The organism is Duodenibacillus massiliensis, from assembly GCF_928721995.1.
Taxonomy (GTDB): Bacteria; Pseudomonadota; Gammaproteobacteria; order Burkholderiales; family Burkholderiaceae_F; genus Duodenibacillus; species Duodenibacillus massiliensis.
Genome location: NZ_OV788642.1, coordinates 1,201,414 through 1,258,687, shown reverse-complemented (window position 1 = coordinate 1,258,687; position 57,274 = coordinate 1,201,414). Strand labels below are relative to the sequence as shown.

Here is a 57,274-nt window from a genome sequence, read left to right as displayed (position 1 = left end):
AGGGATTGCGTCCGTGCCGGAACTTTTTTCCGGTACGGCACTGGTGCGCGCCTCCGGGGTGGATGAACAGCTTTTCCCGAAAGCAGCGCTTTACATTGTAGGGCTTCCGATCGGTAATGCCGCAGATATTACCGTACGCGCCTTATGGATTCTTAGCGTCGCGGACGCCGTTGCCTGCGAGGACACCCGGGAAACACGTAAGCTTCTGGAGCGCTACGGGATCCGCGCACGAACAATCAGCGTGCACGAGCACAATGAAGCGAAGGCGAGCGAAACCCTTATCCGGGAGTTGGAGAAGGGCGCCCGGATTGCCCTGGTGACGGATGCCGGCACCCCGGCGGTGAGTGACCCCGGCGCCAAGGCCGTGGCGGCTGTGCGGGAAGCGGGTTTCCGCGTCATTCCGGTGCCGGGGTGCTCGGCCGTCATTACCGCACTGAGTGCGGCGGGGCTTAACGCTTACCGATTTACCTTTGCCGGCTTTGTGGCGCCGCAGGCCAAACAGCGCCATGCAGACCTTGCGGTGCTGTGCGGCCGGGGTGAAGCGTTTGTCCTTTACGAGGCGCCGCACCGGGTGAAGGAGTTGCTCACTGACCTCGCCACTCTTTTAGAGCCTGAGCGCACCGTTGTGGTGGGGCGTGAGGTTACCAAGCGCTTTGAAACGTTTGAGCGGGTGAAGGCTTCGGAGATCCCCGCGTGGCTTACGACGCACGAAGCGCGCGGCGAATACGTGATCTGCGTGGATGAGGCGGAAAGGCGTGATGCGGTCCTCACGGATGATGTGATGAAGTGGGTGAGAGCGGCGGCCGCAGAACTGCCTTTGAGCCGCGCTGCAGCGCTTGCGGCCAAGGTTTCGGGGGTGAAGCGCGATCTCATCTATAAGGCGCTTTTGGCGGAGAGCGGGAAGGCGGAGAAGTGAAGGACAGCCAGCGCAAACTCATTCTGACGCTTGACAACAATCCGGCGGCGGACTGTGACGGCATTGTCTGCCTGAATGCGCTTGACTGGCTTATGGGCCGGTAACGTCCGGGCAGATTGGCCTTGGTGCGGCCTCAGTGGTGGTGTCCGCAGGCACACTGCCCGGTGCTGTGCGCGGGTTTCTGCGTTTTTGTGAGACAGTCACTGCAAAGGCCCTGAATCACCGTGTCCTGCAGGTCAAGCGCCACACCGTGCTCGCCGGACAAATGCGCGGAAAGCGCCTCAGCCATCCGGGCAATTTCGCTGCAGTGCAGGTGAAAAAGTTTCCCGCAGCCCTTGCAGCGCACGTGAAATTCTGCCTGCGCCGGGTTTTCCAGATACTCAAAGACAGCGGGCGACGTTCTGTCCGGAACAAAGCGGCGCACGGTGCCTTCGGAAGCGAGTTTTTCGAGCGCCCGGTAGATCGTGGTAACCCCGACGGGGCTTCCCTTTTTCGTGAGATCCGCCGCGATGTCAGCCACCGACAGATACTGTCCGGCATGCGCTTTGAGACATTCAAGCACCAGCGAGCGCTGGCGCGTGGCATAACCCGGCGTGCGCGGCATAAAGCCCCCTTCAATTGAAACTGAAAATGATTGTAAGTCATCGTGCAGGCGCCGGAAAACGGTCTATGATTTCAGAAATTGAAAATCATTTTCGTATTTAGGGAGGTACGAAACAATGCAGCGTCGTGTTTTGGCGGCATCAATTGCGGCCGTGGCGGTGGCGCCCGGCGTTTTTGCGGCACCGGCTGCCGGCGGAAAGTTGCGCGTGGCGGTTTCTTTTAATGCGCTCAAGGAGTTTGTTGAAGCTGTGGGCGGTGACAAAGTCTCGGTCTCGGGGCTCATTCCGGCCGACACCGAGCCGCACGGCTTTACGCCCACGATTGCCACGATGGGGCGGCTTAAGGCAAGCGACCTTTTTGTCGTAAACGGCCTCGGGATGGAACCGTGGGCTGAGAAAACGGCCTCGGCTGCGGCACCGGGCCTGAAGGTTGTGACCGCAAGCCGTGGTTTTACGCCGATTAAGCTCACCGATCCCGGCGAAATCCGCGAGCACGGGGATACGGATCCCCATGTGTGGTTAAGTCTATCGGGCGCCGTTTACGAGGCGGATGCGATCCGTAAGGCGCTTTCAGCGCTGCGGCCCGCGGACGCTCCTTACTTTAATGCGCGGTTTGCCGCCTTTAAAAAGCCTCTTGAGGCCCTTGCCGCGACTTACGCCGCGCGCTTTAAGAGCGCAAAGCGCCGGGTGTTTGTGACAAGCCATGCGGCCTTTGCCTATCTGTGCCGGGATTTCGGGCTTACGCAGTTAAGTGTTGAAGACACTTTTGCCGAGGGCGAACCCACGATCCGGAAACTTGCGGACCTTGCCAAACTCTGCCGCCGGGAAGGTGTGAAGACGATCTTTACCGAGGAAATGGTGAGTCCCGCCGTGGCGCGGACTTTGGCCAAGGAAGCCGGCGCCAAAGTGAAGGTGATCTACACGATGGAGACGGCTGAAGGCGGCAAAACCTATGCTGAGCGCATGAAGGCCAATCTTGAGGCAATTGCGCTGGCGTTAAACGAATAGGGCCGCACTTTTTAAAGCTGATGCCGGTCGTTGCGGGGCTTTTGACGAGACCTATAGAAGAAAAGCGGGTTTTAATAGAAATCGAACTTGTTGCAAAATGGAACAAGTTCGATCCGGGCCTGAATGAGTCAGGTCTGAGACGGCCGTAAGCCGCTTTTACCGCGGGCGTACCCGCAAAAAAGCCGCAGCCTTTTTTTTGGACAGCGGCTTACTTTTAAGTGCCTTTAAAGCTAGGTTGGCGACGGCCGCAAAGGCGCTATGACATCAAATGGTTGTTCCCAGGTACCGGTCTAAGACACTCACAGGAGTAGCCACTCTATATGGGCTCTGTAAATGCGTAACAGAATTGCGGTACCGTTACGAAAAATCCTCGCTGTACCGAGGTTTTTTACTCGAAAATTCTTCGTTACACTGAGGAATTTTATACAGTGGCTAATAGATCAGACGACTTTTTTTATTGGTACCGGGCTCTTGGTCCATTGAAATAAGGACAGAAAAAAGGCACATCCGGAGACGTGCCTTTCACCGCGTTTTTTCCGGGGCTCTTCTCAGAGGTCCTTGGCGCGCGGCTTTTCCCCGCGCCCGGCGACCGCCTTATCAAAGACGGCATTGGGAAGCAAACGCAGGATTTTGCTCAGCACCCCCATCTGCCACGGAATCGTGCGGTAGGAGACGTGCGCGTCAATGGCTTTGACGGCACGGCGCGCAAACTCATCGGCTTCGAGTAAAAACGGCATCTTGTACGGGTTTTTGGCCGTAAGAGGGGTCTTTACAAACCCCGGAGAGATCGTTGTCACATCAATCCCGTAGGGGCGCACGTCGTTACGCAGGCTCTCAAGGTAGCTGATGACGGCGGCTTTGCTTGAGCAATAGGCTTCGCTTCCGGGAAGCCCCCGGATACCGGCTACCGACCCCGTTCCCACAAAGTGCCCGCGGCCTCTGCGGCGCATGGGATCAATAAAGGCGTGGAAGGTACAGGCCATCGCAAAGACGTTGGTGCGGTAGATTCTCTCGAGCACGTCGAGATCTTCGTAGTACTCGGTTTTAACGCCGATCGAAATCCCGGCGTTCGCAATCACCGTGTCCGTGGGGCCGTGGGCTTCAAAGTCCGCGGCCGCGTCAATCAATGCCTTGCGGTCGGTGACGTCAAGCGCGTAGAGGCGGTGCTCTCCCGCGGGCAGGGCGGCGAGAACACTCTCGAGCTTCTCTTCACTTCGGCCCACCAGGCCCACGGTGTCGCCTCTGGCGGCAAAGATCTTGGCCATTTCCGCGCCGATGCCGCTTGAGGCCCCTGTGATAAAGATTCGCATGACGTCACACTGTCCGGTGAGAATTAAGCCTTTTTCGCGAGATCCACGAGGAACTTGATCGTTTCAATCGTGGCGCGGCGCGTGCCGGTGAGGTGAGGCGCCGTGAGCCAGCGGCCCGCCACACCCACGCTCGGGGTGGAATCCACGCCGTAACTCTGCCAGGTCGAAAAGGCCGTACGGGACTTGGCAACCACGGAGAAGGACTTCACGGCACCGGTGAAGTCGCTCTCAGAAATACCGTTCTTGGTAAACCACTTCGTGACGTCGGCGTTCATGCCTTCGACGTCCTTCCAGTCGTGCTCTTCCTTGATGACCCATTCCCAAAACGGCATATGAAGCGCGTCAAACTTACCTAAAGCTTCGAGAGCAAAGTACGTGCGCGGAAAGATCTCGTACTGCGCGTTCCAGGCAACGGGCACAGGAATCACCTTAACCGACCCATCCTTGGGAAGGCTCTTGATGTACTCATCCATCATGGGCGCAAACGCGAGGCAGTGCGGGCACGTGTAGGCAAAGAAGTCATGAATGATGACGGGCTTGGCGGCAACGGGCACCGCGGGGCGCACGACAAGGTAGTCTTTGCCCGCTACGGGCGCGGCATTCGCGGTCAACGATACGGGAAGGCTGAGAGCGCCAGCGGCCCCCAAAAGCACTCTGCGTGAAATCATGTTGGTTTCGTCCCTGTAAAAGTTGTTTTTTAATCCTGAAGTTTGATGAGGTTACCCTGAATGGCGTTGTCGGCGAGGCTCTGGCGGATTTCCTCGGCCTGCGCTTCGGTGTCAAAAGGCCCCACGCGCACGCGGTAGAGCCTCTGTCCGCCTTCGTTACGGTAGCTGATCTGGGCGTCAAGCCCGATAAAAGCGATGCGGGCGCGCATGCTCTCGGCGTCCGCACTCTGACTAAAGGCCCCGGCCTGCACCCAGTAGCGGTGGGTGTCAAGCGTTTCGCCCTCACTTGTCCCCTGAGCTGCGGCGGAGCCGGGCAGAGCCGTTGCAGACTTGCCGTCGGCTGTGACCGCAGCCACAGCCCCCGGTTGCGCGGCCTGCTGCACCTCACCCTGACCTTCGGCGTAAAGCTTCTTGTTGGGGTCAAGGCGGCCGTCCAAAAGCTCTTCGTTTACGGCCACCGCGCTTTGGTCGACTTTATTCACAAAGGGCACGGGCGCGTTGTTGATAAACATAAAAACGGCCGCCGCCACCGCCAGTGCCGCGGTGACGCCCAGGGCAAAGGACCAGAAAAGCGCGGTCCAGCCGAAACCTGATTTTGTTCTTGCGGGCATCGTGTGTCGTTCCGTTTACATGTGTTCGGGCGCGGAAATCCCGAGCACGTTAAGACCGTTACGCAAAACCTGACGTGCGGCCAAAAGAAGTGCCAGCCGCGCCGTACGCACCGCGGCATCGTCCACGAGAATCCGGTCGGCGTTGTAGTAGGCGTGAAAGTCCGCGGCAAGTTCTTTGAGGTACACGCAGATTAAGTGCGGTGCGAGATCGCGCGCTGCTACGGCCAGGGTGTTGCCGTAATCAGCCATCTTGGCAACAAGGGCCTTGGCCTGCGGGGAGTCAAGAAGCGTCAGATCGCACGCGGCGGCTTCTTGAGCGGTGGGCACCTTAAAGCCCTTTTCCTCGGCCTGCGTTAGCACCGAGCAGATGCGCGCGTGCGCGTACTGCAGGTAGTAAACCGGGTTTTCGTCGCTCTTTTTAACGGCAAGGTCAATGTCAAAGACAAACTCGGCATCGCTCTTACGTGACACAAGGAAGTAGCGGGCCGCGTCGCGCCCGACCCAGTCAACGAGGTCTCTGAGCGTCACATAGGTGCCGGCGCGCTTACTCATCTTCACTTCTTCGCCCCCCTTCATCACCAGAAGCATCTTGTGCAGGAGATACTCGGGGAAGGTGTCCGGAATCGTGATGCCGAGGGTTTTGCTTGCGGCCTGAAGGCCGATACGCACGCGGGCCGTGGTGCCGTGATGGTCTGATCCCTGGATGTTGATTGCGCGCGTAAAGCCCCTTTCAAACTTCGCAAGGTGGTAGGCAACGTCGGGCACAAAGTACGTGAAGTGCCCGTCCTTTTTGCGCATCACGCGGTCTTTGTCGTCCTTAAAGCGCGCAAAGTCAGGGTCGGTGGTTCTGAGCCACAGCGCCCCCTCGGCTTCATACGTATAGCCCGCCTTTTCAATGGCTTCAACGGCTTTTTGAACGCGCCCGGAGGTGTAAAGCGAACTTTCAAGGTAGAAGTTGTCAAAGGCAACGCCCAAGGCCTTAAGGTCGCTGTCTTGTTCGTTACGAAGGTACGCCACTGCATAGCGGCGGATGTTTTCCTTGTTGTCCGGGCACCCGCAGGCTTCAACCGTTTCACCGGCGGTCGTCACCACCGGTTTTTTCGCAAGGTAATCCCGGGCGATATCCATGATGTAGTCGCCGTGGTAACCGTTTTCGGGGAAGTCCTCGGGTTTGGCTTCGCCCTTAATTTCCTTGGCGCGCGCGGCAACGGAAAGCGTGAGGTTATCAATCTGCACGCCCGCGTCGTTGTAGTAGAACTCGCGCATCACCTTGTAGCCCTGGGTGGCCATCACACGCGAAAGAACGTCACCCAAAGCTCCCTGACGGGCGTGCCCCAGATGCAGGGGCCCTGTGGGATTGGCCGACACATATTCGAGCAAAACGCTTTGGCCCGCAAAGGCGGTGCTTTTACCGAAGTCTTCGCCCTTGGTGAGAACGTCCTTGACGGCGGAAAGCGCCGCTTCTTTATTGAGCGTCAGATTGATGAACCCGGGCCCCGCGATTTCAACGGCCGCCAAAAGCGCCTTACCGCGGGGATCGTTGTTAAGGGACGCCACGAGGAGTTGCGCCACTTCGCGGGGGTTTTTCTTCAGAATCTTGGCGCACTGCAGCGCCGTGGTGCACGCAAAGTCGCCGTGGGCGGCGTCCTTGGGGCGCTCCAGGCGCGCGGTGACGCCCTCGATACCGTTGGCTTTGAGGGCATCGTTTAAAAGCGCCGTAAGCGCGAGTTTCTGTTCTTCAATCATGACGGAAATCCGGATAGGGGCCGAGCTTCAGGCCCGCGCAGAGTGCCTTTTTTGGCCTTCTGCAGCGTGAGTTTCGAAACAATATCAGGCAATCGCAAAGGAGAACGTAAAGTCGCCCGCGCGATCGGTAAACAAACTTAACAGGAAAAGAAAAAGCCGCCTTCCGTCGGGGAAGACCCGAAACGGATAAGCGGCTTCGTTTTTCCGCTGCGCCCGTTATTTTAAAAGAAGCGGGCGGGCCGTGAGCAAAAGCCTCAGACGCGGCGTTTGTCGCGGCTGATTTCGGCGTAGGCCGAGTGATTGTGAATCGACTCGAAGTTTTCGGCGGTGACGTGGTAGCTCACCACGCGGCTGTCGGCGTTTAACTGACCGGCCATGTCGCGCACGATGTCTTCCACAAACTTCGGATGGTCGTAGGCAAATTCCGTGACGTACTTTTCGTCGCTGCGCTTTAAGCGGCTCCAGAGTTCGCAGGAGGCGGACGTTTCCGCAATGCGGATCTGGTCTTCAAGCGACATGTCGGAAGCCAGTTCCAGCGACACCGTCAGGATCGAGCGCTGATTGTGCGCTCCGTAGTCGCTGATTTCGCGGCTACAGGGGCAAAGGCTCGTTACGGGGGCCTTAATTTCCTGCAGAACCTTCGTCACACCGTCCTTTTTCTCGGCGATGTAGCGGATTTCGTAGTTCATGAGGCTCTTAAGACCGGAAACCGGGCTTGCCTTCATCACAAAGAACGGCGCACTGATTTCGATGTAGCCGTTTTCGGCTTCCAGAAGTTCGAGCATGCGCGCAAGAAGGTTGCGCATCATGGGCTCGGACAAGGGTTCCTTGTTTTCGTAGATGAGCGCCACAAAGCGGGACATGTGCGTGCCCTTGTGCTCGGCCGGAAGGCTCACGTACATACTGGCCTTGGCAACCGTAGGCTGCGCGCCGTCAACGCTTTGGACGGTCATCGGAACCGTAAGCCCCCTCACGCCCACGCGGTCAATGGCGATGCGGCGTGTGTCAATCGAGCTCTGCACATCGGGCAGAGGCTGTTTGCAAGTCGTTGTAGTCATATGCTTAGTCGATAAGTAGCTGCCTTATGGGCAGGGCGGCAGGCGACGGGCGCGGCCGCTGAACGGATGGCGATAATTTTCGCCCATCGTTCGACAAAAGTCGATAGTTTTCGTTGATGATACTCGGAAACGGGTGCGCGAATGATAAAGGATTTCATTCACGCGCACGCCGTCCGGGGCGCCGCGTGCGGGTATTTCTTGAGGAGAAGGACCTCAAAACAGAGGAAAATGCGTACAAACGGATGCGTTTGTTTACATTTGCAGGGGCCCGCCCTGCTGCAAAATACCGGTTACGTAATTCTTCTTACAAAGGTTTGTACACACCGCCATGGCGCTTTACATCAACGGCCGTCCCGTCAATCCCATTGTTCAGTTTCTTGTCTCCGCCGTGGTGCTTGCGGCGGTGGTGGGGATCGGCATATTGCTTCTGCCCGTGATCGGCGGCATTTTGCTTTTTGTGCTGATCTGCGTGGCGGCGCTTGCGCTTTACGGTGTCTACTGGCGCTGGCGGCACGGCGATCCGCTGGAAAACTTACGTAAGCGCATGCAGGAAGAGATGCGCGCTCAGGAAGACGCTGAAGACCGCGTGGCTGAAGCCCGTGCCCCTGAAGAGGGGCTCAAGCCCGGCGACAAGGCCCAGGCCGGCGTCAAACGCACCACGGTGGTGGAAGACGCGGTGGTTGTGGAAGAGATTAAGCGGATTCCGCGGGACACGCAGCAGTAAACGGTCTGAACGCAGAAAGTCCGCCCTTCGGGCTTTGCTAGTCGAGAAAAATTCTCCCAAATCTACCATCATGCTGCTGTAAGGTTAAACGGCGTTTTTTGAACCGCAGGAAAGGAGGCTCACAGAATTTCCCGCATTCCTCCCGGGGCTTGAGCCCCGGGAGGAATGCGGGCTTTCGAAATTTTTTTAATCTTGGCCCAAACGCAGCCAAACCATGCACATAGTTTTCGCTTAAGGTATATTCAGCCGCTATGAAATCGCGCACACCGTCCCTTGTCATCGAGCTGGGCCTGAAAATCGGAGAGGATCAGGAAAGTGCACTGGAGACCTACTTCTCCGATGCACGCCAGCTCTTCAATGCTGTTCTCGGAACGGCAAAGAAACGCGTGCGCGCCATGAAAAGCACTGAAGCATGGAAGCTGACGGCCGCGATGCCCAAGGGCAAAGACCGCAACAAGCGGTTTAAGGAAATTCAGAAGTCCGCCCACCTTTCCGAGTATGCCCTGCATGATGTCGTGAAAGAGCACCGTGCCAAGGGCGGCTTTACAAAGCGCATCGGCATCAACGAAGCGCAGAAAATTGCCACACGTGTCTGGCAGGGCATTGAGCGCTGGCTGCTTCATCAGGGAGGTCAGCCGCGGTTTAAGAGTGCTAAACGGGGCTTGCACAGCGTTGAGGGAAAATCAAACAAAACAGGGTTGCGTTGGAAGGCCAAGACGTGGACGCTCGAGGTTCTGGATCTGGTGATAAAGGCTGAAGCGCCGGATGCCTGGCAGAAAGAAGCTCTTCTTTCAGCAACAGATCCGTCCGGCTTTAAGCGTGTCAAATACTGCCGTCTTGTCCGGCGGATGATCCGCGGCCGTATGCGCTACTTTGTTCAGCTCATTGTCGAAGGCGTACCGCCCGTCAAGCACGTTTATGCTCCCAAGGATCTCAAGGTGGCTGTTGACCCGGGCCCGAGGACCATGACTTTTTACAGCCCCGAGTGGCAGCAAAAGATTTTGGTGAGCGCGGGCACTGTCTCTCAGGAAAAGGAGATTGCGCGTCTTTTACGTGCCATGGACCGCTCCCGCAGAGACACGAATCGGGAGTGCTACAACGCGGACGGCACCGTTAAAGCCGCCGGAAAAAAGATTGTCTGGAAGGAATCCAAGACCTATAAGGCAACAAAGGCAAAACTTGCGGATCTGTACCGCCGCCAGGCGCAAACCCGCCGTTGCCTGCACGGCGAAGTGATTAACCAGGTGTTCGGCCGGGCCGGCACCGTCATTGTGGAGAAGAACTCATACAAAGCATTTCAGAGAGCTGGATACGGCAAGAGTTTGGGCAAAAGCGGTATTGCAGGATTGATAACCCGGATGACAAGTAAGGCTGAAAGCGCCGGCTGTTGTGTGGTGGAAGTCAGTCCCCGCAAAACTGCGCCCGAGTCAGCACGATCCCGAAACGGGAACGTACCGTAAGAAGGCTCTTTGGGAGAGAAGTCATCAGTTGGGAGACACGGACTGGTACATGGACCGCGACCTTGCGGCTGCCATGAACCTGTATTTTGCGGATCCCGCCACTGACAGCTACGATCTGAAGGCTGAGCAATCAGCGCTTGCGAGGCTCAAACAAGTCTCAGGGAACGCCGGATCAGTAGTGCAGTACAAACCAGCGAATCGGCAAGACGAAGCAGTCCTTCGCCGGAACCGACGGATCGAGCTGATGAAGCCCGTACCCGTAGAGCGGTTGCGTTTTAAATGTTCCTGTGGTGCAGGGGACGCCCGGGCAGACAAGGCCTCAAAAACCTTGCCTGTTGCGGGAAAGCCTGCACTGTGTCAGGAAACCCTGCGCTTTCAAGCGCGGGTTGTTTAGATGACATTGGTCTCCATAGGCCTCGTTGCCAAACAGTACGACGTCTCTGTAAGCACCATCCGTCGCAGGGTTGCGAAGGGCCTGCTCAGTTGCTCCCGTACTTTCGGCGGGCACCGCCGGTTTGTCCAAAATGATGATTCGCCTGAAGAACAGAATGACCGCCGTGATGTCGGTTACGCCAGGGTGTCGTCTCATGATCAGAAAGAAGACCTTGGGCGGTAGATTGAGGCTCTCAACCGTGGCGTTCGGAAGGTAATCAAAACTCGAACCATGTTTGCGCATGAAGAATCCGCCAAGAAGCTGATTTACTTGGCACTTCAGCGCATTATGGAAATCCAGCAGCCGTACCAGTCGTGGTTTCCGGGCACAAAAATCGTTTCTTTGAAGTGTTCCGAGCACCAGTCCCAAAACGCGTCGTAGCGCTCGAGGTGTTGGATTTCGGCAATGTCACCCGCAAGCACAAAGACGTCACCCTCGGGCTTGATGCCCCCCTGAAAGGACATATTGGAAATTGCGGCCGAAAGTGAGGTGCAGGTCAGAAGCGTACTGGATGCGCATGGCGGTGTCGAAGAAAAACAACAGGCGTTGCTCAGAGTATTGCGCAAAAGTCAATGAGCGGCATGCTTTTTGAAAGATTGCAGAAAATGCCGTCCGCATCCCTACAATAGGTCGGAAGGAAACAGCTTACGGGGCCAGACATGGCAAAGATAATCCTTGCTGCCGCAGCGGTGGTTGTGTGTCTCGCGGCGGCAGCCGTTGCGGTGTACACCGGTGTTTTTAAGACCGAAGAAGGTGCGCTCAAAATTTACGGGAGCGTCGATATGAGGACCGTCAGCCCCGCCTTTGAAGAGGGTGGCAGGCTTGCCTCCGTTGCGCTCGAAGAAGGCGACACGGTGAAAAAGGGTGAGGTGATCGCGCAGCTTGACGACACCCGTTACCGCATTGCCCTGGACGCGGCCCGCGCAGCGCAAACCGTTGCGCAGAAAAACCTTGATTTGCTTTTGGCCGGCAGCCGCACCGAACAGATTGACGCCGCACGCGCCCGTGTGGCGGCGTCAGAGGCCGCCCTGCAGCTTTCCCGCCGCACCTGTGAGCGTGAGAAAAAACTCGGCACGGCCACAAGCCCCTTAAGGATTGATCAGGTCTGCTCGCAGCAGAAAGTGGACCTGGCGCAGCGCAATGCAGCACAAAAAGAACTCGATCTGCTTTTAGCCGGCACCCGCGCTGAAGAACTCGAGGTCGCAAGAGCTCGGCTCGCATCAGCGCGCGTGCAGACGGCTGACGCCGAACGGATGCTTAAAAACTGCACCCTCACGGCTCCGGCGGACGCCGTCGTGCGCGAGCGTTTTTTAGAAGCCGGGAGCATGGTTTCAGCGGCAACGCCCGTCTTTGAACTCGCGCTCACCGACCCCCTGTGGGTGAGGGCCTACATCAATGAAGTGAACCTCGGGCGTATCCGTACCGGGCAAAAGGTTGCGGTTTTTACCGACAGCGCGCCGGGTAAGGCCTTTGAAGGCACCGTGGGCTTTATTTCCACGGTCGCGGAATTTACGCCCAAAACCGTGCAGACCGAAGAGCTGAGAACCAGCCTTGTGTACGAGGTGCGCATCACGGTGGCTGATCCCGACGGTGCGCTGCGGCTCGGGATGCCCGTGACGGTTTCGCTGGGGAAATAGTTATGGCCGAGGCCCTCACAGTCACCCGTGTGAGCCGCTTTGAAAAAGGTGCGGTTAAGCCCCTGATTGACGATATCACGCTCACAATCAAAGCGGGGTCGCTCACGGCGCTAGCGGGCGCTGACGGCGCAGGCAAAACCACGCTCATGCGCGTGATGGCGGGCGTGCTGCGGCCGCAAAAAGGCTCGGTGACGGTCTTGGGGGAAGCGCTTTACCCGGAAAACGCGGGCGTTAAAACGCGGATCGGCTACATGCCGCAGAAGTTCGGGCTCTATGAAGATCTTTCCGTCATGGAAAATTTCCTTCTCTACGCCGACCTTTTCGGTATTGACGGTAAAGAGAGGGAGGAGAGAATCGCAAGGCTTCTTGCGATGACGCAGCTCACCGCTTTTACCGCGCGCCCCGCGGGGAAACTTTCGGGCGGCATGAAGCAAAAGCTGGGTTTGGCCTGTGCGCTTTTAAACCGCCCGGACGTGTTGCTTCTGGATGAACCCACGGTGGGGGTGGACCCCTTATCCAAAAAGGAACTTTTTGAGATTCTCAAAGCCGAAAGCGGCGCCGGGAAGATGACGGTCGTCATTGCGACGACCTACATGGACGAGGCCGCGCAGTGTGATCAGGTGGCGCTTCTTGAAGGGGGCCGCCTGCAGCTTACCGGCACTCCCGCTGAAGTCACCGCGCATGCCGCAGGCCGCACGGCGCAGGTCGCGGGCTACACCGGGCGCGTACGGGACGTGCAGGCTGAGCTTTCTGACTCTCCTTTAGTGCTTGACGCCCTGCCGCTTGCCGGAGGCGTGCATGTGCTTTTAAGGGACGGCGTCACGGCGGCAGAGCTTACCGCGGCTTTTCCGGCGCTCACCGTCACGGAGGCCCCCGCGCGCCTGGAAGACGGGTATCTTGCGTGGCGGGAAAAGGTCCTGGGCCTTACGCAGACCGGCAATGCACTTACCGTTAAAGGGCGGGCCGCGGTCTCTGACCCCGTTATCCGCGCGCAGGACATTGTGCGGCGGTTCGGGGCTTTTACGGCGGTGGATAAAACGTCGTTCGTGGTGCACCCCGGGGAAATCTTCGGGCTTTTGGGGCCCAACGGCGCGGGGAAAACCACGACCTTCCGGATGATTTGCGGCCTGCTGGAGGTAAGCGGCGGCGACCTCGAAGTCGCGGGCGTCAACGTCCGCGCCTCAAGAAACCTCGCGCGCTCACGCTTAGGCTACATGTCGCAGAAATTTTCGCTTTACGGCAACCTCACGGTGCGGGAAAACCTGCGGTTTTTTGCAGGGGCCTATGGGCTGACGAAAAAAGCGGCGGACGCGCGCATTGTGGAGCTCACGGCGTCGCTGGCGTTAACCGACGTCTTGGATAAAACCGCGGGGGAGTTGCCGGGCGGCATGAAGCAGCGCCTGGCGATGGCGGCGGCTTTGATTCACGAACCCTCGGTTCTCTTTCTTGATGAACCCACAAGCGGCGCAGACGTCATGGCGCGGCGCCGTTTCTGGCGGTGGATGACGGAACTTTCGGCCGCAGGCGTCACGATTATCGTCACCACGCACTTCATGGAAGAGGCGCAGTATTGCGACCGGCTTCTCATTCAGGATGCGGGCCGCACGATTGCGGCCGGTACCCCTGAAGCAATCCGCGGCGACGCCCCTACGATGGAAGCGGCCTTTATCCGGGTGGTACAGGCGGGGCGAGGAGAGGCGTCATGAGCTTTGCGGACTTTTGGCGCCACACGGCGGCGCTCACCTTGAAGGAAACCCGGCAGATCGTGCGGGATAAGAGCGCCTTTTTGCTCGGGATCGTGATGCCTGTGGTGCTCATTATTTTGTTTGGTTACGGGTTAAGTTTTGACATCCGCGACGTGCGCCTCGGGATTGCGCAGGAAGCCAAAACCGGGGAAGCGCAGGCGCTCACAACCGCTTTTACCCATAACTCCGTCTTTAAAACCACGGTTTTCACCTCGCGCGCCGAAGGGGAAAAGGCTTTGAAAGCCTTTGACGTTGAGGCGCTGCTGGTGCTTGAAACCCGGCGGGGTGCGACCGCAGCGCAGCTTTTGATTGACGGCATTGATGCGCCGAGGGCGGTGATGATCGGTAACGCCGTGACGGCTGCGGCGATGATTGCGCGCGTGAAAAACTCACAGGCAGCGGGCGCCGCGACGGTGCCCCGCATCTGGTTTAACGAGAGCGCGGAGAGCCGCAGGTATCTCGTGCCGGGACTGATGGTCATTGTGCTCACGATGACCGGGATGATGCTAACGGGCCTTGTGCTTGCGCGTGAATGGGAGAGGGGCACGATGGAAGCCTTGATTGCAACGCCGGCCTCACCCCTGGCAATTCTCATATCCAAGGTGCTTCCGTACTTTGTGCTGGGGCTCGTCGGCTGGGGGCTCTGTCTTTTTGCCGCGCTTTTTCTCTACGACGTGCCGGTGCGGGGGAGTCTTACGGTGATTACGGTCTCATCCGCCCTCTACCTTTTGATTGGGCTCGGGCTCGGACTCTTTGTTTCGGGCGTGACGCGCTCACAGTTTCTTGCAAGCCAAATCACGATCCTCTCGGGCTTTTTGCCGGCCGTGATTCTTTCGGGCTTTATCTTTGACTTGCGAAGCGCCCCGGTCTGGGCCGACTGGCTTGCGCACGCCTTTCCGCCGGTCTACTACATGGAGCTGCTGCGGCTCGGCTTTTTAACGGGCGGGATGCCGGAACTCGCGATCCGGGACTTTGCCGTGCTCACGGCCTTTGCCGTATTGTTTCTTACGCTCGCGTACGGGCAGTGCGCCAAGAGGATCCGGAAATGAGCGCGTTTTTCTCTGTGGCGCTCACAGCGCTCGTTAAAAAAGAGTTTCTCTCGGTCTTAAAGGACCGCACAAGCCGCATGATTCTTGTGGCGCCCATCATTCTTTACATCATTCTCTTCGGGTATATCGCAAGTTTTAACCTTGAGCGCATCCCTTACGCGGTCTGTGATTTGGCGAAAACTGAGCTTTCCTCCGAGCTCATACGACGTATTGAAGCGGGCGGGATTTTTCAGCGGGTGGCAACGCTTACCAACACTGCGCAGGTAAGGCGCGCGGTTGATGAAACCGACGCGCTTGTGGTGGCGGTGATTGCGCCCGACTTTTCTTCGCGCTTTTATTCGGGCCGCACCGCGCCCGTGCAGGTCGTGGTGGACGGCCGCAACTCCACGACCGCGCAGTTGGCGGCAGGCTACCTGCAGACGATTGTGAGTGACTTTTCGGCCGAAAAAAGCGGCGTCACGGCGGGCGTGGCGATGCGCCTTTTTTATAACCCCAACAACATCACGCAGTGGTTCATCATGCCCGGGCTCATCGTCATGCTTTCGATGCTGCAGACCGTGGTGCTCGCGGCCCTGTCGGTGGCGCGTGAGCGGGAGCAGGGGACGTTTGAGCAACTCTCCGTCACGCCCGTCACAACCGGGCAGATTCTTTTTGCCAAGGCCTTTGTGCCGATGGTGGTGGGACTCATGCAGGCGTGCCTTATTCTCGCGGCGGACTTGTGGTGGTTCCGGATTCCGCTTGCGGGGAGTTTTGCTCAGATTCTTACGATTCTTCTCATTTTTATCGCGGCGGTCGTGGGGCTGGGGCTTGCGATTTCAGCCTACAGCAAGAACATGCAGCAGGCGCTTCTTCTGGTTGTCGTCAACCTCGTGCCGATGGTGCTACTTTCCGGGCTTTTTACGCCGGTCGCGAATATGGCGGAGTGGGTGCAGGCACTCACGTGGCTCGATCCCCTGCGCTTTGCACTCCTTGCAATGCGGCGCGTGTACCTTGCGGGCTGCACGTGGGGCGAGATGTTTGCTGTGCTCTGGCCTGCGGCAGTGGTGGCAGGGGCGTCACTGCCCCTGGCGTATGTGTTTTTCCGGCGCAAGGTGTGAGTGGCGGGCTGTGTCTCTTGGTTCTTTTAGTGCATGAGATTTGCGCAATTGTGGAAAATTACCAAATGATGGTTGTCGCAATTGTGGAAATATGATGAAAAAGATTTGGCGCAATTGTGAAAAATACTCATAAAATATCTGGCGCAATTGTGAAAATTCATCGGAAACCCCAATGTTTGAACGAAAAATTTACCAAGAGATGTTGCGCTGGAAGCATGACTACGCTCCGAAGTACGCCTTGTTTTTAAAAGGAGCACGTCGTGTGGGAAAAACCACGCTGGCTAAGAAGCTTGGCGAAGAGGCATATAAGTCACATATTCTAATCAGGTTTGATCAGGTAACAGATGATGTCCGCAATCTCTTCGTAAACGGGTTACTTGACCTTGATACCCTCTTTGAGACGCTGCAGCTGATTTACAAAACAAAACTCTTTCGGGGTGAATCGCTCATTATCCTGGATGAGGTTCAGCTCTTTCCTGCAGCCCGGCAGGCATTGAAGACTCTGCTGGAAGACGGTCGATATCACTACCTTGAAACGGGGTCTTTGGCAGGAATTACTAAAAAAAGCAAGGATATTCTGATTCCGTCGGAGGAGTACCCGCTCGATGTTCTGCCGATGGATTTTGAAGAATTCCTTTGGGCTCAGGATGATCATGTGACAATTCCGATGATCCGCAGTCGTGTCGAGGCGAGAAAGCCTTTCGGAGCCATGCATCAGAGCATCATGAACCGCTTCCGGGAGTACATGCTTGTGGGAGGAATGCCGCAGGTTGTTTCAGCATTTTTACCGGACAAAAATTTTGAGAAAGCTGACTTCGTCAAGCATGAAATTCTCAGGCTCTACAAGCAGGATATGCAGGAACAAAACGAAGAGAAATCCGAGTATGTCGGTAATTTCTTTGAGCAGATTCCGTCAGAACTGTCCAAGCACGACAAGCGGTTTGTGATCTCGCATATTGATCCGCAGGCCCGGTTGCGCGAATACCGTGGGCCGGTACGTTGGCTTGATGAAGCCATGGTTGTCAACCTTGCATTTAATGTGGAAGACCCGAGCGTTGCTTTTAATCTCGGCATCACGGACTCGTCTTTTAAGTGCTATCTGACGGATACGGGTTTGCTGGTGACTTTGGCCTTTTACGACGGGACATACATGGATAATGACCTCTACAAGGCCGTTCTTCTCGACCGTCTGCAGGTTAATGAAGGAATGCTCGTGGAAAATGTTGTGGCCCAGTGTCTGAGATCCGGCGGGCATAAGGCCTACTTCTACGCAAAACGCGATGCCAAAACGCGTAAAACTGTGATGGAAATTGACTTTCTGATGCGGAAGGGAAAAAAGGTTGTTCCTTTGGAAGTAAAGTCCGGTAAGTCATTGAGCATCAAGTCACTTGAACGTATTAAAGCCACTTACGGCAGCCGTATAGGAGACGGCATTGTTCTTCACCACGGTGAGGTGAAAGAGCAAGACGGCATTTTGTTCTTGCCGTACTACGCGGCTGCGGTTCTGTAGGTGCTGTCTTAATAAGCACTGTTTTTAGTGAGGCCGATGAGTTTGGCCGTCCAGTCCGCCAGCGGCAGCGGAATTGTCATCACGCCGTCAGTAAAACTCAGGTTGTCGTGTGAAAACCGTACGGCAAAGGGCATCTTCTGCCGCACGGCAAAGCGTTTGACGGTGCTCTTTCGGCGGCTGGGATTTAGAGCAAGTTCCGCCGGGATGAGGTCGGTGCCCGTCTGAATCAGAAAGTCCGCCGACATCCGGCCGTTTGTCTCGAAGTAGGCCGGTCTTGCCTTAAGACGTGGCTTGCAGCACTTGACGCGGCACTGGCAGCTTAAGGCTGGCTATAGCTCGGAATTATGACGGGCACGACCCTGTAATTTCTATAATTTAAGGGACGCATAAGCGGGGAAGATACTCCGCGTGCGCACACCAAAAAACTCAGCAACGGCCAATAAAAAACATGACCCCGGCCGCCGAGATGCTCGGACTGAGCAGGAGACCTTATGTCCAGACATTTGCCCCAAACGACCCGCGTTGCCGTCAATGCGGATAACCCTGCGCTCGCGCGCGATGAGAGCCTGTGCGTTAAATGCACGATGTGCGCTCAGATCTGCTCCGACTATATCGGAGTGAACAACAACTACAGCCTCGCGGCTACGGGCGACAGAGCCGTGTGCGTGCACTGCGGCCAGTGCATCAACGTCTGCCCGACGGGAAGCCTTTACAGTCCCACGGAATTTGAAGCCGTGCAAAAGGCAATCGACGACCCCGACACCATCGTGGTGATGAGTACCTCTCCCTCGGTGCGCGTGGGTATTGCCGAAGCCTTCGGCTATTCGGCAGGCTCCTTTGCGCAGGGGAAGATGATTGGGCTTTTGCGTGCCCTTGGTGCCGACTACGTGCTTGACACCAACTTCGGCGCCGACCTCACGATCGTTGAAGAAGCAAGCGAACTCATTGAACGTGTTGTCAACGGCGACAAGCCCCTGCCGCAGTTTACGAGCTGCTGCCCGGCCTGGGTGCAGTACTGCGAAACCTTCCACCCCGAAATTCTTGACCACATTTCAAGTGCGAAGAGCCCGATCGGCATGCAGGGTCCGACCGTGAAGACCTACTTTGCAAAGAAGATGGGGCTTGATCCCAAGAAAATCATGCACGTGGTGGTCACACCCTGCACGGCCAAAAAGTACGAAATCCGCCGTGAAGAGATGTGCGCTGCAGGGAAGTACCTCGGAATTGAGGGTATGCGCGACACCGATCACGTGGTGACGACGCACGAGCTGGCGCTTTGGGCCAAAGAGCGCGGCATCCGCTACGAGGACGTCAAGGAAGGCACCTACGATTCGCTCATGGGTGAGGCTTCCGGCGCGGGCGTCATCTTCGGCAACACCGGTGGCGTCATGGAAGCCGCGCTTCGCACGGCCTATGAATTCATCACGCATCAGAAGAGCCCGGACGTTCTTTTTGACCTGCAGCCTGTGCGCGGTCTCAAGGACGTGCGTGAAGCAAGCCTTGATGTGGGAGGCAAGACCGTTAACGTCGCCGTCGTTTACGGCACGGCCTCCGCGGGGCGCTTCATTGAGGAGATGAAAAAGCCCGGTGCCAAGCAGTATCACTTCGTGGAAGTGATGACCTGCCCGGGCGGCTGCATCAGCGGGGGCGGACAGCCCAAGCTTGAGCCGGGTAAGGAAAACGCCATCCGTCAGAAGCGTATTGATGCGCTTTATAAGCGCGACAGCTCCATGGACCGCGCGCACCGCACGAGCCACGATAACAGCGAGATCAAAGAGCTTTACAAGGACTTCTACGGCAAGCCCTTAAGCGACTTGGCTGAAAAGATGCTTCACACGTCCTACACGGACAGAGGCGCTGATTTGGGTGCGAAGAAAGCGGGCCCGGCGATTGCCGGTCTTGCGGGCACGAAGACCGAAAAGAACCTGCAGGCTGCATTTTCCGGTGAATCGCAGGCGAGAAACAAGTACACGTACTTTGCGGAGCGCGCCCGACAGGAAGGCTACGAGCAGCTCGCGGCGATTTTCCTCACCACCGCCCGCAACGAGCAGGAACACGCCAAACTTTGGTTTGAACTTTTGGGCGGCATCGGCAAGACCGACGCCAACCTCCTTGCCGCCGCCGAAGGCGAAAACTACGAGTGGACGGACATGTACGCGACCTTTGCGAAGGAAGCCGAAGAAGAAGGCTTTACCGAAATCGCCGCGAAGTTCCGTATGGTGGGTGCGATTGAAAAGACCCACGAAGAGCGCTACAGAAAGCTTCTCGGAAACGTCCAGATGAAGGAGGTCTTCGCAAAGATCGAAATGCAGATGTGGGAATGCCGCGTCTGCGGCCACATCGTGGTGGGCACGAAGGCTCCGGATGTCTGCCCGGTGTGCCACCATGCGAAGAGCTTCTTTGAAGTCCGCAAGCACAACTATTAACCGGCAGTGACGGTGCCTTGCGCCTGCGGGCGCAGGGAGCATCAGGCCCGCTTCGGTCTTTTTTGAAAGAGGACCGCGGCGGGCTTTTTTCTGCCTGCCGTTTTTGCCTGAAGCGAAGTCTGCGGGAAACGCGGGCAAACCGCACGGACAGCGCTTTTGTAGGCAGTAATGCTCATGAGCGCGGATGCATTTTGCGGGATAATCAGCGGATTATTCCGGCGTGCACCGTTTTGGTGCATGCCCTGTAAGACTAGCCTGAATTTTGTATGAGCGCTGAAAAAACAGCGCTCTTTTCATGGCTTAAATTATGATTTTAATAAAGAAAAAATGTCTTTTTGTTAATTAAAAGTTTCCCAACCTGTGGAACTATAGCCGCTTAGGCAGGCGTCGCAGCAGAGCTGGCGGCCGGTGTAACTTTACGGGGACGCCCGCGCGGGCGTTTCGGTCCCACAAACTCCAACTTCTGCTTTCTCGGCCTGCCGGGCTTCTTATGCTCAGGTTTATCGGGGGATTTAACCAAACCCAAAGCCGAAAGCATCTCCATCGTCCCGATCGTTGTATTTACCCACTTTCCGTCGGTGGAGTCAGGAATCGCGTTTATCTCCGCATCCTTCACAGGGCGCCAAGACTGCTCCAGGTCCTCGAGCATCTCGCCGAAAGTCATTTTGTCCAGAAGTTTTGCTTTCTCGGCCCGTCTCAGAATACGGCAGGTCAGCGTTGCGGCAATGAAATTGACGAACTCTTCACCCCACACGGAGAATGCATTCTGCACATGAGTGGTGCTCAGACCAAGGTCATTTTTATAGCGGTCAAAAACGAGCTCAAGCAACCAACGGTCATCGTAGCTGCGCCAGACAACTTCCGGCTTCATGTCTTGATCCGATTCAAACACGATCGTTCCGAAACCCGGCAGCTTCTTGTCGTATTCGTCCTTCTCGTACTTCGTTGTTCTGGCCTTGTCTATGAATGTATTTTCCTCGGCATATGTGCGGCTGAGATCCTTGAAGGAGTACAAAAAACGCCCGTTGGAGAGCTTCTTCTTTTTGCAGAGAACCCTCTTGTCGATACCGGTTACAACACCGTCAAAGTCCAGCATGCAGTTGTTCACAATGCGCTTGTCGTTGCGCTTCAGAGGCGAGAGAAAATGCAGCTCAGGATGCTTCTTCAGATCCTCTTCAATTTCCTTGACCGGAAAACCTTTATCGGCAATCAGCAGCCCTTTGTCAATCTTGTTGGTCTCAATGAATGAGCGATAAACCTTAGCATCAATGATGTTGCCGGCAAAGACTTCAGCGCACACAGGCTCCGTTGTCTCAAGGTTGTAGGCGTAGAGAATCGACAAATCACGGCAGCCTTTAACCCGGGCCTTGCGGGAATAGGCACTGAGATTATTGACTGTGCCGGTATCTTGCCGGAGCGTACCGTCAATGGCGATGTGATGCTCTGCACAGACCCGATCAATGCGGCGCTTGTAGAAGGATTGCCGCTTATCAAGGTCCTGTCCGAGAGCCTCAAAGAAATGACCGACAGTGTTGTGAGAGAGCGCAACGCCGGGGTAATAACGGCGGATAAATGTCCGGTCGTACTGCTGCCTGAGTCGGTTGTGGGGCACATTGGAATGCAGCACCTTAATCGAGGCAATCGCCATGATGCGGTAGGCATCTTCCGGGCGATAAATGCTGAGCAAGTCCTGCAGCAGATCCTCCGACTCGGAATGCACAAGGGCACTGGAGCCGTAAGACAGCAGTTGCGGCTCAGTTGAAAGGTGATTGCTTTGAGCCACCGGAACGAACTTCATGCTGATGATGTGTCCGACTGTTTTTCCATTGCGCGGCTGCGGGTTATGCCCCTTGATGTAGACGCTTTTTGCACGGGCTCGGACAGCATAGCGGGTCGGGCCTTTGGATCCGGTATCGAGCACCACGGTATTACGGGGGCGAGGCACCCTCCTGACTTCCTCTGGGACAGACATGGAAATTACCTCTTAAACATAGTTCTTGTTATACCATAAAAAGACTATAGAATAAAGTGATATTTCTTGAGAAATCTGTTTGTCCCAGGTACGAAAAAAGCCCTGAAAACAGCGTGTTGTCACGGGGCTGCAGGGCTGGCCTTGAGATGGTTTGTTAAAGAGCTATAGTGCGACGGCTTGGGAAATTTTTATTATTACCGCGGTAATCATTCGCTTGAGAGAATTTGAAGTTCATTGTTTTTGCACGGGTTTGATGCATATCAATGAGGCTTGAAGATTCCGGCTATGCGTGTCAACGCAAGAAACCGGTTTTTGACTTTCCCTCCGGTACGGTTCTCGCGTAATCTCGGTATCCGTACCGGCAAAAAAAGGAGTGATGGATGGTCGGACTTTGGTTAAGAGCGGGCCTTACTGCCGCGGTGATTTTGGCCGCGGGTGCCGCTGCGGCGCAGACACCCGTGATTCACACGGGCGAGCGCTGTGCTTCCTGCGGCATGGAAATCCTCCGCTATCCCGGTCCCAAGGGCGTAATCGTCATGCCTGACGGCACACAGAAGGCCTTTTGTTCGGCGAGAGCTTTGGCCTGTGAACTCACCAAAGCCGGTGACGTCAAAGGTGCCTACGTGCACGACGCCGGCAAAACCGGCTGGACGCATCCCGATGATGCCGCCATGATTGATGCCCGCAGTGCCTGGTACGTTTACGGCTCCGAAATGAAGGCCGTGATGGGCCCGAGCCTTGCGCCTTTTGCCGATAAGGCCGCCGCAGAAAAATTTCAGGCGGAAAAGGGCGGCAAACTCTTAAGCGCCGAAGAACTCACGGCTCAGGTTTTGGGCTGCCGCGCGCATAATTAAGAAATCCCCACGCCAAACCCAAGGAGAACGCCCGTGAATTCCACCGGACATTACCGCCGCATGCTCTGCGCCGCAGGCGCTGCGGGTCTGGTTTTAACGCTGACCGGTTGCTCGGAAAAAAGTGAGGTCCCGGTTAAACCTGTTGCGCTCGGAGCGCACGACCGGTGCGCGCTTTGCGGCATGGTGATCACAAACTACGAGGGCCCCAAGGCCGAGCTCTTTTTAAAGGGCGTGGCAGAGCCCGTGAAGTTTTGCTCCGGGCGTGATGCCTTTACCTTTGCCCTGCAGCCCGAGAACGCGCGGCGCCTGACAGGCTTTTTCGTGCAGAGCGCGGACACCGACCCCAAGGACCCTGTGACCGCGGAGAGTTTTCTTGATGCCCGCAAGGCTTTCTTTGTGGTGGGCGGGCGCTTTGAAGGCGTGATGGGGGCGGAGCCCGCCGCTTTTGCCGACAAAACGGCGGCGGAGAAATTCATCCAAGCCTGGGGCGGGCGCATCGTGCGCTTTGAAGAAGTGACGCTGGAGGCGCTCTGATGACGGCTTCAGGCACCGCAGAAGCCCGTGTTGCGGGCGATGCTCTTACGTTTGAGCGATCGGGGCGCCGCATTCTCACGGACATCACTTTCCGCGTGAAAGCCGGCTGCATCACCGGGCTTTTGGGTACAAACGGCGCGGGGAAATCCACGCTTATCAAGCTTATCCTCGGGCTCATAAAACCCACGGCAGGAACGCTCACGGTTTTAGGGGGAGCGCCGGGAGAGGCGCCGCTAAAAATCGGGTATTTGCCTGAAAACGTGAGTTTTTACGATCAGATGACGGTTGCCGAGCACCTGCGCTTTTTCGGGCGCCTGAAGCGCGTGGACGCAGCGCGTATTGCGGCGGTCGGAGAAAAACTGAGGCTCACGGAATTTGCCCGCAGAACGCCGAAGGAATGCTCCAAGGGGCAGAGACAGAGGCTGGGCCTGGCGCAGGCACTTCTCACCGAACCTGAGCTCCTGCTTTTAGACGAACCCACGACGGGACTTGATCCCCAGACCACCGAAGCGCTGTATGCGGAACTCGTGCAGATGAAGGAAAAGGGTTGCGCGGTTCTCATCTGCACGCATGAACTCGCGCTTGCGGAAATTTTTCTTGACTGCGTTCTCATGATTAAGGAAGGGCGGATTGCCGCGCAGGCCGAGACGCTTGACGCGCTGCGCGCGAAGGCAAACCTTCCGGTGCGCGTGACATTGACGCCTGCGACAGTGCAGAAAGCGCGCGCGGGACTGCCGGCCGGGCGCCTCACGGGAACGGCGATTGATGTCGCTCCGGGCGAAGTGCAGGCCGTGCTCGCGTTTCTCACGCAAACCTGCGGCATCTGGGACTTTGAGGTGCGGCATCCGGATTTAAGAAGTCTTTACGCATACTTTAACGGTACGGAGACAACGCATGGCGCTTCATGATTTTCAAAGCGAAGTGCGCGCCTTCGGCGTGATTGCCGGGAAAGAATTTCTCGAGGCGGCCCGCAACCGGTGGCTTTTTTCCGGAGCGCTTCTTTTTGCCGTTTTGGCGCTTGCCGTGATTTTCGGCACGGCCGCAATCGGCGGAAGCCTCGAATTCAGGGACCTCACGACAGTCATGAATTCCTTTGTGAGTCTGACGGTCTACGTGCTGCCGCTTTTGGCGGTCATGACAGTAAGCGAAGCCTTTGCAAGCGAATCCGAGCACGGCACATTGGCTTTGATGCTCACCTATCCCTTGTCGCGCACCACCTGGGTGCTCGGGAAAATCACGGGCTTTGCGGCGGCGCTTTTCGTGGCCTTTTCCTTTGCGGTAGCAACCGTCATTGCTGCGCGCGGGGTGCTGCCGGTTACCTGGTCCTGGTCTGAGACGCTTGTGGCGTCCGTGAAGCTTCTTGTGACGGGGTGGCTCTATGGGCTCGCGTACATTGCGCTCGGCTGCTGGGTGAGTCTGCTCGTGAAAACGAAGGCCCAGGCCCTTGCCGTCCTTGTGATGCTCTGGTTTTTCCTCGTCTTTCTCTACGACGTGCTCCTTTTGATGGCGGCGGTGGCGTCCGACGGGGCGATGAGCCGCACGGTGCTCACAACACTGATGAGCCTAAACTGTGCCGACGCTTTCCGCCTTATCAATACCGTGCCGGAGAAGGGGGACTTTACGGCAGGAGCCGGGCTTTTGACGCTGGTGCTGATCGGCTGGAGCGCGGCAGGAACCGCCCTGGCACTTTTTTCCGTGCGGCGCATCAGACTGTGACTGCGGTAATACCGCACAAACCGTGTGTGCAGCCGGCCCGGGAGCTGTCGGCTGCGCTTTCAGCCGATATACTCTCCGGACCTACTGTACGACCGGCCTCTTCCCGTGGGCCGGCGTTTCTTGCGAGAACAGAGAAATGATTAAAAATCTCAAACCTTTTGCCGCGCTCTGCGTTGCGGCGGGGCTTGCCTTCGGCCTTGCGGGCTGCGGCGACAAGAAGACGGAAACGGCGCCTGCGGCGAAAGCGGATAAAACGCTCGTGATCGGCGTCTCCCCGGTGCCGGGCGGCGATATGATGAACTTCTTAAAGCCTAAGTTCGCGGAAAAAGGCGTGAACCTCAAGGTCGTGGAATTTTCCGACTACGTGCAGCCCAATATGGCGCTCTCAGATAAGTCGCTGGACGCCAACTTCTTTCAACACAAGCCCTATCTTGATGACTTCGTGAAGCAGCATAACCTGAAGCTTGTGAGCTACGTGCCGGTCTTTATTGCGCCGATTGCGATCTACTCAAAGACACTGAAAAAGCCCTCTGACATTGCCGAGGGTGCCACGGTGAGCATTCCCAACGATCCCACCAACGGCGGCCGTGCGCTCATTCTTCTGCATCAGCAGGGCTTGATTAAGCTTGATAACCCCAAGAACCTCTTTGTGACGCCCGCCAACATCGTTGAGAACCCGAAAAAACTCAAGATCGTGGAAGTGGAGGCTGCGCAGCTGCCGCGGTCTCTGGACGACGTCGCGCTTGCCGTCATCAACTGCAACTTCGCGCTGGGTGCGGGTTTAAATCCCGTGAAGGATTCAATTGCGATTGAAGCCAAGGACTCGCCCTACGCCAACATCGTGGCAATCCGCGCCGGGGACGAAAACTGTCCGGAACTCAAGGTTTTAAAGGACCTCATCACTTCGCCGGAGATGAGGCAGTTTATTAACGAGAAGTTTAAGGGGAGCCTTGTGCCTGTCTTTTAAGCCGGACGCTTTTTCTTAAGCCGAAAGAGCCCTGCGCTTTTGCAGATCGTTTTGTCTGCGGCGGCAGGGCTTTCTTTTTGCATAGTGCCGGAAATCAGTCTTCAGGCGCCGCTACAAGCCTCAGAAGCGAAAGCAGGTCTTCAGCCTTTTCGCAGCCGCTTTTCTGCGCGAGTTCGGCAATGCTTGTGATGTGCCAGAGAAAGGGCGTGGCCGAACTCACAGAATTTCCCGCAGGAAGCCCGGGGCTTGAGCCCCGGGAGGAATTCGGGCTTTCGAAATTTTTTAATCTTGGCCCAAACGCAGCCAAACCATGCACATAGTTTTCGCTTAAGGTATATTCAGCCGCTATGAAATCGCGCACCCCGTCCTTTGTCATCGAGCTGGGCCTGAAAACCGGAGAGGATCAGGAAAGTGCGCTGGAGACCTACTTCTCCGATGCACGCCAGCTCTTCAATGCCCTCTCTGTCAAAATACTTCCTGATTAGCGATTAGGAAGTATTTTGACAGAGAGGGACTCAAAGCCCGGCTCGGCAAGGAAGTCGAAGGCAAAACAAAAGCAGAGCTCGACTTGGAAGTCAATCTTAAGCGATGGCTCAATTCGCACTCGCTGATCCAAATATTGGAATGGTTTGACTGCGTTGAAACGACAAGTGTGAAAACTGAGAGAGGAATGAGCCGATGGAGTACAGAGTCGATCCGTCGAGATGAACTGTTCCTCAAACTACTCGGTGTGAATGCTTGAAATAACGTGGATTCATTAGACGACTTTCAGGGCGTACCTCTTTTACAACACTTGATGCTTTGGTGGTTTAATTTTTTGAAATCCTAAAAACGCCTGTTACTCAGGCGTTCGGGGGGGGGGGACAAGGGTGATATAAACTAAGAAAGTGATGTTGCTGGGCAGGGGTGAAAAAGCTTGTGTTTTCGTCGGAACAGGGATCACAATGAAGAAGATGGGCATATACGGGTTGCCCGTGTTTCATTTGTTCTCTAAGGAACCGATATGAACGCTACGTTTAAAGTTGTTTTCAATAAGGCACGAGGTGCCTTGATGGTCGTTAACGAAATGACCAGTTCTGTCCAGAAGAAGGGTACCAAGACGGTAGTAGCTGCCGCGGTTGCGTGCCTGGCATCCGGCGCGGCATTTGCTGCCGTTAATCCAGCTGATGCACAGTATGCAAATGCGGGCGCTTTTGTCACTTGGAATGGTGAGGCTCCGTCTGTCCCTGATGCCAATCCGATAGAGATGACTGGAGCTCAAGCACAAGCCATTGGCGGTTCCGGAAAAAATTGGGTTTCCGTGGTCAAGTCCAGCGTGGGAGCCACCGGAACCATGAACAATCTCGACATCAACTTGACTGCCCAGGGGCCGAATGCGACTCCCAATCAGGATAAGCAGTTGATTCTGGTTCATTCTCAGGGGGGGGGGATCAATTTTGGTGGCGATAAGCTCAATGTCGTTGCAACAACCGATTTTATTGGCAGCGGCAACAATCAGCTGGCTGGAATCTACAGTCAGGCCGACGCTGGAAATTCCATAGGAATTTCCGCCAAGAACGTCAATGTCGATCTCGCATCCACTGCTGCAGATGGCAAGTCGGTATATGGTGTCAGCTCTCTGGGCGGAAAGGTGAATATCACCAGCGATGCTCTGAACATCAAGCTGAAGACGTCGACGGAACGCTCGGGTTCCACGCAATATAGCGAAACTGCAGGCATTAGCGCCGGCACGTTCGGGAATGTCGCAGGGCATGAGGGCTATGTGGGTGACATTACGACTTCGGACAACACCGTGGTTGACGTCAATGTTGAATCCACTACTGCCATGGCGACGAAGCCAAACAACGACAGTGAGTTCGGTGGCGGTTCGCCGGTCTTCGGCATTCGCAGCGAAGGCGGTTTGATCAATTTGGCCGGTACGAACAAGGTCACTGCGGTAGCCAATGGGGCTGACGCCCACGGCGTTTATGCCGTCAATTACGCTTACAATTCCTCGCTTGGTCTTCAAAAGTTCAACTCCAAAGCCACGGTCAACAATTTGACTGCAAAGGTTGGAATTTCACACACATTGGGACGGTGTATATCGAACATTGGGACACCCCCTTTCTCAAACATTGGGACAGTCCGTTACGGCGCCGAGCGAGTTAAGCTTCGGCGCTTTTTTATTGGAGGAACGCAGGACGACGGCGTACGGACAGCGCAGACTTTTCCACGGCTCTCCCGGCCGCTCACCCTACTAAGTGGGCCGTAGGCCGGGAGAGCGGTGGGAAAGTCGTGTTATCGGTTCAATCAGTCGCGTTTAATTCTTGGAATTGCTCCGTACTGTGCTTTATCTCTCATGGAAGGACCGTCCATTTCCAGTCTATGGCTGGATTTAACGAGTCGGTCCAAAATTGAATCGGCCAGTGTCGCATCGTTAAGAAATTCAGCCCAATGCCTTACCGGCAGCACACTGACAACCAGCGTGCTTTTACAGTGACACCTTTTGTCTATGATGTCATACAGGCCGGCCAGAGCTGATCGGTCAGCGGTTCCGATTCCCCAATCGTCAAGAACCAAGAGGTCTACTTGTTCCAACTCTTTACTGAGCTTCCTGTATTCCAAAAGAGCAGTTTCTCCGGCCTTAATTGCAGCCAGCAGGTGAGCAAGTCGGTAAGTTCTGGCAGTGAAACCGGCTAAACAAGCCGCCCTTGTCACGGCTGATGCCATCCATGTCTTACCGCAGCCGGTTTTCCCGGTGATGATGAGGTTTTGGTGGTGCCGGATCCAGTCACAACTGGCCAGCTGGGCAATGAATGCCTTATCCAGACACCTGACGGGGTCATAGTCAACGTCACTGAAGCAGGCATCGACGTAGCGAATTTGGGCATCCTGAATGCGACGCTTGAGCGCTTTATCTTCACGGCGGACGATTTCAGCTCTCAAGAGGGTTTCGATCCATTGAGCGTGTGTCAGGGCGGCTGTTGCGGGATCCTTGTCCAGTTCCCAGGCATGCTCACAGACACTGCTCATGCGCAACCGCTTAAACAGCGGCTTCAAATCAATAAATGACGTAGTCATCTCTGTTCCTTATTCATAGTTATTGCGGATGTTTTCGTGCCGGATGTCAACCGGCTCTGCTTCTTTGACAAAGAGACTGCGGTTAGTAGCCGCAGCAACGCTGTACTTTTCACTGAGCAGCTTTATGTAGCGGTAGCTCACGACATCGTCTTCCAGAGCTTGCGCTACGGCTTTGCGCAGAATGGCCGGCGTGTAGGTTTTGGTAAGCCTCAGAAGTGCGCAACAAGTGCGGCTGCCGGGAAATTTGCCCTGTTTGTCCTGCAGCACAGAGACAAGCCGATCTGCCAAGGCTTCGGATAATCCTTTTTGGATGAAAATCTTTATCCAGTCAGCCGGAGTCTTTCGATAACTCTTTTCTGCCGCAGTCAGGTGTTCTTCAAGAATGTGTGTTTTCTCACCGTGCTGATTCGTGCAGCGAATGTGCCGCCCCAGCATTTGATTGCTGTCCGGATCGTAAATCTCGACAGTGTTACTGCAGATGCGCACAGCAACTTTTTTATGCGCATAGGCGGCAGGAACGCTGTAGCGGTGCCCGGCATCAGAAGAGATACGAATGCAGTGTGCCTTGTCAGCAACGAGCAAGCGCCATTGCCCCAGTTCGTAGCGCAACGGCGGCAGAGCCCGCATACAGGATCGTTCTTCTTCCTCATATTTCTGGAGGCGTGATCCGGTTGAGCCTTTGGATCTGAACGGCTGGGCATTGATTTCATCAATGCGCCTGCGAATCAGGCTGTTAAGCGTATCGATATCCGGAGCCAGAATATGCGGCTGGTGCAGAGTCAGTTGAGCGATGATCCATCGCTCAACATCCCCGGCAGCGGCTTCTACCCGATTCTTCTGTTTGGGGCTTGCCGGCCGGCAAGCCCATGGTTGCATTGAGTAGTAAGCGCAGACTGAGCGCACTGCCGGCTGGATGTCAGGCTCATGCCAGTGAGCTCTTTGAACCAGGGCTCGGGCATTGTCCATGACCAGGACCTGGGGAGAGCCTCCGAAGTATTCCAAGGCTGAGATGACGCCGTCGAGCCAACTGGCTTGTGTTTCATCCTGGTAAGCCTTGCAGAAAATCAAACAACTGAATGGCAATGTCGCTACAAAGAGCCTCGATTTGTGGATCTCTCCATAGGAGTCAACCCAGGGAATGTCATCACCGACAAAGTCGATTTCCATTCTCTCGCCGGGCAAGCGTTGTGTGTTGCCTTCGATACGGAAAATGCCGTTGGCCTGCTTCCACTCGTTGTAGCGTCTGCAATATGACGCGTAAGTGTAGGTTTCCCCTTCAGCCTGCTTTTCGTACTCAGCGAAAAGCATTTGAAGTGTGACTTTTTTTCGTTTGAGAAGGCTGTGAACCTGTTCCCAGTCCGGATCAACACGTACTTTGCCTGTCGGCGGATAGAAGATCTTTTGAAGGTCTTCATCATCCAGCCCGCAAAGTTCTTGAGTAGACAAACCGGAATTGACTGCCGCCGTCCTGATGCGGCCTGCTGCGGTTTTGGAGATATGAAGCCATGCTTCAATCTCACGATAGGACATGTTTTCATCAAGGGCCTGCAAGACAGCCCTGATGTGCTCAGTTTGATGCTTTTGCATAAAGCCTCCTGTAGGTTAACAAGAGCACTTTTTGTTTAGCGTCAATCATTAGCGGACGGAAGGTGTGTACCTGTGTCCCAATGGTTAAGAATCAGTGTCCCAGTAGATAAGAATCAAAAATTTAGGCTTCTGTCCCAATCTTTAAGAAACCCCCGTCCCAGTGTTTGAGAAGCGCCGTGCCAATAAATAAGAAAAGCCAAAGGTGACCAGCAAGAAAGGCAAGGCCTATGGCGTTCATGCCAAGAATAATGCTGATCTCAATACTGTTGCCGTGAATTTGACTGGAGCCGTAGACATCTCGGCATTTTCGACCAACTCCAAAGGCATTTATGCCGTAGGCCAAAATGTGCAGATGGACGTTGGCGAGGATGGCAAGACGACCAAAATTGTTGCGACCGGAAAGGGCGGGCAGGGCATCATGACCGATACTGGTGCTGTGCTCAATGTCAAGGGCAGATCCATTACCGTCAGAGCAGAAGACGAATCTGGCCGTGGCATTGCTGCCTGGGATGGCAGTACGGTCAATATCGGCAACGAGAAGACGGAAACCGTGCAGGTCAACGGTAACTACGCCGGCATTATATCCGTGGCCAAGGGCACTACCGTCAATGTTGTCAGCAAGAAAATCATTGTTAACAGCTCCGTTTTCGGTGTTCATGTCCAGAACAATACGGAAGATCCTGTTGCGCCTACAGAACATGCGACCCTTAAGCTGAAGGCCGATGAGATCACCATTAACTCCAAGAGCCAGGGCCTTTCCGCATTCTCCAATGGCCAGATGGACGTTACCGGCAATTTGACAGTGACTGCTGAAAATGCCATTGACGTTCGCGGCAATTCGACGATGAACATCAATACGGACGGCAAGCATAAGACCGTTCTTAACGGCGACGTTGTGTTTGAAACGCCGAATGCGCCGGGCAATGCTCAGAACAGCGGCAAGATCATCAACGCCTATGTCAATGTTGGCCTGCATGGTGACAATTCCGTTTGGACCGGCCGTTCTTACCAAGAATATAAGGTAAACGATAAATACGAAAAAATTGTTGAGCTCGAAGCTGATCCATATCACGGCAACGTTACTGGCTTCAAGACCGAAATCTCGAACGGCGGCAAGTGGACTGTCACTGGCGACTCTTTTGTCAATACGCTTAATCTCCAGGGCAATGCCACGGTTGAGGGTAATGACGCTGTCGGGCGTTTCAATGCGGGCAAAATTACGGTTACCGGGGCAAACAACAAATTGCTCTTCAAACGTAGAACCGAGGTCAAAACTCACCTCACCGTTAAGCAGAATGCCGACCTGACTACCCGCGTCGATACCGCCTTTGCTTCTACCTTGAATGGCGACATCGTGACGGCTGCCGCGTCCAAGGCCAACTTCGTGTTTGAGAAAGGCTCCACGCTGCATGTGGATGATGCCGTTAAGTACACGAATGCCGCCCTCGCGGGCATGTCGAAGGCCTATGGCAATCTGTCCATGGTTCTGGACAACGGTTCGCTGTATGTTGCCCCCGATGCCGCAGACCGCAACATTGACATTGCGAGCAATCTGACGGTTAATTTGAAGGCGCTTGGGGATCAGAATCTGGCCGGCGGCGCCGATAAGTTCACGATTGAAGGCACGGTGAATGTCGCTGCCGATACTTCCGGCTCTACGTCTGTCACCGGTGTCAAGCTTAATGACGTGTATGTATCCGGGACGAAGGACAAGAACGCGGCCCTGAATCTTGACAATCTTCAGACGATGGCCAAGAGCCTCACCGTTTCCAACGGTACGGTTTCCCTCAGGGGTGAGACGGCTTCGCTCACGGTTGACGATCTGAACATTGTCGATGCCGGTGCTTCCCTGACTGCCCAGAAGCTTGACGCTACTCAGCTCAAGGGCGAAGGCACCCTCACGGCCGAAAACATTGTCTTCGCCGAAAAGAACGATCTTTCCGGCTTCAAGGGCGCGGCTACGCTCAACGGCGGCACCTATGAGCTTACCGATCAGAATGCCGTTCGCTGGTTCGGCGGCAAGACGACCCTTACCGGCGCTTCCGTCAATTTGAGCAAGCTCACGAACGCCGAAGGCACGCTCGCCAACATTACGGTTGACGGCGGTTCGCTGACTGCGGTTTCCGGCCAGATCTTCAAGACGAAGCTTGCCGACACGTATGTTGCCGATCCTGAAGCCGTTGTGACCAAGGCCGGTCTCAAGTCCGGTACGCTGACCTTTGTCGACGCCAAGTACAGCGTGGATTATGCGAACAAGGCTGGTGCCTTGATTGATGGCATGACTCTCGTCTTCAAGGGCTCTCTCGTTTCCGCTCCGGTGCCTGAAGTTCCGCCTGCTGTTACACCGAAGGATGACTTGAAGGCTGATGATCTGACGGATCTCAAGGCCGACAACAAGATTGTCTTTGATGCGGCTTTGGACAACACTGAAAAGTCTCATGACAGCCTGGTGATCGGTTCGCCCGATGAAGTTCACGGAACGACCGGCGACGCTCAGAACATCGACAAGAACCTTGGTGTTTCCCAGATCAGGTTGTCCGATAAAACCAATCTTGTTGCGGTCAACAGCAACCGCACGCTGACGCTTATCGGCGCAGGCGTCGATGAGTCACTGATTGCCACGGAAACGGTTGCCACGCTTGAGGTCGGCGGCAAGACGTCGGCCGGCGTGCTCGCGCTCGGCGTTCAGTCTGATGCCGTTGCCAATGCCGGCACGCTCAATGTTGACACGAACATCGGTCAGAAGGGGCTCGTCGAAGTGAATGCCGGCAACTTTACGGCTTCCAAGACGGTGACCAATAATGGCCAGCTCGTCGTGAAGGAGGGCGCAGCCCTTGCGGTCGGCGGTTCGCTTGAACTCAAGGCTGGTTCGAACACGGCTGTGGAAGGCATCCTCAATACGGCCAAGGATGCCAAGCTCAACGTTGAAACAGGTGCCAAGCTCGCACTCAACGGCGTTGCGGCGATCGAACAGATCGACGTGACGAAGCATGATAATCATGAAGAAGCACTGGTCACGGTAGGCGACAATGCCAAGGCCGGCAAGGCGATCATCAAGAAGCTGGGTGTAGGTGCCGAACACCTGACCTTCTTCCTTGACCCGATCTGGCAGGAAGGTGCGGGCATTTCCGACGCCTCCTCGCTCGCGCTGACCGATCTCAGCTCCGGCGTTACGTCCAAGTTCATCGTCGGCCAGAACTCTGTTCTGTCCCTCGGTGCCACGACGGCTGTAGCCGAACAGGCCTTTGCCGACATCGCTCATGTCAATGGCAAGACCTGGGGTGAGGACATTACGGCTGCGGCTTATGCCGACAAGCCTGTTGACCTCGGCTCGACCGGCGGTCTTGTCATCAACGGCGGGCTTACGTCGTCCGGTACGGTGGTAACGCCGACAGCCAAGGATGTTAACGTTGCTTCGAAGGGCATGCTGATTATCAATCAGGACAATGTCGTTGCGGACAGGGCCTTCTTCACGGCTGGCTCCGAAGATGCAAAGGTTACTTTGGCTAACGGTTCTTATGTAGCCATTGTGAACGCTGTGAAGGATGCCGCTCCCGTCAAGCTCGCCGAGACTGTGGACAACCGGGGTGCCGACGTCGTCACCGACAACCCGTTCTTCTCGGGTTCGATTGCGACAAACACTCTTACGACGAAGTTCGAATCCGAAGCCGGTCTTGCGGCCATCGCCTCCACCGGCATCCAGTCCATGGCTCGCCGTGCAGACTTCGTGATGAGCGAAACGGTTGCCAACCGCACGTCTCTTGACCAGCAACTCAACGCCGGCTTCAACCTCTGGGTCGACGTTACGGGCGAACGCTACGAAGCCGACAAGCTCGACAACAACGGCAGCTTCCGCTCCGACGCGGGTTATGCCATGTTCGGTGGCGATATGCAGGTTGCCGAAGGCTTCACGGCCGGCATGGCTCTGCAGTACGGCGACGCTTCGGTTCGTAGCGACATCTCCTCCATCAAGAACAGCATCAAGAGCTACGGTCTGACGGCTTACGCCGGCCAGAAGTTCGGTGATGCGAAGGTGGAGGGCGAGCTCGCATGGCTCAAGTCTGAAAACAAGATCACGGCTTCTCAGACGGCCATGAACCAGAAGCTTGACGTGAACGTCTACTCCGCCGGCGTGCGTGCTCAGTACGAGCTTGCCGCGGGTGCCTTCAAGTTCGTTCCGAGCATCGGCCTGCGCGTCTCTCATCTGGAAACGGATGACATGACGATCGGCACGATCAAGGCGACGGACTCCGACCTCACCTATGTCCAGATGCCGATTTCGCTCCGCATCTCGGGCGGTGAAGTTGCGGCCTCCGGCTGGACGTTCGCTCCGAGCTTCAAGGTTGCCTACGTTCCGACGTTCGGCGACAAGGAAATCAAGGTCTACGGCGCAAGCCAGGACGTCCTTGACATGTCGCCGGTTCAGGCCGACTTCGGCCTGCGCGCCGTCAACGGCAACCTGATGTTCAATGCCGACATGATGATTGGCGGCGGCGAATACGGCACGTCGTCCATCGGTGGCAAGGTTGGCGTCAAGTACGTGTTCTAACCCGGCCTTCAAAGCCTCGGCGCTCAGGCGCTGAGGCTTGAAGAGATCAACGCCCGGTTCTTCCATTGCGGAGGACCGGGTGTTTTGTTAGTGCGCTCGGCATGAGCGCGTTCTAACGGGTGAAAGTCCCGAGTGCAGGGGGTAGCACAAAGCACATAGCCAAGAGCAAGGGTGTCCGCCGCGAGGCGGGATCTGAAGGAAGCTGGAGGCAAACCACTGACCTGACGTACAGAAACTGCATAAGGCATTTGAAGATGGGTAAGTCTGCTAAACAAGATGAAGCCCGAAGCTACACGGAATCCGAGGTGTAAATGCAGCAGGTACATGGTGGGAAAGAACGCGTTCTTACCCGAGGAGGACTCACGGACTTCAATGCAACAGCATTGTCGGAGTAAAGCTTGCCGTGAGTAGTCAGCAACGGTCATAGTAAGCAGGGCAGTACCTGACGAAGGACCAAATTTATAGGAGTACGGTGCCGTAGACACAAAGTCGCATGGCGCAGAAAACATAAGAAACCTGTCTGAGTTTTGGTACCCACGGAATGGGAAGAGGAACTCAGGAGGGCGCAACGGCCGTGATGGACATGGAAAACACCGCACATACCTCGCCTGCTTTCACGGGGATCACACTTGAAGCGATACTGAGCACTGAAAACCTGCTCACGGCGCTCAAACGCGTCGAGAGCAACAGAGGTGCTCCCGGTGTCGACGGGATGACGACTGAAGAAATTCGAGCGTATATCTTTGCGCATCCGGGCGAGCTTAGGAGTGCGATTCTGACGGGTAAATACCGCCCTTCTCCCGTGAAACGGGTATCTATACCGAGTTAACGGTATGGGAAGGTAAAACTATGAAAACCGCCGTAAAACACTGCGTGAGCAGTGCCTACCAGATCGGTACGGGCGGTGGTGTGGAAGGACGGCGGGGCCTAGCCCCGCCTCCTATCCGATTGTTCCGTTTTCGGCGAAGGGAACGGTGAGCCGCAGGCGATAATGAATACAAGAAATCCATACTAGCCTGAATTTTGCACCAGCTTGATTTTTCAGAAAGGCAGGCTGGTGCAAGATCAAAAATCGAGAAAATTCTGGTGGCACTGCTTTGATTCTATTGGACAAATCGAACAACATGGGACTCTCCTGGGAGATGTTGCTTCTTGTTCGATTGTATGAGAGCCGTCACCATAACCTCGAGTCTCCCAGCCTGTCTTATGGCCGCCATAGAGGATTTCAGGCAAAGGTGTTGTGTTTCAGGTCACAGCGGCAGCTTTCCCCTATTGCGGGAGAATTGCCGCCAAAAGCACCGACAATGAGCGGCTTATGCCTTATTCTTCGCGGTATTGAGTCCGGCAAACACCTCTTTGGGCTTGGGACCCTTCAGCACGCAGCGCCCGAAGACCGTGTCGCAAACCGCCGTGATGGCCGTATTTCTCTTCTTCACGGCTTCAGCCAGATTGGGCGTCTTTTATCCTCGTTCAAACATCAGACCGCTGTAAAACGCCGTTGCCAGGTCCCAGCAGTTCCAGCGCCCGGGCCACAAACCGGCGCGCAGCATGCGAGCGGTATCGCCCTTTTTTCCAGGCAATCGAAACATCATTGGCATGAAAGGGCGGCTGAGGACTGTAAACCGCTATGCCGCGGGCAAGACAGTCCTGCACGATCGTTGAGGGCACCAGTGCCGCCCCGATACCCGTGGAGATAAGAGCCGGCACCGTCAGAATGGACTGTGTTTCAAGCGTTACCGGCAGTTCCGCATCGTTGGCCCGGCAAATCTCGTAAAAATAGTCGTGGAAAGCTTGACCGCTTTTCATGATGATGAAGGGCGTCCCTGCAATGTTCCTCAGATTCAGTGGATCAAAGCGCTCCGGCGGTTTCGGATGCGCCTTCACATACGGGTGATCACCGGGCAGTCCGATCAGCACGGACTCACTGTAGACCTGCACATGTTCCAGTGACTCGGGCACCATCGAAGAGATCACCACACCGCAGTCCACATGGCCTGACTCGATGATGTTCAGAACCTCCGCGGTGTTGCCTTCTTCAATCCGTACCAAAATGTCCGGATTTTCCTGCTTAAAAACGGATAGCACGGGATTAAGCAACGTCGCCGTCCGGTAAGCCGTACTCGCAATCCGGATTTCACCGGATTTAAGTTCCCTGCGGTCGGCAAACCGCTGGCGGCACTCGCGCTCAATTTCCGCCATCTGCCGCTGAGCCCCCAGGAGTGTTTTTCCGTCTTCGGTGAGCTGCCAGGGCGTTGTCTGCCGGTCAAATATCGTGATGCCGTAGTCCTGCTCAACACGCCGCACAAACTGTGAGAGCGACGGCTGAGAGACATAGAGCCTGCGGCTTGCCGCAAGTACTGATCCCGTTTCAAGGATCGCCTCAAGGTGCTTCAGTATCCGGTTTGCCATGGCGCAGTCCCCTCCTCACTGTCGGACGAACTATAACATTTTTATTAATTCAAACTTACATAGATAATATTTTTCAAATACATAGCCGGCGTGTACGATTTTCAGTGCTGAGGATCCGACAGCACTGAAACACTCCCCTTCATCCCTACCCCATAAGGACACAGTCCCAGATGCAGGATCTCATCATTCATAACGGCCGCGTGGTTGATTACGTGAGCGGCACAGACACCGTCACGGATATTTCCGTAACTGACGGCGTCATCACCAAAGTCGGCACCGCAACGGAAGACGCCCAAACCCGCATTGATGCCTCAGGCCTTCTTGTCGTTCCGGGTATCATTGACAGCCATATGCACGCCTCATCGTGGCTCGCCAACACGAAAAGCTACAAGATGCTCGCCATGGCCGGCGTCACAACGGCTCTTGAGATGGCCGGTCCCTTAGAAGACGTCAAAGCCGGCATGTGTAAATACGGCAGCGGCATCACGGTCGGCTGCCTTGAAATGGTCCGCCCCGGCTGGAACGTCCGAACGACCGCTCCTGACAACTCGGAATTCCGTCAGGTCATTGAGGACGCCTTAAACCGCGGCGCTTTCGGCGTGAAACTCTTGGGAGGTCACTATCCCCTCACGCCCGAAGCTTCCGGCAGACTCATCGAAATCTGTGATGAGGCCGGTGTTTACCTCGGCATTCACGCGGGTTCCACCGAACACGGCTCGAACATTGAGGGCGTACAGGAAATTGTCGGGCTCGCCCACGGCCACGCGTTTCACTTGGCGCACACCAACGCCTACTGCCGCGGTAGCATCACGTCGGTTGAAGACGAAATTGCGGTTGTGGCCGGGCTTTTAAAAGCGCATCCGGAAATCGACAGCGAAAGCTATCTTTCTCCCATCAACGGGTGCTCCGGCCGTTGCATCAACGGCGTACCCGAAAGCGGCATCACCCGTAACTGCCTGCGCTCGCGTGGCTACGATATTTCTGACAAGGGACTTCAAAAAGCGATTGAGGAGCACTTTGCCCTCGTGCATGCCCTGCACGGTGAAGCGGTTGTCCTGGCTGATCCCGCAGAAGGCTTGAAGCTCTGGCTGGAACACAACACCGATGTGGCGCTCAGCTTCCCCGTCAACCCCGGTCTGTCCCGCTTTTATTTTGCAACTCAGAAAAGGGACGCTGAGCACTTCCTTTCCGACAGCTTCTGCACCGACGGCGGCGGCATTCCCCGCAACGTCATTGTGGAGAACGGCTTGTCGCTCGTGAAGTTCGGCGCCATGACGCTCATGGAATTTGTCCTTAAGTCAAGCCGCGCCGCAGCACTTTTGCTGGGGCTCGAAAGTAAGGGCAAGCTCACGGAAGGCGCGGACGCCGACATCACCGTCATTGACTACGACAAGCAAAAAGCCGTGCACGCCTTCTCCATGGGGCACGCCACACTGCTTAACGGCAAAGCGGTCGGCACTGGCGGCACTCTGCTCACCACCGAGCAGGGCCGGAAAGCCGCTCAGGAAACCGGCCTCACCGTACGGGTTGCCGACATGCAGGCACTTTTCACCCACCGGCTTAACCGCTTTCAGACGCACTGACGGCCGCATTAAAACGATACTCAGGAGAATCTCATGATCTGGCTCGGTATTGCCATCGTTCTCGGAACGTTCTGGCTCATTTACAAAAATTTTGAAGCGCGACTGGTTCTTTTTCTCTCCGGCATGCTGATGACGTGTATCGGAGTCTCGTTCGGTGCCTCCGCAATCGGTTTTCCGCAGGCCGTTGACGCCTTTGTCAAGCAGTTTGTTAACGGCGGCCTTGTGCCGACCTACACCACCGTGATGGGCTTCGGTTACGTCATGAGCTACACCAAATGCGCCGATCACCTTGTAAACGCGCTGGTGCGGCCTCTGGCGAAAGTCCCGATGCTTGTTATCCCCGGCGCCGTCATCATCACGTGGTTTCTGAACATCGTGCTTCCCTCCGCAGTCGGTATCGCCGCTGCTGTGGGCGTGCTTCTGATCCCCGCACTCATTGCATTAAAGGTGCGCCCGGTGATGGCTGCAGCCGCCGTATTTCTCGGCACCTGGGGTTCTGTTGCAAGTCCCGGCCTGATGTTTAACCCGCAGATTGCCGACATCGCCTTTAAGGCCGGTGAAATTGAAGCACCGGACGCCATGATCGTGATTCTTGCTGAGTTCTTCCCGGCGCTCACCGGTGCCGTGATTGCTGCCGTTGCTCTCGCATTTCTCGCGGTATTTATGAAGGAAGGCGTGGGCTCACAGACGGAAATCGCGGCGGCAGAGGACAACCCCGCTGACTTCAAGATCAATTACATCTATGCGCTCGTTCCGATTCTGCCGCTTTTCCTTCTGGTGATTGCCTCCAAGCAGGTGGGGTGGCTGCCTTCCAAGGTCTTTACGGTTCCCTGCTGCATGCTGATCGGCACCGGTGTGGGTCTCATCATTGCGCTCATCAATAAACTGAGCCCCGGGGAAGTCTCCAAGAAGTTCTGTCGCGGCTGCGGTGACGCCTTCTGTGAAGTTGCGCTCCTGATTGCAGCGGCGGCCGTCTTTGCTTCCGGCATGAAATCCATCGGTCTCACAGGTGCCCTGGTTGAAACCATGCAGGGTTCGCAGTCGATTGCCATGGCTTCGGCCGTGATCGGTCCCTGGCTCATGGCTGTGGTGTGCGGTTCCGGTAACGCTGCCGCGCTTGCCTTTAACGAAGTCATCACGCCGCATGCCGCCGACTTCGGCATGACGGTGGTGCAGCTCGGAGCCGTGGCGCAGGTCGCGGCAGGCCTCGGGAGAACCATCTCTCCGGTTGCGGGCGGCGTCATCGTGATTGCCTCTATCGCAGGCGTCAATCCGATTGACATCTGTAAGCGCACCTTCATCCCGGTGTGCCTGGCCCTCGCAACCTTTACGGCCGGCATGTACCTCTTCTGATAACCCTCTTGGAACCGGGCCGGTTTTTACGGTCCGGTTCTGCTTTTGGTCAGTCAGAGCCTTTCCGAACATTCAATCGGCTGTCCCGGACCGTTGCGAACAGGTCTCGCACGGTCAGGTGACTCAGAACTGAACCCTGCAAATGACATAAAACTGCCCTGCCCGACAGGCATCCGCCAATCACCCCTTCAGACTTGTCCCGGCTACAGAACCGGAGAACTGAGCCACTCTTTCCTGATATGTTGCTGCAAAAGATCTGTTGAATTGAGCCCCATCTTCTGATAGATCCGCCACCGGTGTCCCTGCACCGTACGCTCGCCGATCGCGAGCTGCTCGGCAACGGCGTGCGTGGGAAGATTTTCGAGAATCAGTGCTAGCACCGCCCGTTCCCTTTCACTTAACCGGATGATCCGTTCCCGCCAAACCTCTTCGGTTACCTCCTCACCGGCGGAAAGCGCCCGATGAATCGCAGCCATCAGGACGAGTAAGATGAGTGTTATGTGCCTACTGAAAGAGCGGAGGTCGATAATCGGCGCTTGATTTTGACGCTTGGCCACAACTCCGGATGAAGAACCAAAAGGCCTGAGAAAACGTCAGAAGGCAAAGAAATCCTTCACGCTCTGCCAGATGCTGCGCTCAGAGCCGTTTTGCGGATGGCGATTTGCGCCCGTGCCGCGCCCCTGGGCTCTGAGGAGGTTTTTGCGGGACTCATCCCAGGCAAAGGTCCAGACGGGAGAAGCCGCTTTGCCGGAGAGCTCCGCATTGATGCGCACCGCGGGAATCCCGTTACCCGGTGCAAACATCGTGAGCGCCTTACCCGTGATGGTGCCGGCGGCAATATCCACGCTGAAGTCGGCGTTGGTGCGGGCAAAAACAGAGCGCGACACAAAGTTGGAGGCTTCAATCACGTGGTCTTTGAGTGCAAGGGAGCATCCTGCCTCGTCAATCGAGGTCTTGGCGTCCGGAGCCGTCACGGCAGCTTCTTTAACGCGTCCTGCAACGACATCCCTCACGGAGCGGGCGCTTATGCCGTTATAGCTCCCCCGCAGAAGGCGCACCTGCGAGGTTCCTTCATAAGTCTCGGTGTCAAGCCCGACGCCCTTCACGTCAAACGTACCGTTCACAATACCGGTTAAGACGGGCTTGCCGCCTACGCTTGTAAAGAGTTTTTCAAGGTTCAGGCCATCAAGTTTGCCGGTCATCACCCAGTCGGCCTCACTTGTGAGTTTGGCCTCTCCGAGAAGCCGGCCGTCGGCGGCATTCACAATGACGCGGGAGAGGTGCACGACGCCTTCGGTGAGGTTAAGCCGGCTGTGAAGCTGCGACGCCGTGAAACCCCCTGCGGCAATCTGTCCGATTCTCAGTTCTCCGTCAAAGTCGGCGAGATTTAACCACGCCAGTGACTGAAAGCGCGGCACGGCCTTAAGCTCAATGTTGCCGAGCATCAGCTCACCCTTAAAGCGTGGGTGCGTGATGCCCGTTGCCGTACCGTTAAAGGAGAAGGGGGCTCCTGCAAAGGTGCCAGAGAGCCCGGCCTGTGCGGTGTCAGCCGGAATATCCACGTTCATGAAGCCTGAAACCTGGGCGGAGAAGTCCGCGGGAAGCGCCGCATCCCCTGTGACCGTAATGCGGGCCGTGAGGTTTTCAAGCTGCGCTTTTTTCGTGAGAAGCTCTGCGTCAACGGAAGAGGACACCTCGTAGGCGGTGATTTTTTCACCGGCGGCTTCGGTGTAGGAAGCGCGCATCTCGGGGCTTACAAGGCGCGCTGCGGCAAGCTTAAATTCCACGGCGCCCACGTGAATGTCGCCGGTTTCGTCCTCAGGGCGCGAAAGCGCCGCGCTCACATTCACGCCGCTTGTTTCTTCGGGCGTAAAGCGTAGTTTGTCGGCAGCAGCGGAAACGCCCCAGGTTTTGTTTTCCTGTGTGAGATCCGCGGAAAACTTAAAGGCATCAAAACTAAGCGTCTGATCGGCAACCGAGAGATTGACCTTGCCTGAAGCACTGAAACTGCCTGTGATGCCGGTTAAGGCCTCTGCCGTGAGGCGCGCAAGCGCAAGGCGCTGCTCCCCGGCCGATGTGACGGCGGGTTCTGCCGCATGCGCAGGCGAAACAAAGCGCAGCCAGGACGAGACTTCCTTGTAGGCCGCAGGCGTTGCGGGCGCGTCGGGAAGCGCAGGAATAGGGGTTGTCTCAGCGGGTGCCGCGGGTTCCTGCGGCGTGTCGGCGGCCGGCGCGTCAGACGCAGGGGCTTCAGGTGCAGCGGCAGGCGCCGGGGTTTCTTGCGGCGCGCTCTGCGGCGTTTCTTCCGGAGCCGGCGTTTCAGCCGGCGTCTGAGGCGCCGCCGTCACGGGCGCGGGTTCGGCCGGTGTCTGAAGAACTTCAGCAGCCGGCACTTCCTTTTCTTGAGGCACATTGTCCGGGGGATTTGTCTCGGCTGCCGGCATCTGAGGGGCTGTTTCGGCGTGAGCTGCGGGGGAGGATTCCTGTGCCGGAACTTCGGCCTTCACGGGACTTTCAGCAGAAGCCGTGATGCGGCCGTTCACGGTAAAGGGAACGGCGGAGAGTTCCGGAGAAAGCGTCTCAAGCGTGAGATCAAGATCGGCGGCATCCCAGTGGCGCAGCGTTTCGTTATCCGCGGCGGTAAAGCGGATCGAACCGTTTGTGAGGTGAAGTTTCCCGACCTTGACGTCTTCGGGGAAGGTCCCTTGAGAAGCGGCTTCAAAAAAGGCGGTAAGCGACGGTTCGCGGGCGGTGACGGTGGTTTTGAGTCCCGCGATTTCCGCGTCCGACACACGCACGGCACCTAAAGCCAAAGACCAGAGCGAAGCGGAAAAACGGGCCGAATCAAATCGCGCCGTTTCGTGCCCGTCCGTTTTGCTGGTAAGACGCGCCGCGGGCAGCGTCACTTCGAGCGCCGGAAAGCGCTTGACGGTGATCTCGCCTGTCAGATGGAGGTCGGATGCGAGGTTGTCGGCTGCGTAAGCCGTCAGCCGCTCTTTGACCGCCTCAGCCGACAGACTCGCGTACAGGTACGCTGCCATGGCCGCAACGGCAATGACAACAAGTAAAACGACGCACAAAAGTATCCGGGTAAGGCGGGACATGATTCTGAAAAAAGCGGCTCTCCGATGAGTGTCCTCAGTTTGCCACAAAGGAAGTAAAAAAGCCCTCAAAAAGAAAGGCTTTGAGCAGTTTGTCGTGCCGGTTGTGTATTTGTACAACAGGGGCGGGCTTTTTTGAGAATTTTGCGATACAGCGCTGTGATGCCTTTGTATAATGCGGATACCTCAAAAAAGCGCCGTGTCTGCGGGCGATTTTCCGCGTTCAGAGCGCTTTTTCGCGGTGTGCGGTTCTGAGCGGTTGCGCCCGGTGCCGTACGGTTCATCTGCTCATACAGAAACCTGATTTGAGCCTTGCGGCTGCCGGCCGTTTCGGCCGGGCGGTCTGTTTCGGCATGAGCTTTTTCGGTTGCGCTCCTTTGGCGGCAGCCGTTTCTAAATGTATGAAGGATATTAAAAATGCTGACTCAGACAACGAAATGCGGTCTTTTTTTCCTGGGCGGTGTGGCGCTCGGTGCCTTGGGCGCCGTGGTGCTCACCAAGGGTGATCTGAAGGTTAAGCCCCTGGCGTCCGAACTTTTAAGCGGCGGCATTGATTTGAAGGATAAGCTTCTTGCCTCCGTCGAGGGCGTCAAGGAAGACCTCGCCGACGTCGTTGCCGAAGCGCAGGTGAAGTCGCAGGAACGCCGCGAAGCCAAGGAAGTGGCCGATGCCGCTCCCAAGGCTGCCGTGAAGGCCAAGACCACCCGCAAGCCCCGCGCCCGTAAGACGGCTGCGGCTGCCGCTTAATTTTTTTTCGGGCAGTTTTGATGCGCCCGGCCGATTGACAAGGTCGGCTGCGGGCGCTTTGCGTCAGAAGGGAGCGGTGAGGCGAGCCGCTCCTTTGTCGTTTTGTTTTGTCTGATTTTGGTGGATTTCCAATGAAGTTTTATCTCGTGCACTCTGTCGGCAACCGCATGCGCTTCAGAACCGACAGCGTGATGAGTAATGCCACGGCGCGCCTTATTTTTGCTGAGGTGGGTGCCATTGACGGTATTACGGGCGTAAAGGTTAATCCCCTGACGGGCTCGGTTCTCGTGACCTTTGCCACAGCCGAGGCCCGCACGCGGATCACAAATTACCTTGCTGACCTTGAGACGAATCCGCCGGCCAAACGCAGCCTCGCGCACCGCATGAGCCGTAAGGCGAGCGTTGTCGCCGTGCGTGAGACGATTGCCGAGCGGGTGGAAGCCGCCGAAGACAATCCCCTCTTAAAGGGATTTTCAAACCTCATGAGCCGTGCGGTCACTGAAATGCCGGTGCTGAAGACCGCGGCGGCTCCTTTCCGGGGTAAGCCCGGTGAAGACGCCGCAGACCTTGATTTGTCCCCTGTGGCGCGCTGGCTTGTGCTGCGGCCGGTGCTGCCGATGCTTGTCAATATCGCGAACGTTTTCCTGGGCGCAATTCCCTATTTCTTCCGCGGGGTGGGAAACCTCCTTCGCGGGAAGCTTAACGTCGAAGTGCTTGACGCCGCCGCCATTGCCGTGTCGCTTCTGCTGCGAGACTTTAAGACCGCGGGCCTTGTGATACTGCTTTTGGGTATGGGCGAGATGCTCGAGCGCTATACGCGCAAAAAGTCTCTGGCTAGCCTCGCGGACCAGTTGGCATTGAAGGTCGATCAGGTCTGGGTGCGGCGCGGCAGCGAAGTGGTTGCCATGCCCTTAAAGGATGTGACCGCAAAGGACCGCATCGTCGTGCGCACGGGCGCAAAGATCCCTGTGGACGGTAAGGTGGTCGCGGGTAACGCCGAGGTGAATCAGGCCACGATGACCGGCGAACCCCTGCCGGTGCACCGCGAAGCGGGCGGCACGGTCTTTGCCGGAACCGTTGTTGAAGACGGTGAAATCGATATTGTCCTCACGAAAAAAGGCGGTGAGACGCGTCTTAATGAGATCGTGCGTTTCATTGAAACGAGCGAAAAGAGTAAAGCCGGCATTCAGGGGAAGGCCGAGCATCTAGCCGACGCGGTCGTCCCCTTTAACTTTGCCCTCGCGGGCCTTGTGTACCTTTTTACCCGTAACCTCACGCGGATGGCCTCAGTCCTGATGGTCGACTACTCCTGTGCGCTGAAACTTGCCACACCCCTGGCAATTCTCACCGCCATGAAGACCGGCACCAAAAACGGCGTGCTCATCAAGGGCGGCCGCTACATTGAGGCTTTGAGCGAAATCGATACGGTTGTGTTTGACAAGACCGGAAGCCTCACGCAGGCTTCTCCGAAACTTTCTGACGTCGTGAGCCTTGACGCGAAGAAGTCGCAGAAAGAAATTCTGGGGCTTGCCGCCTGCCTGGAAGAGCACTTCCCGCATCCGGTGTCGCGCGCCGTTGTGCATGCTGCGGAAGAAGCCGGCGCAGACCACTTTAAGGAAGAGCACGACAGCGAAGTGCGCTACATTGTGGCGCACGGCATCTGTTCGTCGGTTGACGGTGAAAAGGTCGTTATCGGCTCGCGCCACTTCATCGAAGAAGACGAAGGGGTGGACGTGACGCCGGGGCTTAAGCACGTCGAGCGCCTTGCCGCTGAAGGCAAGTCCGTTCTTTATATGGCAAAGGGCGGCAAACTCATCGGGATTCTCGGAATCGTTGATCCGCTCCGCCCGGAAGCCAAGGACGTCATCACCGCTTTGAGAGCACGCGGCGTCAAACGCATCGTGATGCTCACGGGCGATGATGAACGTACCGCCAAAAACGTCTGCGCGCAGCTCGGAATCACCGAGTACCGTGCGCAGGTGCTGCCGACCGATAAAGCCAAACACGTTGCGGAACTTAAAGCCGAAGGCTGCCGCGTGCTGATGTTGGGAGACGGTGTGAACGACAGCCCGGCCTTATCAAGCGCCGACGTGGGTGTGACGCTTAAAGAAGGAAGCGACATCGCGCAGGAAGTGGCCGACGTTGTATTGACGCGCAATTCGCTTTCTGACCTTCCGTTTGCCGTGGATCTTGCGCGCGCCACCATGAAGCGCATCAAGACAAACTTCACGGTCTCGGTGGGCCTTAACACCGGCTTTATGGCGGGCGGCCTCTTTGGCTTCCTGATGCCTGCCGTAAGCGCCGTACTGCATAACCTCACCACGATCGGCGTGTGCCTTAACGCCATGCGTCCGGCAATTGGTGAACCCGAGGATCCGGGCACGCTGATGCGGGAACTTATTGCCATTCTGAGCGCTCCGGCAAACACCAAAAAGACGAGCGGCGAAGCCGCCGCCGAGCGCCTTGTGGCAGCTGATGATGACTGACCGGCAAAGGAGAAAACACCATGAATGAAGACTACAAACAATACATCCGCTCCTTTGTGCCGGGGCGGCTGAGACTGCGTCATCCCGGTTTAAAGGGGCTCGATGGCGAGATGGTTGCAACGGTGGTTGAGACTGTGACGGCCGCTGAAGGCATCACGGGCTGCACGATCAACCCCCGTGTCGGAAGCCTCGTTCTCACCTGGGACGCCAAGCGCCTTACAACCGATGACCTCATGGGGTACCTCGCCTTCTGGCAGGCCTTTATCCCGGAAGTTGACGACGTGAAGGAAGAGACCTCCTGCGGCCTGGTGGATACGGCGCGCTCGGCGGCCGCCGGTGCCCTTGACGGCCTCGCGGCCGTCATTGCGCCCAAACATAAAGGGACAAGAAATGCCCCGCGTGTTGTGCAGAACCGCCTGATGCTCGGGCTCTGTGCGGCTACGGTCGGCACCGCCTACCTCTATAAGGGCCTGCACGCGGCACTGGGCTGGGTCTTTGTGGCCTTTATCCTCTCGCACTCACTGCAGCGCCGCAAGGCACTCTGAGAGCGCGCGCCTGATAAGGCTCCGCCGGCGGAACCGATTTTTCGGTTTCCTCCGCGGAGCCTTTTGTTTTGCGGAAAAATGCGGGACAATTTCTTCATGAAAATTTTCGGGTTATGAGGACAACATGAGCGAAGGAAACTGGGGCACGCGCCTTATCAAAATCATTGTGCTCGCGGTGGCGGCGCTCACCGCCGGTGCCGTTTTAAGTTTTGCCGTGGCGGTCGTGGCCGGTCTTGTTGCCGTGTGCCTCATCGCTTTTCTAACGGCCTACGCGGTGAGTCCCCAGGATGTGCGCGCGATTTTGAAACTTGTCACCGACCGCATTGATGCGGGTTTTGAAAAGGTGAAGGAGATCCTGGCGGCCATGCAGGCGATTGTGAAGACCGCAGCTGACGGCGTCCGGGCTGCTGCCGGCATGTCTGAAGCCGATGCGGCTCCTGAGAGGCAGGAGGCCGGGGAGCAGGATAAGCCCGCCGTGAAGGCGGCCGGTAAGGCGCGCAAGCCAGCAGCCCAAGATGACGGTACCTAAAAAGTCATACTTTTTAAATACAAAGTACATCAAAGGCAATACCTGATGGAGTTTCTCGGGCGCGAAGAGGAGTTGCTGAGCCTGCGCGGGTGGCTTGGGACCGCTGCGCGCCGGGTGACATCGCAGATGCTCGCCGTCACAGGCCGACATGGCGCCGGTAAAACGAGGCTTCTCGCAGAAGATTTTGCGGCCGAATCCCGCTTTGGTCGGCCGCGTGGCGGAAGTGCTTCTTGTCTTTTCGGCGCGGATCTCGCCCTGGGGGATTCCTACAACAAAAAGGTCATGTTTGCCGGGGTATGTCTCGATCCGCGGCCGTGTGACACGGCAAAATTAACGCGTGCTGCTGCGGCGTTTTGCCGGAAGTACCCGGAAACGGCCGGGTGGGAGAAGCGCTTCGGCAGTCTGTCGCGTGCGGATGCGTAGTGGAGCTCAATCTCCGCTTTTCCACTTATCCCTAAGCGTTTTACGGATGTTGGGAGCGAGGCGCTCTAAGGCGTCAAGCGTCATAAAGATGGAACTTCTGCCTTTCAGAGACAACTCACGAAAGCGCCGTAAGAGCTCGTTTTCTTCCTGCACGGGCTTAATGCGTTCGCCCGTGATGACAAACTGCACGTCAAAGCCGCAGGCCGAGAGTCTGGGCATGCAGAAAATCCCGGGGTCGGCTTCCCCGAGTTCATACGTGACGTAAATTTCCGGCGTCACGCCGATTAACTGAGCGATCTGCTGCGCGGTGTAGTTGAGTCGCTCGCGCTCGGTACGCAACCGCCCGCCGATCTCTTTGCGCTGCTTGGTCGTGGTCAGAGCCATGATACTTCTTGTGTCCTGCCGTTTCGGTCGTTTGTCTCCTTGTATGACGGCAGTATAGCGGCAGAGCGCGTATTAAACGCGTCAAAAACGCCGGCAATCCGAAAGGAAGTGTTGCACCGGGCAGGCGCCTCTTAAGAGCCCGCGGCCACGTGCTCGCCGTTAAAGTGCGGAATGAATTTGGCTTCGCTGGTGACGCCTACCTGCATGTAGACCTTGGTCATGCCGAGGCTTTCTGCGTGCCGCAGCACCTTCTGGTACTCAAGCGTTGTGAGCTTACGGTTGATTTCGGGATGCCGGCTCGCTTTAAAAATCGGCATGTACTGGTTCATCACGGAAACCGTCACATCGTCGCCGAAGTGCTCATGAATCCATGTCAGGCACGCGCAGCTGTCCCGCCAGTGACTGGGCAATACCAGGTGCCGGATAATGAGCCCCTTTTTCATGAGGCCGTCGTTTCCGATCACAACGGGCCCGACCATCTCAAACATTGTTTCAATCGCCTTTGAGGCATACTCAAAGTAGTGCGGCACCCCCGAATACTTTTCCCCGAGCCGGGAGTCAAAGTACTTGAGATCCGGCATAAAGATGTCAACAAGGCCCGTGAGCCGCCTTAAGGTCTCAGGGAGCTCATAAGCGTTTGAGTTATACGCAACGGGAATCGTAAGGCCCCGGGCTTTGGCGTTGGTGAGCGCCGTGATGATTTCTTCGGTGTAGTGCCCCGGGGTGACGAGTTCCAGGCAGGTTGCTCCGCGTTCCTGCTGCTCAAGAAAGATGTCGGTCAGACGCTTAACCGTCACGGGCCAGCCGCGGCCTTCGGCGCTGATCTCGTGGTTCTGGCAGAAGCAGCATTTGAGATTGCAGTGCGAGAAAAAGACGGTGCCCGCACCGGTTTTGCCGCTGATCACGGGCTCTTCCCAGGCGTGCAGACTCACCAGCGCAATTTCCACGGTGTCGGTGCCGCGGCAGATGCTGCGCTTGATTTCAACGGGACTGGAGCGGTCGGCATTACAGCGCCGGGGACAGAGATTGCAGCGGGACATGATGTTGGTCGGGATAAAGAAAACCCCGGCCGTGAAACCGGGGTTTGACTGCGCCGGCAACTTTGAAAAGCTGCCGGCACTTAACGTCAGCTGCAGCGAACCTTAGTCGTTCTTGTGTTCGTTGCGCAGACGGATGTGCAGTTCGCGCAGCTGCTTTTCATCAACCGGGCTCGGAGCACCGGTGAGCAGGCACTGAGCGCGCTGCGTCTTCGGGAAGGCGATCACGTCGCGGATGGACGGAGCACCCGTCATCATCGTGACGATACGGTCAAGCCCGAAGGCGATACCGCCGTGAGGAGGCGCACCGTACTGCAGGGCATCCAGCAGGAACCCGAACTTCAGGCGGGCTTCTTCCGGACCGATCTTCAGAGCCGAGAACACCTTACTCTGCACACCGGCATCGTGAATACGGACGGAGCCGCCGCCGATTTCCCAGCCGTTTAAGACCATATCGTAGGCCTTGGCGTGGCAGTGTTCCGGATCCGATTCGAGCTTGTCGACGTCGCAGTCGTGCGGCATCGTGAAGGGGTGGTGGCAGCTCATCCAGCGGCCTTCCTCTTCGGAGTACTCAAACATCGGGAAGTCAACGATCCACAGGGGCTTCCAGCCGGCTTCAAAGAGGCCGTTCTTCTTGCCGAATTCGCTGTGGCCGATCTTCAGACGCAGGGCACCCAAGCTGTCGTAGACGATCTTCGCCTTATCCGCACCGAAGAAGATGATGTCGCCGGTCTTGGCGCCTGTGACTTCGAGGAGCTTTTCAAGGATTTCGTCGGAGAGGTTCTTGACGATCGGGCTCTGCAGGCCTTCGCGGCCGCCGTCGCGGTCGTTCACCTTAATGTAGGCAAGCCCCTTGGCGCCGTAGATCTTCACAAATTCCGTGTAGCCGTCGATTTCAGAGCGCGGCATCGTGCAGGCGTTGGGGACCTTAAGGGCCACAACCTTGCCGTTATGCAGGTTCTTCACCGAGGAGAAGACCTTGAATTCGCTGTTGGCGACGATGTCGGTCACTTCAACGAGTTCGAGCTTCACGCGCAGATCGGGCTTATCGGACCCGAAGCGCGCCATGGCCTCGTCGTAGGGCATGATGGGGAAGCGCGCTTCGGGAGCGACGAGATCCACATCGAGGCACTTCTTAAAGACCGAGCGGATGAGGTTTTCCATCATCTCGCGGATTTCGATTTCTTCCAGGAATGACGTTTCAATATCGATCTGGGTGAATTCGGGCTGGCGGTCGGCACGCAGGTCTTCGTCGCGGAAGCACTTGACGATCTGATAGTAGCGGTCAAAGCCCGCGATCATCAGCATCTGCTTAAAGAGCTGCGGAGACTGCGGCAGCGCGTAGAACATACCGTCCTGAACGCGGGAAGGAACGAGGTAGTCACGGGCGCCTTCGGGGGTGGACTTCGTGAGAACCGGCGTTTCAACGTCGATAAAGCCGTGGTCATCCAAGAAGTGGCGCACGGCCTGCGTCACCTTAAAGCGCAGCTTCAGGTTTTTCTGCATCTGCGGACGGCGCAGATCGAGCACGCGGTAGGTAAGACGCGCGGATTCGCTCACAGTGTCGTCGTCGAGCTGGAACGGAGGCGGCAGCGAGGGATTGAGAATTTCAAGGTCGTGGCAGAGCACTTCCACGCCGCCCGAAATCAGGGCATCGTTCTTCGTGCCTTCCGGACGGGCACGCACAAGACCGACCACCTTCAGGCAGTATTCATTGCGGACCTTGTCGGCGGTGGCAAAGACTTCCGGACGATCCGGATCGCAGACAACCTGCACGAGACCTTCGCGGTCACGCAGGTCGATAAAGATCACACCGCCGTGGTCACGGCGGCGGTGAGCCCACCCGTAGAGGGTAACGGTCTGGCCGATGAACTTTTCATCAACCAAGCCACTGTAAACGGTACGCATAAAAGGTACTCCGGTCTTTCTTCTTTTGGGCTGCACTGTGTGCTGACACAGCGCGGCCGTTTATCACAGTCGGGGAAAAAGGCCAGCGGGCCGGTTTTTCCCTTCTTTTCCAATAAAGCTGAGAGTTTAACGCGCGGATTTCGACTTAAAAAGGTTTTGCCTTGTAAATCCGCCTTTTTTTCAAGGCTTGTAACAAGTCGGCAACCGAAGTGAGCAGAACTGCTCAGAATCGGCAGGGGTCGGCGTCGCCTGAACGCCGGTTCAGAAAATGTCGGCAATTTGTAAGAAAAGCGCTTCCCGGCAACGTGTTTTTACCGAGAGGTGCGGTTTTCGGCACCGCCTTCGTTTACGATAGCGTCTGTCAAAGGAGAGCCCGCCCGTCAGTGGGGCCGCGTAATTTCCTCAAACTCCGAAAGACTTGAGCCGCTTTGCGTGTAACGAAGCGGCTCTTGCCGTATTTTTAATGATGGTAGTAAATACTATGACGCCCGAAAAGAGCATTTTCAAAGCCTACGATATCCGCGGCATTGTCGGTAAGACACTCACTCCTGAAGTCACCTATGCCGTGGGGCTGGTGTTGGGGTCGATGGCACGCGATGCGGGTATTGACTCCCTTTGCGTGGGCCGGGACGGCCGCGTTTCGGGGCCCGAACTCTCTGAGAGCCTCATGAAGGGCATTGCCGCCGCGGGCACGAAAGTGATTGATATCGGCCGCGTTCCGACGCCGGTTTTGTACTTTGCCGCACACTACTTTAAAAACGGCTCGGGTGTGGCGGTCACGGGCTCCCACAATCCCCCGGAATATAACGGTCTCAAGATGATGCTCGGGGGCAAAACCCTCTTTGGCGAAGGCATCCAGGACATTTACCGCGCGATCTGCGAAAACCGTTATAAGCCCGCCGAGACGCCCGCCGCGATTGAACGCGTGAGCGTCATTGACGCCTACGTGAAGAAAATCACCTCGGACGTAAAGCTCGCGCGCCCCATGAAGGTTGCCTTTGACTGCGGTAACGGTGTCGCCGGCCCCGTGGTGCGGCGCGTCTTTTCCGAACTCGGCTGCCGCATGACGGAGCTCTTTTTCGATGTGGACGGCAACTTCCCGCATCACCATCCCGATCCGAGTAAACCGGCAAACCTCCAGGACCTGATCCGTACCGTCAAAGAGGGCGACGCGGAACTGGGGCTTGCGTTTGACGGCGACGCCGACCGCCTGGGTGTTGTGACAAAGTCCGGTGAAATCATTTTCCCGGACCGCCAGATGATGCTTTTTGCCGAAGATATTCTGAAGTCGCATCCGGGTGCTTCGATTATTTATGACGTGAAGTGCACGCGCTGCCTTGTGCCCTGGATTAAGGATAGAGGCGGCAAACCCGTCATCAGTTGCACGGGGCATTCCCTTGTGAAGGCAAAACTGCGCGAAACCGGCGCTCCCTTTGCCGGTGAAATGAGCGGGCACCTTTTCTTTAACGACGGCCGCTGGCCCGGATTTGATGACGGCATCTACGCGGGTGCGCGCTTGCTTGAGATCGTGAGCCGCGCGGAAAACGCGTCTGCTGTTCTGGAAGCTCTGCCGACTGCGGTCAACACCCCCGAACTGCAGATTCCGATGGCAGAAGGCGCGAACAAAGCCTTTATCGAAAAACTGCAGAAGGCCGCCAAGTTTGATGACGCCGAAGACGTGATTCTGATTGACGGTGTGCGCGTGGAATTTAAGGACGGCTTTGCGCTTGCGCGCTCTTCCAACACCACGCCTGTTGTGGTGCTCAGAGTGGAAGGCGAAACACCTGAGGCCCTTGAGCGCATCAAAAAGCGTTTCGGTGATTTCCTTTTAAGCGTTGATCCGGAGCTCAAACTCCCGTTCTGACGGAAGCGCCTTTAAGAATTATCCGTGCGCCGGTTGTTATAAAGCAGCCGGCGCTTAATTTTGGGCCCAAAGCGCGGAGAAAGGCACGGCGGCAGAGTTCAGGCAGGTTGCGTCATATCATCGATTGTATTCGATGATATGACGCAGTTCGTGCTTATTGTCGACTATGGTCGATGGTCAGTTGGCCCGGTCGTAAAACCCCGAGAGCTTCACCATCACCCGCACCGTGAGATCGTTAAGGTCCGGAGCAAAACGGGCTTTGAGGCGCTCAGCCACCGCGTCCACCGTTGCTTTTGAAAGCCCTTCGAGGCTTTTTTCCTCCACATGGAGTTCTGCGTGGTAAGGCCGTGCGGGATCGGGAAACCTGAGGCGAAATCTCAGATGTGCGCATTCGGGCTGCGCCTCGAGCCAGTCTTCGGCGGCAGCCGTGAGTTTGAGCGTCGCCTCATCGGGCATCACGCCGTAAGGAAAGCGCGTCAGAAGACAGGGGCGCGCGGCCTGATCGGGCCGGGGCATCTCGAGTTTTGCTGCCGTTGCACGGATTTCCTTTTTCCCGAACCCGGCTTCGGCCAGAGGCGAATAAATCCCGAGCTCCGCCAAGGCCTTTCGCCCGGGACGGTAGACGCTGAGGTCGTCCTTGTTGGTGCCGTCGCAGAGCTTTTTGTCGGTGGTGCGGGCGAGAAGCTCCGTAAAGACATGGTGCTTACAGACGTAGCAGCGGTTTTTGCCGGCGCTGGCAAGGTCTGTGATCCCCAGGGGATTGGCCATGATCAGTTCCGGTTCAATCCCCATGGCGCGGGCGTCAGCAACCGCCTGTGCGGTCTCTGAGGGTGCCATGTGCGGCCCTGCGACGTGTAAAAGCCGCACGCGGTAGCCGAGGAACTTGCTCACAAACGCAAGAAACCGGCTGTCAAGCCCGCCGGAGTAGGCAATCGAGACCGTATGGTCCGCGCCCGCGGCATCGGCTACGGCGTCCTGAAGGGCCTGCGGAATCAGAGTATCCGTCACGCTTTTTCACCCAGAGCAAACAAAAGGCCGTTGGCACAATAAGCAAAAACCTTGTCTGGGGCATAGGCCGTGACGTGGCGCTTGACGGTCATCTCGGGCCACGCTCCGAACGTGGCTCCGAGGCCTAGAAGTACCGCCAGGCCCGTGGGCGTCACGGCTTCGCCGATACCGGAAAAGCCCCTGACGGCGACATTGTCGAGCATCGCAAAAAGCGCGGGAGCGGGGTTGGGGACAGCGCCGTGAGCGCAGTTAACGGACCCGTCGCCGAGCGGCACGGCGCTTGCGAAAAAGCCTTCGGGATTAAGCGTTGTAAAAAGTTCGGCGATAAGACCGATGGCCACGACGTTTGCGGTGCGGCCGACTTCGTGAAAGTGCACTTTGTCGGGGCTGGCGCCGTGTACCGACGCTTCGGCTTTGGCGAGCACCTGCCAGACGGCATCGGCCTTTTCGCGGGCGGCAGCTGAGAGCGTACTTTCATCCATCATGCGCGCGATGTCGGCAACCGACCGGTGCACGTGCCCGGCGGGCGCGGGGCAGGCGATGCGGCAGGTGACGCCCGCGATGCCGTTCACGTGCGAATCGACAAGTTCAACGTCGGACGTGAGCGCAGGAAACTTCTCCCGGGCAAGTTCAGTGAGTGAAAAAAAGGGACTGCGCATGAGACCGGCAAGCCCCGCGAGTACGGAAGCCGCGTTAAGCCCCGCGTGAATGCGGACGGTGAGAACCGGATGGTTTAAAAGAAGCGACATTTTGAAAGCTACTGGAAAGGTTGCATTAAGACTTCGTCAGCGCCCTGAAGACGCGGCTTACCGCACAAGCAGCCCCGTAGCCGTTATCAATGTTCATGACCGCAACGCCCGGCGCGCAGGAGGCGAGCATGCTCGACATCGCAGTCATTCCGCCTTGCGCCACGCCGTAACCGACGGATGTGGGCACCGCAAAAATCGGCTTATCGGTGAGTCCCCCGAGAACACTCGCAAGGGCCGCATCAAGCCCGGCAATGACGACCACCGCGTCGCACGCGTTGATTGCAGGAAGCGCTTCCGTAATGCGCCAGAGCCCCGCGACACCGCAGTCTTCAAAGCGCTCTGACTTCCAGCCCATGTAGGTGAGGCTTCGCGTGACTTCTCGCGCAACAAACCCGTCAGCGGTCCCCGCGGACACCACCGCGGCTTTGAGCCCGGGGTTTTTCGCGGGCATCGTTTTAAACCAGGCGGTACGCGATAAGGGGTCGTAATTGCAGGCTTCGCGCACCGTGTCCGCAACGGGGAGGCGCTCAAAGACGGATTCTGAGAGCCGCGTAAAAAGAATCGGCTTTTCCTCGGGGTCACTGAAACGCGTCAGCAGCGTCACGAGCGCCCTTTCGGGTTTGCCTTCGCAGAAAACCGCTTCGGCAATGCCGATGCGCGTGTCGCGGTCAATGTCAAAACGGATGCAGGGAGCGCCGGAAGTCATGGATGAAAAATGCGAAAAAACAGGATTGCCTGATACTTTAAGGCGCACCGGCCTCGCAGTCAGTGCGCCATGGGCTTTTTGCCCGTATTGGAGACAATACCGGGACAAACGGACAGGCGCGTCCCGGAATGTGTCTGATTATTTCGCAACGCGCGGGACGGTGAGGCTCCCTTCAGGCATCAAAATGATGCTCGGCGTCTCGCCCACGTACTGCTTGGCAAGCGCGAGCGCCTCTTCCACGGTATCCACGGCCGCCGTAAAGAGCATGTCTTTGGCAAGGGTCTTATCCAGAGCCGTCACAAGGATGAAGCGTGCTTTGGAAATCGGACGCGTCACGGCAAAGGCCTTGTTGGCGCCGATTCTGAAGTCCTTTTCGAGCTCGGCCTTGATGGCGCAGGGAGTCTTGAGCCTCTTAAAGGTTTCTTCAAGAACCTTGGACCCGGAGCCTTCCTCGCATTCGGCAAGAAGAATCACAACGCCGCCTTCGCGCACGGCGCAAGCCGCGTTATCCATCGTCTTTTGCATCTGGTAAACGTTGATGTCCTTGGGGTAGCCGCCGCAGCTTGCGATAACGAGGTCGGCTTCCTTCGGGATGACGCAGCCGTAAACCTCGTCCACAAACTTGCAGGCTTCCTTGTGCGCGGCGATGTAGTTGCCCGCGAACATTCTAAGGAACTGGTGCTTGGCGTTGAGAATCGCGTTAAAGAGAAAGAGCGAGCGGCCCCTGGCGAAAAGCGCCACGCCTTCCATCTGGTCTTCGTAGCAGGGGTTGCCGGTGGTAAGCCCGAGGCCTGCGTGCTTGTCGAGCATAAAGCTGTGATTGACGCGTACCGTTTCCATCGCGGCGCACCCGGGGAGAATGGCCTTTCTGCCGCCGCCGTAACCGGAGAAGTAGTGGTGCACGATGGTGCCGGTGAGGATCACGTGATCGACGTGGCAGATGTGTTTGTTAAGCCACACCGGGGTGCCGCGCGAGGTGGTGCCGAAGTACTCGAAGTCTTCCTGCTTGGTGCAGGTGCTGTTGTACATCTTGAGGCGCGAGGAAACGTCCTTGCCCACGGCTTCGACCATTTCTTCGTGCGTCATGTCGCGGTGGGTGCCGAGCGAAAAGACGATGTGCATGTCTTCGTCTTTGACACCCAGCTTATTCAATTCGTTGACCAAAACCGGCATGAAGTCAAAGCTGTTGGCAACGCGGGTGGG

General features: G+C 56.7%; 52 protein-coding genes and 2 pseudogenes (2 of these 54 running past the window's edge). 31 read left to right on the top strand and 23 right to left on the bottom strand.

The genetic code is table 11. From position 1 onward, the window contains the following. On the top strand, positions 1-916 hold the 3' portion of the coding sequence (gene rsmI, locus NXF97_RS05745; protein ID WP_274955438.1) for a 16S rRNA (cytidine(1402)-2'-O)-methyltransferase. The gene continues 44 nt to the left of window position 1, outside the view; 916 of the gene's 960 nt are visible here — the last part of the coding sequence; its start codon lies off the left edge, out of view; the stop codon is at positions 914-916. Positions 917-1,049: 133 nt separating this feature from the next. Here the strand turns inward: rsmI and NXF97_RS05740 are convergent, their stop codons facing one another. Continuing rightward, entirely contained in the window at positions 1,050-1,520 is a 471-nt protein-coding gene (locus NXF97_RS05740; RefSeq protein ID WP_022372428.1) for a Fur family transcriptional regulator, read from the bottom strand. A gap of 115 nt (positions 1,521-1,635) precedes the next feature. Here NXF97_RS05740 and NXF97_RS05735 point away from each other — a divergent pair, with 115 nt between their 5' ends. Further along, entirely contained in the window at positions 1,636-2,526 is an 891-nt protein-coding gene (locus tag NXF97_RS05735) for a metal ABC transporter solute-binding protein, Zn/Mn family (RefSeq protein WP_274955437.1), read from the top strand. Between the two features lie 548 nt (positions 2,527-3,074). Here NXF97_RS05735 and NXF97_RS05730 read toward each other — a convergent pair. The 5 genes from NXF97_RS05730 to folE2 form a co-directional block, all read right to left on the bottom strand. Then, positions 3,075-3,836, bottom strand: coding sequence for an SDR family oxidoreductase (locus NXF97_RS05730; protein WP_022372430.1), 762 nt, complete (start codon positions 3,834-3,836; stop codon positions 3,075-3,077). Positions 3,837-3,859: 23 nt separating this feature from the next. Then, entirely contained in the window at positions 3,860-4,504 is a 645-nt protein-coding gene (locus NXF97_RS05725) for a thiol:disulfide interchange protein DsbA/DsbL (RefSeq protein ID WP_274955436.1), read from the bottom strand. Positions 4,505-4,533: 29 nt separating this feature from the next. Next, a complete protein-coding gene (locus NXF97_RS05720; RefSeq protein ID WP_022372432.1) occupies positions 4,534-5,115 on the bottom strand; it encodes an SPOR domain-containing protein in 582 nt (193 codons plus the stop codon). Positions 5,116-5,130: 15 nt separating this feature from the next. Further along, entirely contained in the window at positions 5,131-6,861 is a 1,731-nt protein-coding gene (gene argS, locus NXF97_RS05715) for an arginine--tRNA ligase (RefSeq protein WP_274955435.1), read from the bottom strand. 254 nt (positions 6,862-7,115) lie between these two features. After that, positions 7,116-7,919, bottom strand: a complete 804-nt coding sequence (gene folE2, locus NXF97_RS05710; RefSeq protein ID WP_022372434.1) for a GTP cyclohydrolase FolE2 — start codon at positions 7,917-7,919, stop codon at positions 7,116-7,118. Between the two features lie 328 nt (positions 7,920-8,247). On the opposite strand from folE2, the gene NXF97_RS05705 reads away from it, so the two are divergent. The 10 genes and pseudogenes from NXF97_RS05705 (at position 8,248) to NXF97_RS05665 (ending at position 17,574) form a co-directional block, all read left to right on the top strand. Next, positions 8,248-8,643, top strand: coding sequence for a hypothetical protein (locus tag NXF97_RS05705; RefSeq protein WP_022372435.1), 396 nt, complete (start codon positions 8,248-8,250; stop codon positions 8,641-8,643). 251 nt (positions 8,644-8,894) lie between these two features. Then, a complete protein-coding gene (locus NXF97_RS05700) occupies positions 8,895-10,103 on the top strand; it encodes a hypothetical protein (protein ID WP_274955434.1) in 1,209 nt (402 codons plus the stop codon). Further along, positions 10,033-10,497, top strand: coding sequence for a hypothetical protein (locus tag NXF97_RS05695; RefSeq protein ID WP_274955433.1), 465 nt, complete (start codon positions 10,033-10,035; stop codon positions 10,495-10,497). The genes NXF97_RS05700 and NXF97_RS05695 overlap by 71 nt, the downstream gene beginning before the upstream one ends. Further along, positions 10,498-10,719 (top strand): MerR family DNA-binding transcriptional regulator, encoded by a 222-nt coding sequence (locus NXF97_RS10785; RefSeq protein ID WP_074009622.1) that lies wholly within the window; start codon positions 10,498-10,500, stop codon positions 10,717-10,719. Next, a pseudogene (locus NXF97_RS10780) lies at positions 10,720-10,917 on the top strand (hypothetical protein); the annotation flags it as partial. 278 nt (positions 10,918-11,195) lie between these two features. Further along, positions 11,196-12,173 (top strand): efflux RND transporter periplasmic adaptor subunit, encoded by a 978-nt coding sequence (locus NXF97_RS05685; RefSeq protein WP_274955432.1) that lies wholly within the window; start codon positions 11,196-11,198, stop codon positions 12,171-12,173. 2 nt (positions 12,174-12,175) lie between these two features. Further along, positions 12,176-13,879 carry an ATP-binding cassette domain-containing protein gene (locus NXF97_RS05680; protein ID WP_274955431.1) on the top strand — a complete coding sequence of 568 codons (1,704 nt, stop codon included), beginning with the start codon at positions 12,176-12,178 and terminating at the stop codon, positions 13,877-13,879. Further along, positions 13,876-14,967 (top strand): ABC transporter permease, encoded by a 1,092-nt coding sequence (locus tag NXF97_RS05675; protein WP_274955430.1) that lies wholly within the window; start codon positions 13,876-13,878, stop codon positions 14,965-14,967. Before NXF97_RS05680 ends, NXF97_RS05675 begins: the two co-directional genes overlap by 4 nt. After that, a complete protein-coding gene (locus NXF97_RS05670) occupies positions 14,964-16,064 on the top strand; it encodes an ABC transporter permease (protein WP_274955429.1) in 1,101 nt (366 codons plus the stop codon). The genes NXF97_RS05675 and NXF97_RS05670 overlap by 4 nt, the downstream gene beginning before the upstream one ends. Positions 16,065-16,236: 172 nt before the next feature. Next, a complete protein-coding gene (locus tag NXF97_RS05665) occupies positions 16,237-17,574 on the top strand; it encodes an ATP-binding protein (RefSeq protein ID WP_274955428.1) in 1,338 nt (445 codons plus the stop codon). A gap of 8 nt (positions 17,575-17,582) precedes the next feature. Here NXF97_RS05665 and NXF97_RS05660 read toward each other — a convergent pair whose 3' ends face one another. After that, the gene (locus NXF97_RS05660; RefSeq protein WP_274955427.1) at positions 17,583-17,819 is read right to left on the bottom strand and encodes a hypothetical protein; all 237 of its coding nucleotides are present in this window, start codon (positions 17,817-17,819) and stop codon (positions 17,583-17,585) included. A 246-nt stretch (positions 17,820-18,065) separates the two neighbouring features. Here NXF97_RS05660 and rbr point away from each other — a divergent pair, with 246 nt between their 5' ends. Continuing rightward, the gene (gene rbr / locus NXF97_RS05655) at positions 18,066-20,000 is read left to right on the top strand and encodes a rubrerythrin (protein ID WP_274955426.1); all 1,935 of its coding nucleotides are present in this window, start codon (positions 18,066-18,068) and stop codon (positions 19,998-20,000) included. A gap of 376 nt (positions 20,001-20,376) precedes the next feature. Here rbr and NXF97_RS05650 read toward each other — a convergent pair whose 3' ends face one another. Continuing rightward, positions 20,377-21,945 (bottom strand): transposase, encoded by a 1,569-nt coding sequence (locus NXF97_RS05650; RefSeq protein ID WP_274955425.1) that lies wholly within the window; start codon positions 21,943-21,945, stop codon positions 20,377-20,379. 407 nt (positions 21,946-22,352) lie between these two features. Between NXF97_RS05650 and NXF97_RS05645 the strand changes: the two genes are divergently transcribed. The 5 genes from NXF97_RS05645 to NXF97_RS05625 all read left to right on the top strand — a co-directional run bounded on the left by NXF97_RS05645 (position 22,353) and on the right by NXF97_RS05625 (position 26,043). Continuing rightward, a complete protein-coding gene (locus NXF97_RS05645; protein WP_274955424.1) occupies positions 22,353-22,826 on the top strand; it encodes a nitrous oxide reductase accessory protein NosL in 474 nt (157 codons plus the stop codon). 33 nt (positions 22,827-22,859) lie between these two features. Next, positions 22,860-23,360, top strand: coding sequence for a nitrous oxide reductase accessory protein NosL (locus tag NXF97_RS05640; RefSeq protein WP_274955423.1), 501 nt, complete (start codon positions 22,860-22,862; stop codon positions 23,358-23,360). Next, complete coding sequence (locus NXF97_RS05635; RefSeq protein WP_274955422.1) at positions 23,360-24,268, top strand: ABC transporter ATP-binding protein; 909 nt, start codon at positions 23,360-23,362, stop codon at positions 24,266-24,268. Before NXF97_RS05640 ends, NXF97_RS05635 begins: the two co-directional genes overlap by 1 nt. Next, a complete protein-coding gene (locus tag NXF97_RS05630; protein WP_274955421.1) occupies positions 24,255-25,076 on the top strand; it encodes an ABC transporter permease in 822 nt (273 codons plus the stop codon). Before NXF97_RS05635 ends, NXF97_RS05630 begins: the two co-directional genes overlap by 14 nt. Positions 25,077-25,212: 136 nt before the next feature. Continuing rightward, positions 25,213-26,043 (top strand): MetQ/NlpA family ABC transporter substrate-binding protein, encoded by an 831-nt coding sequence (locus tag NXF97_RS05625; RefSeq protein ID WP_022372302.1) that lies wholly within the window; start codon positions 25,213-25,215, stop codon positions 26,041-26,043. A 94-nt stretch (positions 26,044-26,137) separates the two neighbouring features. Here NXF97_RS05625 and NXF97_RS05620 read toward each other — a convergent pair whose 3' ends face one another. Then, positions 26,138-26,263, bottom strand: a complete 126-nt coding sequence (locus NXF97_RS05620; protein WP_274955420.1) for a hypothetical protein — start codon at positions 26,261-26,263, stop codon at positions 26,138-26,140. Positions 26,264-26,390: 127 nt separating this feature from the next. Between NXF97_RS05620 and NXF97_RS05615 the strand changes: the two genes are divergently transcribed. The 3 genes and pseudogenes from NXF97_RS05615 (at position 26,391) to NXF97_RS05610 (ending at position 28,294) form a co-directional block, all read left to right on the top strand. Then, complete coding sequence (locus tag NXF97_RS05615; RefSeq protein WP_274955419.1) at positions 26,391-26,528, top strand: hypothetical protein; 138 nt, start codon at positions 26,391-26,393, stop codon at positions 26,526-26,528. A gap of 29 nt (positions 26,529-26,557) precedes the next feature. After that, positions 26,558-26,785, top strand: a pseudogene (locus tag NXF97_RS10775) (IS1634 family transposase); the annotation flags it as partial. A 261-nt stretch (positions 26,786-27,046) separates the two neighbouring features. Then, on the top strand, positions 27,047-28,294 hold the full coding sequence (locus tag NXF97_RS05610) for an ESPR domain-containing protein (protein WP_274955418.1): 1,248 nt from the start codon (positions 27,047-27,049) through the stop codon (positions 28,292-28,294). A 38-nt stretch (positions 28,295-28,332) separates the two neighbouring features. On the opposite strand, the gene NXF97_RS05605 is transcribed toward NXF97_RS05610, so the two are convergent. From NXF97_RS05605 to NXF97_RS05595, 3 genes are all read right to left on the bottom strand, one after another. Continuing rightward, positions 28,333-29,103 (bottom strand): ATP-binding protein, encoded by a 771-nt coding sequence (locus NXF97_RS05605; protein WP_274955417.1) that lies wholly within the window; start codon positions 29,101-29,103, stop codon positions 28,333-28,335. 9 nt (positions 29,104-29,112) lie between these two features. Next, complete coding sequence (gene istA, locus NXF97_RS05600; RefSeq protein WP_274955416.1) at positions 29,113-30,690, bottom strand: IS21 family transposase; 1,578 nt, start codon at positions 30,688-30,690, stop codon at positions 29,113-29,115. Between the two features lie 121 nt (positions 30,691-30,811). Further along, positions 30,812-32,101, bottom strand: a complete 1,290-nt coding sequence (locus NXF97_RS05595) for a hypothetical protein (RefSeq protein WP_274955415.1) — start codon at positions 32,099-32,101, stop codon at positions 30,812-30,814. Between NXF97_RS05595 and NXF97_RS05590 the strand changes: the two genes are divergently transcribed. Both NXF97_RS05590 and NXF97_RS05585 read left to right on the top strand, forming a co-directional pair. After that, positions 32,045-35,239 carry an autotransporter domain-containing protein gene (locus NXF97_RS05590; protein WP_274955414.1) on the top strand — a complete coding sequence of 1,065 codons (3,195 nt, stop codon included), beginning with the start codon at positions 32,045-32,047 and terminating at the stop codon, positions 35,237-35,239. The two genes, NXF97_RS05595 and NXF97_RS05590, sit on opposite strands and share 57 nt — an antisense overlap. A 574-nt stretch (positions 35,240-35,813) precedes the next feature. After that, positions 35,814-36,068: a hypothetical protein gene (locus tag NXF97_RS05585; protein WP_274955413.1), complete on the top strand. Its 255-nt coding sequence runs from the start codon at positions 35,814-35,816 to the stop codon at positions 36,066-36,068. A 484-nt stretch (positions 36,069-36,552) separates the two neighbouring features. Here NXF97_RS05585 and NXF97_RS05580 read toward each other — a convergent pair whose 3' ends face one another. Both NXF97_RS05580 and NXF97_RS05575 read right to left on the bottom strand, forming a co-directional pair. Beyond that, positions 36,553-36,675: a hypothetical protein gene (locus NXF97_RS05580; protein ID WP_274955412.1), complete on the bottom strand. Its 123-nt coding sequence runs from the start codon at positions 36,673-36,675 to the stop codon at positions 36,553-36,555. Positions 36,676-36,709: 34 nt separating this feature from the next. Continuing rightward, the gene (locus NXF97_RS05575; protein ID WP_274955411.1) at positions 36,710-37,648 is read right to left on the bottom strand and encodes a LysR family transcriptional regulator; all 939 of its coding nucleotides are present in this window, start codon (positions 37,646-37,648) and stop codon (positions 36,710-36,712) included. A gap of 170 nt (positions 37,649-37,818) precedes the next feature. On the opposite strand from NXF97_RS05575, the gene NXF97_RS05570 reads away from it, so the two are divergent. Then, the gene (locus tag NXF97_RS05570) at positions 37,819-39,231 is read left to right on the top strand and encodes an amidohydrolase family protein (protein ID WP_274955410.1); all 1,413 of its coding nucleotides are present in this window, start codon (positions 37,819-37,821) and stop codon (positions 39,229-39,231) included. A 33-nt stretch (positions 39,232-39,264) separates the two neighbouring features. Then, entirely contained in the window at positions 39,265-40,584 is a 1,320-nt protein-coding gene (gene dcuC / locus NXF97_RS05565) for a C4-dicarboxylate transporter DcuC (RefSeq protein ID WP_274955409.1), read from the top strand. Between the two features lie 203 nt (positions 40,585-40,787). Here the strand turns inward: dcuC and NXF97_RS05560 are convergent, their stop codons facing one another. After that, a complete protein-coding gene (locus NXF97_RS05560; RefSeq protein ID WP_274956725.1) occupies positions 40,788-41,060 on the bottom strand; it encodes a LuxR C-terminal-related transcriptional regulator in 273 nt (90 codons plus the stop codon). A 117-nt stretch (positions 41,061-41,177) separates the two neighbouring features. Further along, positions 41,178-43,688, bottom strand: coding sequence for an AsmA family protein (locus NXF97_RS05555; RefSeq protein ID WP_274955408.1), 2,511 nt, complete (start codon positions 43,686-43,688; stop codon positions 41,178-41,180). 414 nt (positions 43,689-44,102) lie between these two features. Here NXF97_RS05555 and NXF97_RS05550 point away from each other — a divergent pair, with 414 nt between their 5' ends. The 5 genes from NXF97_RS05550 (at position 44,103) to NXF97_RS05530 (ending at position 48,415) form a co-directional block, all read left to right on the top strand. Beyond that, entirely contained in the window at positions 44,103-44,432 is a 330-nt protein-coding gene (locus tag NXF97_RS05550; RefSeq protein ID WP_274955407.1) for a DUF6110 family protein, read from the top strand. Positions 44,433-44,563: 131 nt separating this feature from the next. After that, positions 44,564-46,918 (top strand): heavy metal translocating P-type ATPase, encoded by a 2,355-nt coding sequence (locus tag NXF97_RS05545; RefSeq protein WP_274955406.1) that lies wholly within the window; start codon positions 44,564-44,566, stop codon positions 46,916-46,918. A 20-nt stretch (positions 46,919-46,938) separates the two neighbouring features. After that, complete coding sequence (locus NXF97_RS05540) at positions 46,939-47,463, top strand: HMA2 domain-containing protein (RefSeq protein ID WP_274955405.1); 525 nt, start codon at positions 46,939-46,941, stop codon at positions 47,461-47,463. 124 nt (positions 47,464-47,587) lie between these two features. Beyond that, positions 47,588-47,992, top strand: a complete 405-nt coding sequence (locus NXF97_RS05535) for a hypothetical protein (RefSeq protein WP_274955404.1) — start codon at positions 47,588-47,590, stop codon at positions 47,990-47,992. A gap of 45 nt (positions 47,993-48,037) precedes the next feature. Continuing rightward, positions 48,038-48,415: a hypothetical protein gene (locus NXF97_RS05530; protein WP_274955403.1), complete on the top strand. Its 378-nt coding sequence runs from the start codon at positions 48,038-48,040 to the stop codon at positions 48,413-48,415. A 6-nt stretch (positions 48,416-48,421) separates the two neighbouring features. Here the strand turns inward: NXF97_RS05530 and NXF97_RS05525 are convergent, their stop codons facing one another. The 3 genes from NXF97_RS05525 to aspS form a co-directional block, all read right to left on the bottom strand. Next, complete coding sequence (locus NXF97_RS05525; protein WP_022372701.1) at positions 48,422-48,799, bottom strand: helix-turn-helix domain-containing protein; 378 nt, start codon at positions 48,797-48,799, stop codon at positions 48,422-48,424. A 131-nt stretch (positions 48,800-48,930) separates the two neighbouring features. Beyond that, positions 48,931-49,839: a radical SAM protein gene (locus NXF97_RS05520; protein WP_274955402.1), complete on the bottom strand. Its 909-nt coding sequence runs from the start codon at positions 49,837-49,839 to the stop codon at positions 48,931-48,933. Between the two features lie 102 nt (positions 49,840-49,941). After that, a complete protein-coding gene (gene aspS / locus NXF97_RS05515) occupies positions 49,942-51,744 on the bottom strand; it encodes an aspartate--tRNA ligase (RefSeq protein ID WP_022372699.1) in 1,803 nt (600 codons plus the stop codon). A gap of 481 nt (positions 51,745-52,225) precedes the next feature. Here aspS and NXF97_RS05510 point away from each other — a divergent pair, with 481 nt between their 5' ends. Continuing rightward, a complete protein-coding gene (locus NXF97_RS05510) occupies positions 52,226-53,608 on the top strand; it encodes a phosphomannomutase/phosphoglucomutase (RefSeq protein WP_274955401.1) in 1,383 nt (460 codons plus the stop codon). Positions 53,609-53,785: 177 nt separating this feature from the next. Here NXF97_RS05510 and NXF97_RS05505 read toward each other — a convergent pair whose 3' ends face one another. The 4 genes from NXF97_RS05505 to larA form a co-directional block, all read right to left on the bottom strand. Further along, positions 53,786-54,616: a hypothetical protein gene (locus NXF97_RS05505; protein ID WP_274955400.1), complete on the bottom strand. Its 831-nt coding sequence runs from the start codon at positions 54,614-54,616 to the stop codon at positions 53,786-53,788. Next, positions 54,613-55,365, bottom strand: a complete 753-nt coding sequence (larC, locus tag NXF97_RS05500) for a nickel insertion protein (protein ID WP_274955399.1) — start codon at positions 55,363-55,365, stop codon at positions 54,613-54,615. Before larC ends, NXF97_RS05505 begins: the two co-directional genes overlap by 4 nt. A 25-nt stretch (positions 55,366-55,390) precedes the next feature. Continuing rightward, positions 55,391-56,071: a nickel pincer cofactor biosynthesis protein LarB gene (gene larB, locus NXF97_RS05495; RefSeq protein ID WP_274955398.1), complete on the bottom strand. Its 681-nt coding sequence runs from the start codon at positions 56,069-56,071 to the stop codon at positions 55,391-55,393. A gap of 138 nt (positions 56,072-56,209) precedes the next feature. Beyond that, a protein-coding gene (gene larA, locus NXF97_RS05490; RefSeq protein WP_274955397.1) for a nickel-dependent lactate racemase crosses the window boundary here: on the bottom strand, positions 56,210-57,274 show its 3' portion. It continues 216 nt past the right edge of the window; the window shows 1,065 of its 1,281 coding nt (coding positions 217-1,281); its start codon lies off the right edge, out of view — the gene reads right to left on this strand; the stop codon is at positions 56,210-56,212.

Bases quoted from the DNA above. Each gene is read 5' to 3' on its own strand.
- NXF97_RS05610 (WP_274955418.1), top strand. From the start codon at position 27,047: ATGAACGCTACGTTTAAAGTTGTTTTCAATAAGGCACGAGGTGCCTTG.
- NXF97_RS05680 (WP_274955431.1), top strand. From the start codon at position 12,176: ATGGCCGAGGCCCTCACAGTCACCCGTGTGAGCCGCTTTGAAAAAGGT.
- NXF97_RS05670 (WP_274955429.1), top strand. From the start codon at position 14,964: ATGAGCGCGTTTTTCTCTGTGGCGCTCACAGCGCTCGTTAAAAAAGAG.
- NXF97_RS05735 (WP_274955437.1), top strand. From the start codon at position 1,636: ATGCAGCGTCGTGTTTTGGCGGCATCAATTGCGGCCGTGGCGGTGGCG.
- NXF97_RS05630 (WP_274955421.1), top strand. From the start codon at position 24,255: ATGGCGCTTCATGATTTTCAAAGCGAAGTGCGCGCCTTCGGCGTGATT.
- NXF97_RS05705 (WP_022372435.1), top strand. From the start codon at position 8,248: ATGGCGCTTTACATCAACGGCCGTCCCGTCAATCCCATTGTTCAGTTT.
- NXF97_RS05550 (WP_274955407.1), top strand. From the start codon at position 44,103: ATGCTGACTCAGACAACGAAATGCGGTCTTTTTTTCCTGGGCGGTGTG.
- rbr (WP_274955426.1), top strand. From the start codon at position 18,066: ATGTCCAGACATTTGCCCCAAACGACCCGCGTTGCCGTCAATGCGGAT.
- NXF97_RS05665 (WP_274955428.1), top strand. From the start codon at position 16,237: ATGTTTGAACGAAAAATTTACCAAGAGATGTTGCGCTGGAAGCATGAC.
- NXF97_RS05730 (WP_022372430.1), bottom strand. From the start codon at position 3,836: ATGCGAATCTTTATCACAGGGGCCTCAAGCGGCATCGGCGCGGAAATG.
- NXF97_RS05675 (WP_274955430.1), top strand. From the start codon at position 13,876: ATGAGCTTTGCGGACTTTTGGCGCCACACGGCGGCGCTCACCTTGAAG.
- NXF97_RS10785 (WP_074009622.1), top strand. From the start codon at position 10,498: ATGACATTGGTCTCCATAGGCCTCGTTGCCAAACAGTACGACGTCTCT.
- NXF97_RS05740 (WP_022372428.1), bottom strand. From the start codon at position 1,520: ATGCCGCGCACGCCGGGTTATGCCACGCGCCAGCGCTCGCTGGTGCTT.
- NXF97_RS05570 (WP_274955410.1), top strand. From the start codon at position 37,819: ATGCAGGATCTCATCATTCATAACGGCCGCGTGGTTGATTACGTGAGC.
- NXF97_RS05625 (WP_022372302.1), top strand. From the start codon at position 25,213: ATGATTAAAAATCTCAAACCTTTTGCCGCGCTCTGCGTTGCGGCGGGG.
- NXF97_RS05560 (WP_274956725.1), bottom strand. From the start codon at position 41,060: ATGGCTGCGATTCATCGGGCGCTTTCCGCCGGTGAGGAGGTAACCGAA.
- NXF97_RS05545 (WP_274955406.1), top strand. From the start codon at position 44,564: ATGAAGTTTTATCTCGTGCACTCTGTCGGCAACCGCATGCGCTTCAGA.
- larB (WP_274955398.1), bottom strand. From the start codon at position 56,071: ATGACTTCCGGCGCTCCCTGCATCCGTTTTGACATTGACCGCGACACG.
- NXF97_RS05540 (WP_274955405.1), top strand. From the start codon at position 46,939: ATGAATGAAGACTACAAACAATACATCCGCTCCTTTGTGCCGGGGCGG.
- istA (WP_274955416.1), bottom strand. From the start codon at position 30,690: ATGCAAAAGCATCAAACTGAGCACATCAGGGCTGTCTTGCAGGCCCTT.
- NXF97_RS05530 (WP_274955403.1), top strand. From the start codon at position 48,038: ATGGAGTTTCTCGGGCGCGAAGAGGAGTTGCTGAGCCTGCGCGGGTGG.
- NXF97_RS05605 (WP_274955417.1), bottom strand. From the start codon at position 29,103: ATGACTACGTCATTTATTGATTTGAAGCCGCTGTTTAAGCGGTTGCGC.
- NXF97_RS05635 (WP_274955422.1), top strand. From the start codon at position 23,360: ATGACGGCTTCAGGCACCGCAGAAGCCCGTGTTGCGGGCGATGCTCTT.
- NXF97_RS05520 (WP_274955402.1), bottom strand. From the start codon at position 49,839: ATGTCCCGCTGCAATCTCTGTCCCCGGCGCTGTAATGCCGACCGCTCC.
- NXF97_RS05645 (WP_274955424.1), top strand. From the start codon at position 22,353: ATGGTCGGACTTTGGTTAAGAGCGGGCCTTACTGCCGCGGTGATTTTG.
- larC (WP_274955399.1), bottom strand. From the start codon at position 55,365: ATGTCGCTTCTTTTAAACCATCCGGTTCTCACCGTCCGCATTCACGCG.
- NXF97_RS05700 (WP_274955434.1), top strand. From the start codon at position 8,895: ATGAAATCGCGCACACCGTCCCTTGTCATCGAGCTGGGCCTGAAAATC.
- NXF97_RS05510 (WP_274955401.1), top strand. From the start codon at position 52,226: ATGACGCCCGAAAAGAGCATTTTCAAAGCCTACGATATCCGCGGCATT.
- NXF97_RS05685 (WP_274955432.1), top strand. From the start codon at position 11,196: ATGGCAAAGATAATCCTTGCTGCCGCAGCGGTGGTTGTGTGTCTCGCG.
- NXF97_RS05555 (WP_274955408.1), bottom strand. From the start codon at position 43,688: ATGTCCCGCCTTACCCGGATACTTTTGTGCGTCGTTTTACTTGTTGTC.
- NXF97_RS05535 (WP_274955404.1), top strand. From the start codon at position 47,588: ATGAGCGAAGGAAACTGGGGCACGCGCCTTATCAAAATCATTGTGCTC.
- NXF97_RS05725 (WP_274955436.1), bottom strand. From the start codon at position 4,504: ATGATTTCACGCAGAGTGCTTTTGGGGGCCGCTGGCGCTCTCAGCCTT.
- NXF97_RS05525 (WP_022372701.1), bottom strand. From the start codon at position 48,799: ATGGCTCTGACCACGACCAAGCAGCGCAAAGAGATCGGCGGGCGGTTG.
- argS (WP_274955435.1), bottom strand. From the start codon at position 6,861: ATGATTGAAGAACAGAAACTCGCGCTTACGGCGCTTTTAAACGATGCC.
- NXF97_RS05720 (WP_022372432.1), bottom strand. From the start codon at position 5,115: ATGCCCGCAAGAACAAAATCAGGTTTCGGCTGGACCGCGCTTTTCTGG.
- aspS (WP_022372699.1), bottom strand. From the start codon at position 51,744: ATGCGTACCGTTTACAGTGGCTTGGTTGATGAAAAGTTCATCGGCCAG.
- dcuC (WP_274955409.1), top strand. From the start codon at position 39,265: ATGATCTGGCTCGGTATTGCCATCGTTCTCGGAACGTTCTGGCTCATT.
- NXF97_RS05615 (WP_274955419.1), top strand. From the start codon at position 26,391: ATGAAATCGCGCACCCCGTCCTTTGTCATCGAGCTGGGCCTGAAAACC.
- folE2 (WP_022372434.1), bottom strand. From the start codon at position 7,919: ATGACTACAACGACTTGCAAACAGCCTCTGCCCGATGTGCAGAGCTCG.
- NXF97_RS05595 (WP_274955415.1), bottom strand. From the start codon at position 32,101: ATGCAGCGTGGAGCCTTTCTCAAACACGAAGTTGGCCTTGGACGCGGC.
- NXF97_RS05660 (WP_274955427.1), bottom strand. From the start codon at position 17,819: ATGTCGGCGGACTTTCTGATTCAGACGGGCACCGACCTCATCCCGGCG.
- NXF97_RS05575 (WP_274955411.1), bottom strand. From the start codon at position 37,648: ATGGCAAACCGGATACTGAAGCACCTTGAGGCGATCCTTGAAACGGGA.